At 64.9% G+C, this 54,113-nt stretch carries 56 protein-coding genes and 2 tRNA genes (1 of these 58 running past the window's edge); 26 read left to right on the top strand and 32 right to left on the bottom strand.

Annotated features, from left to right (window positions below; translation table 11 throughout):
- Window positions 1–506, bottom strand: the 5' portion of a protein-coding gene (locus EBS11_RS04775) for a symmetrical bis(5'-nucleosyl)-tetraphosphatase (RefSeq protein ID WP_290600939.1). The gene continues 334 nt to the left of window position 1, outside the view; only the first 506 of its 840 coding nucleotides appear in the window; it begins with the start codon at window positions 504–506; the stop codon falls past the left edge of the window.
- A gap of 115 nt (window positions 507–621) precedes the next feature.
- Here EBS11_RS04775 and EBS11_RS04770 point away from each other — a divergent pair, with 115 nt between their 5' ends.
- The 5 genes from EBS11_RS04770 (at window position 622) to waaA (ending at window position 5,081) form a co-directional block, all read left to right on the top strand.
- On the top strand, window positions 622–843 hold the full coding sequence (locus EBS11_RS04770; RefSeq protein WP_290600938.1) for a hypothetical protein: 222 nt from the start codon (window positions 622–624) through the stop codon (window positions 841–843).
- 132 nt (window positions 844–975) lie between these two features.
- Window positions 976–1,284 (top strand): H-NS histone family protein, encoded by a 309-nt coding sequence (locus EBS11_RS04765; RefSeq protein ID WP_290600937.1) that lies wholly within the window; start codon window positions 976–978, stop codon window positions 1,282–1,284.
- 79 nt (window positions 1,285–1,363) lie between these two features.
- On the top strand, window positions 1,364–2,758 hold the full coding sequence (locus EBS11_RS04760; RefSeq protein ID WP_290600935.1) for a phosphomannomutase/phosphoglucomutase: 1,395 nt from the start codon (window positions 1,364–1,366) through the stop codon (window positions 2,756–2,758).
- A gap of 4 nt (window positions 2,759–2,762) precedes the next feature.
- Window positions 2,763–3,785, top strand: coding sequence for a lipopolysaccharide heptosyltransferase I (gene waaC / locus EBS11_RS04755; RefSeq protein WP_290600934.1), 1,023 nt, complete (start codon window positions 2,763–2,765; stop codon window positions 3,783–3,785).
- Between the two features lie 18 nt (window positions 3,786–3,803).
- Entirely contained in the window at window positions 3,804–5,081 is a 1,278-nt protein-coding gene (waaA, locus tag EBS11_RS04750; protein WP_290600933.1) for a lipid IV(A) 3-deoxy-D-manno-octulosonic acid transferase, read from the top strand.
- On the opposite strand, the gene EBS11_RS04745 is transcribed toward waaA, so the two are convergent.
- The 11 genes from EBS11_RS04745 to miaB form a co-directional block, all read right to left on the bottom strand.
- Entirely contained in the window at window positions 5,078–6,010 is a 933-nt protein-coding gene (locus EBS11_RS04745; protein ID WP_290601050.1) for a SprT family zinc-dependent metalloprotease, read from the bottom strand. The two genes, waaA and EBS11_RS04745, sit on opposite strands and share 4 nt — an antisense overlap.
- A gap of 44 nt (window positions 6,011–6,054) precedes the next feature.
- Window positions 6,055–6,795, bottom strand: a complete 741-nt coding sequence (locus EBS11_RS04740; protein WP_131373658.1) for a lysophospholipid acyltransferase family protein — start codon at window positions 6,793–6,795, stop codon at window positions 6,055–6,057.
- A gap of 16 nt (window positions 6,796–6,811) precedes the next feature.
- Window positions 6,812–7,399 carry a D-glycero-beta-D-manno-heptose 1,7-bisphosphate 7-phosphatase gene (gmhB, locus tag EBS11_RS04735; RefSeq protein WP_290600931.1) on the bottom strand — a complete coding sequence of 196 codons (588 nt, stop codon included), beginning with the start codon at window positions 7,397–7,399 and terminating at the stop codon, window positions 6,812–6,814.
- Window positions 7,399–9,501, bottom strand: coding sequence for a glycine--tRNA ligase subunit beta (gene glyS / locus EBS11_RS04730; RefSeq protein ID WP_290600930.1), 2,103 nt, complete (start codon window positions 9,499–9,501; stop codon window positions 7,399–7,401). Before glyS ends, gmhB begins: the two co-directional genes overlap by 1 nt.
- A 37-nt stretch (window positions 9,502–9,538) precedes the next feature.
- A complete protein-coding gene (gene glyQ / locus EBS11_RS04725; protein WP_151096984.1) occupies window positions 9,539–10,456 on the bottom strand; it encodes a glycine--tRNA ligase subunit alpha in 918 nt (305 codons plus the stop codon).
- A 147-nt stretch (window positions 10,457–10,603) separates the two neighbouring features.
- A complete protein-coding gene (gene lnt / locus EBS11_RS04720) occupies window positions 10,604–12,121 on the bottom strand; it encodes an apolipoprotein N-acyltransferase (RefSeq protein WP_290600929.1) in 1,518 nt (505 codons plus the stop codon).
- A 79-nt stretch (window positions 12,122–12,200) separates the two neighbouring features.
- Window positions 12,201–13,079: a transporter associated domain-containing protein gene (locus EBS11_RS04715; protein ID WP_290600928.1), complete on the bottom strand. Its 879-nt coding sequence runs from the start codon at window positions 13,077–13,079 to the stop codon at window positions 12,201–12,203.
- Window positions 13,080–13,196: 117 nt separating this feature from the next.
- On the bottom strand, window positions 13,197–13,616 hold the full coding sequence (locus tag EBS11_RS04710) for a DUF4259 domain-containing protein (protein WP_290600927.1): 420 nt from the start codon (window positions 13,614–13,616) through the stop codon (window positions 13,197–13,199).
- Between the two features lie 4 nt (window positions 13,617–13,620).
- Window positions 13,621–14,085 (bottom strand): rRNA maturation RNase YbeY, encoded by a 465-nt coding sequence (gene ybeY, locus EBS11_RS04705; protein WP_290600926.1) that lies wholly within the window; start codon window positions 14,083–14,085, stop codon window positions 13,621–13,623.
- The gene (locus EBS11_RS04700) at window positions 14,069–15,133 is read right to left on the bottom strand and encodes a PhoH family protein (protein ID WP_290600925.1); all 1,065 of its coding nucleotides are present in this window, start codon (window positions 15,131–15,133) and stop codon (window positions 14,069–14,071) included. The genes ybeY and EBS11_RS04700 overlap by 17 nt, the downstream gene beginning before the upstream one ends.
- Window positions 15,130–16,497, bottom strand: coding sequence for a tRNA (N6-isopentenyl adenosine(37)-C2)-methylthiotransferase MiaB (gene miaB / locus EBS11_RS04695; RefSeq protein ID WP_290600923.1), 1,368 nt, complete (start codon window positions 16,495–16,497; stop codon window positions 15,130–15,132). The genes EBS11_RS04700 and miaB overlap by 4 nt, the downstream gene beginning before the upstream one ends.
- A gap of 654 nt (window positions 16,498–17,151) precedes the next feature.
- Here miaB and EBS11_RS04690 point away from each other — a divergent pair.
- Window positions 17,152–17,478: a hypothetical protein gene (locus EBS11_RS04690; protein ID WP_034746769.1), complete on the top strand. Its 327-nt coding sequence runs from the start codon at window positions 17,152–17,154 to the stop codon at window positions 17,476–17,478.
- Window positions 17,479–17,627: 149 nt separating this feature from the next.
- On the opposite strand, the gene EBS11_RS04685 is transcribed toward EBS11_RS04690, so the two are convergent.
- Both EBS11_RS04685 and EBS11_RS04680 read right to left on the bottom strand, forming a co-directional pair.
- Window positions 17,628–18,473: an HDOD domain-containing protein gene (locus EBS11_RS04685; protein WP_290600916.1), complete on the bottom strand. Its 846-nt coding sequence runs from the start codon at window positions 18,471–18,473 to the stop codon at window positions 17,628–17,630.
- Window positions 18,470–18,808 carry a hypothetical protein gene (locus EBS11_RS04680; protein WP_290600915.1) on the bottom strand — a complete coding sequence of 113 codons (339 nt, stop codon included), beginning with the start codon at window positions 18,806–18,808 and terminating at the stop codon, window positions 18,470–18,472. Before EBS11_RS04680 ends, EBS11_RS04685 begins: the two co-directional genes overlap by 4 nt.
- A gap of 208 nt (window positions 18,809–19,016) precedes the next feature.
- Between EBS11_RS04680 and EBS11_RS04675 the strand changes: the two genes are divergently transcribed.
- From EBS11_RS04675 to EBS11_RS04660, 4 genes are read left to right on the top strand one after another with little or no spacing between them, the layout of a single operon-like run.
- Complete coding sequence (locus tag EBS11_RS04675) at window positions 19,017–20,594, top strand: HAMP domain-containing sensor histidine kinase (RefSeq protein ID WP_290600914.1); 1,578 nt, start codon at window positions 19,017–19,019, stop codon at window positions 20,592–20,594.
- Between the two features lie 14 nt (window positions 20,595–20,608).
- Window positions 20,609–21,193, top strand: coding sequence for a DUF1697 domain-containing protein (locus EBS11_RS04670; protein ID WP_290600912.1), 585 nt, complete (start codon window positions 20,609–20,611; stop codon window positions 21,191–21,193).
- Window positions 21,190–21,594: a DUF3224 domain-containing protein gene (locus tag EBS11_RS04665; protein ID WP_365954822.1), complete on the top strand. Its 405-nt coding sequence runs from the start codon at window positions 21,190–21,192 to the stop codon at window positions 21,592–21,594. The genes EBS11_RS04670 and EBS11_RS04665 overlap by 4 nt, the downstream gene beginning before the upstream one ends.
- Window positions 21,591–21,770 (top strand): hypothetical protein, encoded by a 180-nt coding sequence (locus EBS11_RS04660; protein WP_290600911.1) that lies wholly within the window; start codon window positions 21,591–21,593, stop codon window positions 21,768–21,770. The genes EBS11_RS04665 and EBS11_RS04660 overlap by 4 nt, the downstream gene beginning before the upstream one ends.
- A 77-nt stretch (window positions 21,771–21,847) precedes the next feature.
- Here the strand turns inward: EBS11_RS04660 and EBS11_RS04655 are convergent, their stop codons facing one another.
- The gene (locus EBS11_RS04655) at window positions 21,848–22,255 is read right to left on the bottom strand and encodes a hypothetical protein (protein ID WP_290600910.1); all 408 of its coding nucleotides are present in this window, start codon (window positions 22,253–22,255) and stop codon (window positions 21,848–21,850) included.
- 332 nt (window positions 22,256–22,587) lie between these two features.
- On the opposite strand from EBS11_RS04655, the gene EBS11_RS04650 reads away from it, so the two are divergent.
- The 4 genes from EBS11_RS04650 to EBS11_RS04635 are packed head-to-tail and all read left to right on the top strand — an operon-like array spanning window position 22,588 to window position 24,696.
- Complete coding sequence (locus EBS11_RS04650) at window positions 22,588–22,932, top strand: metalloregulator ArsR/SmtB family transcription factor (protein WP_290600909.1); 345 nt, start codon at window positions 22,588–22,590, stop codon at window positions 22,930–22,932.
- An 8-nt stretch (window positions 22,933–22,940) separates the two neighbouring features.
- Window positions 22,941–23,366 carry a YeeE/YedE family protein gene (locus EBS11_RS04645; protein WP_290600907.1) on the top strand — a complete coding sequence of 142 codons (426 nt, stop codon included), beginning with the start codon at window positions 22,941–22,943 and terminating at the stop codon, window positions 23,364–23,366.
- On the top strand, window positions 23,363–23,794 hold the full coding sequence (locus tag EBS11_RS04640) for a YeeE/YedE family protein (protein WP_290600905.1): 432 nt from the start codon (window positions 23,363–23,365) through the stop codon (window positions 23,792–23,794). The genes EBS11_RS04645 and EBS11_RS04640 overlap by 4 nt, the downstream gene beginning before the upstream one ends.
- A 56-nt stretch (window positions 23,795–23,850) precedes the next feature.
- A complete protein-coding gene (locus EBS11_RS04635) occupies window positions 23,851–24,696 on the top strand; it encodes a ChaN family lipoprotein (protein WP_290600903.1) in 846 nt (281 codons plus the stop codon).
- 3 nt (window positions 24,697–24,699) lie between these two features.
- On the opposite strand, the gene EBS11_RS04630 is transcribed toward EBS11_RS04635, so the two are convergent.
- On the bottom strand, window positions 24,700–25,527 hold the full coding sequence (locus EBS11_RS04630) for an IclR family transcriptional regulator C-terminal domain-containing protein (RefSeq protein ID WP_290600901.1): 828 nt from the start codon (window positions 25,525–25,527) through the stop codon (window positions 24,700–24,702).
- 164 nt (window positions 25,528–25,691) lie between these two features.
- On the opposite strand from EBS11_RS04630, the gene EBS11_RS04625 reads away from it, so the two are divergent.
- The 7 genes from EBS11_RS04625 (at window position 25,692) to EBS11_RS04595 (ending at window position 32,890) form a co-directional block, all read left to right on the top strand.
- A complete protein-coding gene (locus EBS11_RS04625) occupies window positions 25,692–26,390 on the top strand; it encodes a 3-oxoacid CoA-transferase subunit A (protein WP_290600899.1) in 699 nt (232 codons plus the stop codon).
- Between the two features lie 10 nt (window positions 26,391–26,400).
- Entirely contained in the window at window positions 26,401–27,042 is a 642-nt protein-coding gene (locus tag EBS11_RS04620) for a 3-oxoacid CoA-transferase subunit B (RefSeq protein ID WP_290600897.1), read from the top strand.
- Between the two features lie 55 nt (window positions 27,043–27,097).
- Window positions 27,098–28,300: a 3-oxoadipyl-CoA thiolase gene (pcaF, locus tag EBS11_RS04615; protein ID WP_290600895.1), complete on the top strand. Its 1,203-nt coding sequence runs from the start codon at window positions 27,098–27,100 to the stop codon at window positions 28,298–28,300.
- A 174-nt stretch (window positions 28,301–28,474) separates the two neighbouring features.
- Entirely contained in the window at window positions 28,475–29,770 is a 1,296-nt protein-coding gene (locus EBS11_RS04610) for an MFS family transporter (RefSeq protein ID WP_290600894.1), read from the top strand.
- 71 nt (window positions 29,771–29,841) lie between these two features.
- The gene (locus EBS11_RS04605; RefSeq protein ID WP_290600892.1) at window positions 29,842–30,537 is read left to right on the top strand and encodes a fumarylacetoacetate hydrolase family protein; all 696 of its coding nucleotides are present in this window, start codon (window positions 29,842–29,844) and stop codon (window positions 30,535–30,537) included.
- Between the two features lie 85 nt (window positions 30,538–30,622).
- The gene (locus tag EBS11_RS04600; protein WP_290600891.1) at window positions 30,623–30,955 is read left to right on the top strand and encodes a thioredoxin family protein; all 333 of its coding nucleotides are present in this window, start codon (window positions 30,623–30,625) and stop codon (window positions 30,953–30,955) included.
- A 648-nt stretch (window positions 30,956–31,603) separates the two neighbouring features.
- A complete protein-coding gene (locus EBS11_RS04595; RefSeq protein WP_290600890.1) occupies window positions 31,604–32,890 on the top strand; it encodes an MFS transporter in 1,287 nt (428 codons plus the stop codon).
- Window positions 32,891–32,949: 59 nt separating this feature from the next.
- Here the strand turns inward: EBS11_RS04595 and EBS11_RS04590 are convergent, their stop codons facing one another.
- The 9 genes from EBS11_RS04590 to EBS11_RS04550 all read right to left on the bottom strand — a co-directional run bounded on the left by EBS11_RS04590 (window position 32,950) and on the right by EBS11_RS04550 (window position 43,342).
- The gene (locus EBS11_RS04590; protein WP_290600889.1) at window positions 32,950–34,518 is read right to left on the bottom strand and encodes a histidine-type phosphatase; all 1,569 of its coding nucleotides are present in this window, start codon (window positions 34,516–34,518) and stop codon (window positions 32,950–32,952) included.
- Between the two features lie 109 nt (window positions 34,519–34,627).
- Entirely contained in the window at window positions 34,628–37,099 is a 2,472-nt protein-coding gene (locus tag EBS11_RS04585) for a TonB-dependent receptor (protein WP_290600888.1), read from the bottom strand.
- A 72-nt stretch (window positions 37,100–37,171) separates the two neighbouring features.
- The gene (locus tag EBS11_RS04580) at window positions 37,172–38,179 is read right to left on the bottom strand and encodes a FecR domain-containing protein (protein WP_290600887.1); all 1,008 of its coding nucleotides are present in this window, start codon (window positions 38,177–38,179) and stop codon (window positions 37,172–37,174) included.
- Window positions 38,176–38,703, bottom strand: a complete 528-nt coding sequence (locus EBS11_RS04575) for a sigma-70 family RNA polymerase sigma factor (RefSeq protein WP_290600886.1) — start codon at window positions 38,701–38,703, stop codon at window positions 38,176–38,178. The genes EBS11_RS04580 and EBS11_RS04575 overlap by 4 nt, the downstream gene beginning before the upstream one ends.
- 182 nt (window positions 38,704–38,885) lie before the next feature.
- A tRNA-Met gene (locus tag EBS11_RS04570) sits at window positions 38,886–38,962 on the bottom strand.
- Between the two features lie 60 nt (window positions 38,963–39,022).
- Window positions 39,023–39,099: transfer RNA gene (locus EBS11_RS04565), tRNA-Met, on the bottom strand.
- Window positions 39,100–39,339: 240 nt separating this feature from the next.
- Entirely contained in the window at window positions 39,340–40,287 is a 948-nt protein-coding gene (gene miaA / locus EBS11_RS04560; protein WP_290600884.1) for a tRNA (adenosine(37)-N6)-dimethylallyltransferase MiaA, read from the bottom strand.
- A gap of 78 nt (window positions 40,288–40,365) precedes the next feature.
- Window positions 40,366–42,273, bottom strand: coding sequence for a DNA mismatch repair endonuclease MutL (gene mutL, locus EBS11_RS04555; RefSeq protein WP_290600883.1), 1,908 nt, complete (start codon window positions 42,271–42,273; stop codon window positions 40,366–40,368).
- Window positions 42,274–42,400: 127 nt separating this feature from the next.
- A complete protein-coding gene (locus tag EBS11_RS04550) occupies window positions 42,401–43,342 on the bottom strand; it encodes a peptidylprolyl isomerase (RefSeq protein ID WP_290600881.1) in 942 nt (313 codons plus the stop codon).
- A gap of 247 nt (window positions 43,343–43,589) precedes the next feature.
- On the opposite strand from EBS11_RS04550, the gene EBS11_RS04545 reads away from it, so the two are divergent.
- Both EBS11_RS04545 and EBS11_RS04540 read left to right on the top strand, forming a co-directional pair.
- Entirely contained in the window at window positions 43,590–44,240 is a 651-nt protein-coding gene (locus EBS11_RS04545) for a VTT domain-containing protein (RefSeq protein WP_290600879.1), read from the top strand.
- 300 nt (window positions 44,241–44,540) lie between these two features.
- Complete coding sequence (locus tag EBS11_RS04540) at window positions 44,541–45,431, top strand: carbonic anhydrase family protein (protein WP_290600878.1); 891 nt, start codon at window positions 44,541–44,543, stop codon at window positions 45,429–45,431.
- On the opposite strand, the gene EBS11_RS04535 is transcribed toward EBS11_RS04540, so the two are convergent.
- The 3 genes from EBS11_RS04535 to tsaE are packed head-to-tail and all read right to left on the bottom strand — an operon-like array spanning window position 45,423 to window position 48,146.
- A complete protein-coding gene (locus tag EBS11_RS04535; RefSeq protein WP_290600876.1) occupies window positions 45,423–46,286 on the bottom strand; it encodes a D-hexose-6-phosphate mutarotase in 864 nt (287 codons plus the stop codon). The two genes, EBS11_RS04540 and EBS11_RS04535, sit on opposite strands and share 9 nt — an antisense overlap.
- Before the next feature lie 13 nt (window positions 46,287–46,299).
- On the bottom strand, window positions 46,300–47,694 hold the full coding sequence (locus EBS11_RS04530; protein ID WP_290600875.1) for an N-acetylmuramoyl-L-alanine amidase: 1,395 nt from the start codon (window positions 47,692–47,694) through the stop codon (window positions 46,300–46,302).
- Window positions 47,658–48,146, bottom strand: coding sequence for a tRNA (adenosine(37)-N6)-threonylcarbamoyltransferase complex ATPase subunit type 1 TsaE (gene tsaE / locus EBS11_RS04525; RefSeq protein ID WP_290600874.1), 489 nt, complete (start codon window positions 48,144–48,146; stop codon window positions 47,658–47,660). The genes EBS11_RS04530 and tsaE overlap by 37 nt, the downstream gene beginning before the upstream one ends.
- A gap of 78 nt (window positions 48,147–48,224) precedes the next feature.
- Between tsaE and queG the strand changes: the two genes are divergently transcribed.
- Window positions 48,225–49,316 (top strand): tRNA epoxyqueuosine(34) reductase QueG, encoded by a 1,092-nt coding sequence (queG, locus tag EBS11_RS04520; RefSeq protein ID WP_290600873.1) that lies wholly within the window; start codon window positions 48,225–48,227, stop codon window positions 49,314–49,316.
- 7 nt (window positions 49,317–49,323) lie between these two features.
- Here the strand turns inward: queG and EBS11_RS04515 are convergent, their stop codons facing one another.
- On the bottom strand, window positions 49,324–49,701 hold the full coding sequence (locus EBS11_RS04515) for a DUF3052 family protein (protein ID WP_290600871.1): 378 nt from the start codon (window positions 49,699–49,701) through the stop codon (window positions 49,324–49,326).
- A 121-nt stretch (window positions 49,702–49,822) separates the two neighbouring features.
- Window positions 49,823–50,002 carry a hypothetical protein gene (locus tag EBS11_RS04510; protein ID WP_290600869.1) on the bottom strand — a complete coding sequence of 60 codons (180 nt, stop codon included), beginning with the start codon at window positions 50,000–50,002 and terminating at the stop codon, window positions 49,823–49,825.
- On the opposite strand from EBS11_RS04510, the gene EBS11_RS04505 reads away from it, so the two are divergent.
- Together EBS11_RS04505 and EBS11_RS04500 are read left to right on the top strand one after the other, a co-directional pair.
- Window positions 49,994–50,500 (top strand): PadR family transcriptional regulator, encoded by a 507-nt coding sequence (locus tag EBS11_RS04505; protein ID WP_290600868.1) that lies wholly within the window; start codon window positions 49,994–49,996, stop codon window positions 50,498–50,500. The two genes, EBS11_RS04510 and EBS11_RS04505, sit on opposite strands and share 9 nt — an antisense overlap.
- Before the next feature lie 25 nt (window positions 50,501–50,525).
- Entirely contained in the window at window positions 50,526–51,356 is an 831-nt protein-coding gene (locus EBS11_RS04500; protein ID WP_290600866.1) for a siderophore-interacting protein, read from the top strand.
- An 82-nt stretch (window positions 51,357–51,438) separates the two neighbouring features.
- On the opposite strand, the gene EBS11_RS04495 is transcribed toward EBS11_RS04500, so the two are convergent.
- The gene (locus EBS11_RS04495) at window positions 51,439–52,023 is read right to left on the bottom strand and encodes a response regulator (RefSeq protein ID WP_290600865.1); all 585 of its coding nucleotides are present in this window, start codon (window positions 52,021–52,023) and stop codon (window positions 51,439–51,441) included.
- 25 nt (window positions 52,024–52,048) lie between these two features.
- Complete coding sequence (locus tag EBS11_RS04490) at window positions 52,049–54,061, bottom strand: PAS domain S-box protein (RefSeq protein WP_290600864.1); 2,013 nt, start codon at window positions 54,059–54,061, stop codon at window positions 52,049–52,051.
- Between the last annotated feature and the right edge of the window lie 52 nt (window positions 54,062–54,113).

The following is a 54,113-nucleotide window of genomic DNA, read 5'->3' as shown; positions in this document are numbered from 1 at the left end:
TGCAGGTCGTCGCGCCAGGCAGCCGGTTCATTGCCATACATCGTGCGCAGGAAGGCCACCCAGTCGTCGCTGCGCAGCATGGCCGCCACCTCGTCGCTCAAGGCCAGCGCCTGTTGCGCGCTCCACTGGGGCAGCAAGCCCGCATGCACGAGCACATGGCCCTGCTGCGCCATGGCGAGCGGACGGTGGCGCAGCCAGGCGATCAAGTCCTCGCGGTCGGGTGCATCGAGAATCTCGGCCAGGGTATCGGAGGCATGCTCGGGGCGGATGCCGTTGGCCACGGCCAGCAAGTGCAAGTCGTGGTTGCCCAGGACGCTGTCGGCCAAGCCTTGCCGCGCCAGCGCGTAGACGTGGCGCAAGGTGGCCAGCGAGGCCGGCCCGCGGTTGATCAGGTCGCCTGCGAACAGCAGCCGGTACGGCCCGTTTGCCGCCGCCTGGATTTGCTCGATCAATTCGACGGTTTGTGCATGGCAGCCTTGCAGATCGCCGATAAAGTAGGTTTTCATATTGGGTGAGGAGAAGGTGGAACGACGCGCATGCATTATAAGCATGCGAGGCGGCGGACGTATGGTGCACTGATGATACGCGACGTATTGCGTCGTCGGCAGTGCGGAATTGTCAATGCCGGCATGGATTACTCTCCTGTCATTTATAAGGATTGTTTCTCTGCGGGTTTTTCCTGCATCAGCTGTTTTATATTCATGTACATGCCGTTTGATTGAGGAACGCAATGATTTTCATGATTTTCCTCTAGGTGCAATGAAAAGCGCCGGCGTGATTGAAATGCCAGTGACCAGGGTTTATCCATTGTTTACGCTGCAATCTGCCATGTTATTTATTTAATCTCTTGGGATATGTAAATAATTCTTTGAATGCAGCAATGATCTTATTATGCGCGCAATGCACATATATTTTTACAATGTAGTATATTTGATGGAATTTTATTATTTGAATTTAATGTAAAGGATGTAAGTGATGGATTTGCCTACGATGACGATGCTGGAATTGCGCAAGTTGGAAGATAATGTAAAACAGGAATTGATTGGCCGTGAGCGGGAAGATCTGAGCAAGGCGCGCGAACAAATCATGGCCATTGCGCAGCAAGCCGGCATTCCCCTGAAGCAGCTGATACTCGATGGCTTGCATCCGCGCACGGGAAAAGTTGCCGTACGCTATCGTAATCCCGATAACGCCGCCGAGCAGTGGACGGGACGTGGCCGCCAGCCGCTGTGGGTCAAGAACTGGGTGGAATCGGGCAAGTCGATCGATCTGCTGCGCGTATAATTCGGTATACTTTTGGCGCAGTGACAAGCTTTTCGCCTGTAATGCTCCTGTTCTGTCCATATTTCATACCGCCCAAACCATGCTTCCATTGTCAAGAACGATCTTCAAGGCCTACGATATCCGCGGCATCGTCGCTACAACCCTTGATGCCAGCGTTGCCCGCAAGATCGGATGTGCATTTGGCCGGGCCGCCCTGGCCAAGGGGGAACAGAGGGTCGTGATCGGTCGCGACGGCCGCCTGTCAGGGCCTGAACTGGCGTCGGCGCTGGCGCAGGGCTTGCAGGCAGCAGGCGTTGACGTGATCGACCTGGGCGTCGTGGCGACGCCGATGGTCTACTTCGGCACCAACGTGCTCGATACGCGCTCCGGCATCATGGTCACGGGCAGCCACAATCCGCCCGACTACAATGGTTTCAAGATGGTGCTGGCCGGCGAGGCGATCCACGGCGAAGCGATCCAGGCCCTGTACCACAGCATCGTCGCGCACGACGGCAGCGACAGCGTCAAGGACGTTGCCAACCCGGGCAGCTACAGCACCCACGACATCCGCGCCGCCTACCTGGAGCGCATCCTGGGCGACGTCAAGCTGGCGCGCCCGATCAAGATCGCCGTCGACTGCGGCAATGGCGTCGCCGGCGCGTTCGCGGGCGACCTGTTCCGCGGCATGGGCTGCGAAGTGATTGAATTGTTCTGCGACGTCGATGGCAACTTCCCGAACCACCACCCCGATCCCGCGCATCCGGAAAACCTGCAGGACCTGATCCGCTGCCTGGCCGAGACGGATGCCGAAATCGGCATCGCCTTCGATGGCGACGGCGACCGCCTGGGCGTGGTCACCAAGGATGGCCAGATCATCTACCCTGACCGCCAGATGATGCTGTTCGCCGCCGATGTGCTGACCCGCCATCCTGGTGCGCAGATCCTGTATGACGTGAAATGCACGCGCCACCTGGCGCCGTGGATCAGCAAGCATGGCGGCGTGCCGCTGATGTACAAGACGGGCCACTCGCTGGTGAAAGCCAAGCTGCGCGAGACGGGGGCGCCGCTGGGGGGCGAAATGAGCGGCCATATCTTCTTCAAGGACCGCTGGTACGGTTTCGACGACGGCCTGTACTCGGCCGCGCGCCTGCTGGAAATCCTCACGCGTGCAGCCGATCCTTCAGCCCTGTTGAATTCCCTGCCGCAGTCCGACAGCACGCCGGAGCTGCACCTGGAGCTGAAGGAAGGCGAGAACGAGACCCTGATGGACATGCTGCGCCGCGATGCCGTCTTCCCAGGCAATGAACAGATCATCACTATCGACGGCCTGCGCGTGGAGTATGCGGACGGCTTTGGCCTGGCACGCTCGTCGAACACCACGCCGGTGATCGTCATGCGCTTCGAAGCGGAAACGCCGGAAGCCCTGGCGCGCATCCAGGGGCAGTTCAAGAGCGCGATCCTGGCTGCCAAGCCAGACGCTATTCTGCCGTTCTGACAGCATGGCCGCTCAACGAGGCGCACAGGCGCCCTTGAAAATCCTGCTGGTGCGGGTATCGTCGCTGGGCGACGTGCTGCATAACCTGCCCATGGTGGCCGACATCGCGCGCCATTACCCGGATGCGACCATCGACTGGGTGGTCGAGGAAGGCTATACCAGCCTGGTGCGCCTGAACCCGCGCGTGAATACCATTTTCCCGTTTGCGCTGCGGCGCTGGCGCAAGAGCCTGGGCAAGAAGGAGACGCGCGCGGAAATCGCCGCCTTCTTCCGCAGCCTGCGCCAGACGCGCTACGATTACGTGTTCGACACCCAGGGCCTGCTCAAGACGGGCATCATCATGGGCGCTGCGCGCCTGGCGCCGGGCGGGCAGAAGGTCGGCCTGGCCAATGGCAGCGAAGGCTCCGGCTACGAAGGCATTTCGCGCCTGTTCCACACCAAAAGCATTCCTCTCGACCCGCGTACGCATGCGGTAGCGCGCGGCCGCATGGTGGCCGCCGCGGCACTGGGCTATGCGGTCGACACGCCGGCCGATTTCGGCTTGCCGGAAGTGTCGCGCAGCGAGCCGCGTCCTGACTGGATGGGCGACGCGCCCTATTGCGTGTATTTCCACGGCACGGCGCGCGATGCCAAGAAATGGGCGCCGCAGCACTGGATCGCGCTGGGCCAGGCACTGGCCCCCATGCCCATCCTGCTGCCCTGGGGCTCACCCAAGGAAAAGGCGGAAGCCGAAGTGCTGGCGGCCGGCCTGCCAAATGCGCGCCTGCTGCCGAAGCTGTCGATGAGCGATGCTACCTTGCTGGCGCGCCATGCGGCACTGGTGGTCGGCGTCGATACGGGCCTGACGCATATCGCCGCCGCTTTCCTGCGGCCGACGGTGGAAATCTATGCCGATTCGCCGCTGTGGAAAACGGAAGGCAACTGGTCGCCGAAAATCATCAACCTGGGCGACAAAGGGGCGCCGCCGGGCGTGCCGGAAGTGCTGGCTGCGGCACGGCGCCTGCTGGCCGACTATCCTCCCGCCTGACCTCAACGTTCAATCATTATGCGACTTCTTTATACCCTCGCCTGGTGGCTGGCCTTGCCCCTGGTGCTGGCGCGCCTGTGGCTGCGCGGCCGCCAAGAACCCGGCTACCGCCAGCATTGGGGCGAGCGCCTGGGCTTTTATCCCCGTCAGGCGGCACCTGCGCCTGACACCATCTGGCTGCACGCCGTCTCCGTCGGCGAAACGCGCGCGGCCGAGCCGCTGGTCGATGCGCTGCTGGCGCAATGGCCCGATTGCCGCATCGTCCTCACGCACATGACGCCGACGGGACGCGCCACGGGCAAGGCGCTGTTCGCCAAGCACGGCGCGCGCCTGCTGCAAAGCTACCTGCCGTACGACACGGGCGCCATGCCGGCCCGTTTCATCCGCCATTTCGCACCCCGCATCTGCATCCTGATGGAGACGGAGGTGTGGCCAAACCTGATCCACCAGTGCAATCGCTACAAAGTGCCCGTGGTGCTAGCCAATGCGCGCCTGTCGCAGCGTTCGCTGGGCAAGGCGCAGCGCCTGGGCAAGCTCATTGCCGAGGCGGCGCGCGGCATCACCCTGGTGGCGGCGCAGACGCAGGACGACGCCGATCGGGTGCGCCAGCTGGGCGTGCGGGACGTGGTCGTCACGGGCAGCATCAAGTTCGACGTCGTCGTGCCCGAGGCGGCCCTGGCGACGGGGGCGGCGTTGCGCGCGGCCATCGGCCAGCGTCCCGTGCTGCTGTGCGCCAGCACGCGCGAAGGCGAAGAGCAGCTGATCCTCGAAGCCTATACCCGCGCCAGTTTGCCTGCTGATGCGCTGCTGCTGATCGTGCCGCGCCATCCGCAGCGCTTCGATGAGGTGGAAAAACTGATCTTGTCGCGCGGTCTGGCGGTGCAGCGCAGGTCCGGCCTGGCGCAGGACGATGCCGTGGCGGCGGGCACGCAGGTGCTGCTGGGCGACTCGATGGGCGAGATGTTTGCCTATTACGCGGCCTGCGATTGCGCTTTCGTGGGCGGCAGCCTGCTGCCGCTGGGCGGACAGAATCTGATCGAGCCGGCCGCACTGGGCAAGCCCGTGCTGATCGGCCCCCACACCTTCAACTTTGCGCTGGTGACCGAGCAGGCGATTGCCGCCGGCGGTGCCGCGCTGGTGGCGGACGCCGACGCGCTGATGGCGCAGGCGTCAGCCTTGCTGCAGGACCCGGCACGCTTGTCTTTCATGGGAGCGCAGGCGCTGGCGTTCGCCAACCAGCACCGGGGCGCGACGCCACGCACGATTAAGGCCATTCAACCTTTGCTGTCAGTTTAATTAAACAAGACAGGCAATTCCTGCGAGCGTTTTCGCAGCGCCTGTTTGGCGCCATCGTAATCGGGATAGATCGATTCCACGGTGGCCCAGAAGCGGGGGCTGTGGTTCATTTCCAGCAGGTGCGACAGTTCGTGCGCCACCACGTAGTCGATCAGCGGCAGCGAAAAGTGGATCAGGCGCCAGTTCAGGCGGATCTTGCGCTCGATGGTGCAGCTGCCCCAGCGCGTGCCGGCCGACGACAGCGACAGGGAGTCGTAGCGCACGCCCAGCCTGTCCGCGTACAGGTCCAGCCGCGCCTCGAACAGCTGGCGCGCCTCGTGCTGGAACCAGGCTTTCACTTTTTCCTTCAACTGCTGCTCCGTGCCCGCCGGCGTGACCCACACGTGCAATTCATTCGTCTCGCGCTGGAAGCTGGCGCGGTGGCGCGGCGCCTGGTGCAGCCGCAAGGTGATGTCGCCACCGAGATATGGCAGCACGGCACCGTCGACCCAGGCCACGGGGGGGCGCTGCTGGCGCTGCACCTTGCGCTCGCCCCGTTCCAGCAGCTTCGAGACGATCCAGCCTTGCTTGGCGCGGATGGCGTTGTCGATTTCGGCCAGGGTGACGCGCTTGGGCGCCGTGACGCGCAAGCCGTTGTCGTCGATCATGAAGCCGATGGAACGGCGCGTGGAGCGGCGCAGGGCGAATTCGACGAGGTGGCTGCCCAGCTGCAGCTGGCGCAGGGGCGGGCCATCGGCGGTGCGTGGCGGGGAGGGAAGAATGGGACGTGCGGGAGGAATGACAGGCGCCGGCGGCGCCAAAGGTATTACAGGCTTCGCCTCCACGGGCGGCGCTGGCGGTGCCGTGGGGCGCACCGCCGGGGGCGTGCTGGTCGAGACGTCATGCGCGAACAGATCCAGTTGCTGGTCGCCGACCTTGATGGTCTTCATCTGCTGGCGCAGGGTCGGCTCCTGGATGACCGCGCTGATGCCGTCTAGCCAGCGTTGTAGGCGTGAGGCGAAATGACGCGCATTTCTGATTCTATCCAATTTTCCACCTGTTGCATCATGCTGTCCGGGGTTTGCCCTTCCGGCGAAATCGGTTTGCCGATCGAGACGGTGATCAGTCCCGGGCGTTTGAGGAATGACTGCTTGGGCCAGCACTCGCCTGAATTATGCGCAATGGGTACCACTACGGCGCCCGTGGCAATGGCCAGGCGCGTGCCGCCGCTCTTGTACTTGCCCGTCTGGCCGACCGGAATGCGCGTGCCTTCAGGGAACATGATAATCCATTGGCCATCGGCCAGGCGGCGCTTGCCATGCGCCACCACGCTCTTGAACGCATGCTTGCCCTGCTTGCGGTCGATGGGGATCATGCGCAGCAGCGCCATGGCCCAGCCGAAGAATGGAATGTACAGGATCTCCTTCTTGAACACGTACACCAGCGGGCGGGGCAGGCTTGGCAGCAAGAAGATGGTTTCCCACGCCGACTGATGCTTCGACAGCACGATGGCCGGCGCATCGGGGAAGTTCTCGGCGCCCTTGACTTCATAGCGGATGCCGCAAATGACCTTGGCACACCACAGGATAAACACGTTCCAGCGCGAAGTGACCCAATAGCGCTTGTTGTAGCTCAATGGCGCGGCAAAAAAGCACACGCAGGCCCAGACGATGGTGGCCACGACCATGATGATCATGAACAGCAGGGATCGCAGGAACAGGGAAATATTACGCAATGCGGTTCTCCGGAGATTAAATACTGAATGCTACGGTGGGCGCCCCTGCCGCGGGTGCCTTGAGCAGGTGGCTGACCACGGCGGCCAGGTCGGGGAAGACCTGGGTGCCGGGCGGCAGGCCACCCGTCTCGTTGGTCTTTTCGCCCTTGCCCGTCAATACCAGATAGGGCACGCATCCGCTGATGAAGCCTGCCTGCAGGTCGCGCAGCGAGTCGCCAACCGTGGGCACGCCTTTCAGGCTGGTGTTGTAGCGCTGCGAAATCTCGTGGAACATGCCCGGCTTGGGCTTGCGGCAGTCGCAATTGTCCGCGCCCGCGTGCGGGCAAAAGAAAATGGCGTCGATGTCGGCGCCCACCTGCTGCGCCAGGGTGTGCATTTTCTGGTGGATCGCGTTCAAGACCGTCATGTCGAAATACTCGCGCGCGATGCCGGACTGGTTCGAGGCGATGACGACGCGATAGCCTGCCTGGTTCAGGCGGGCGATCGCTTCGAGCGAGCCGGGGATCGGCAGCCATTCGGCCGGCGACTTGATGAAGTCCGGCGAGTCATGGTTAATGACGCCGTCGCGGTCGAGAATAATCAGTTTCAGCGCTGGCGTACCCATTATGCCGCCAGCTTCGAAATGTCGGCCACGCGGTTCATCATGCCGTGCAGGGACGACAGCAGGGCCAGGCGGTTGTTGCGCAGGGCGACATCCTCGGCCATCACCATCACGTCGTTGAAGAAACCGTCGACATCGTCGCGCAGCTGCGCCAGGGTCTGCAGGGTATCCGTGAAGTCGCCCTTGGCGAAGGCCGCGTCGACTTCGGGCTGCACGCGCGAGACGGCGGCGGCGAGTTTTTTCTCCGCTTCGTCCTGCAGCAGCGCCACGTTCACGCCGCCGGCTGCCACCTGGCTCACGGCTTCCTCGTTCTTTTTCAGGATGTTCGTGATGCGCTTGTTGGCGGCGGCCAGCGAGGCGCTTTCCGGCAGGGCGGCAAAGGCCTGCACGGCTTCCAGGCGCTGCACGATGTCGTCCAGGCGGTCGGGATTCTGCGCCACGACGGCTTCGATTTCGTTCGGCGAGAAGCCGCGCTCGCGCAGGATGCCGCGCAGGCGGTCGAGCATGAAGGTGGTGACGTCGGCCACCGGGTCCTTGAAGCCGGGAATGGCTGCGAACTGCGCGGCGGCATCGGCCAGCAAGCCCTGGATCGACAGGGGCAGGCGTTTTTCCAGCAGCATGCGCAGTACGCCCAGGGCGTGGCGGCGCAGCGCGAACGGGTCCTTGTCGCCCGTCGGCGCCAGGCCGATGGACCAGATGCCGACCAGGGTTTCGAGCTTGTCGGCGAGGGCCACGGCGGTGCCGGTGGCGGTAGACGGGAGGCTGTCGCCGGCAAAGCGCGGCTGGTAGTGCTCCGAGGCGGCCAGCGCCACTTCTTCCGGCTCGCCGTCATGGCGCGCGTAATACGTGCCCATGATGCCTTGCAGCTCGGGGAATTCGCCCACCATGTCGGTCAGCAGGTCGGCCTTGGCCAGCAGGGCGCCCCGTTCGGCCAGCGCGACGTCATATTGCAGCTTGGCGGCGATGGCGCCGGCCAGCGACTTGACGCGCTCCGTACGGGCAGCCTGCGTGCCCAGCTTGTTGTGGTAGACCACGTTGGCCAGCAGCGGCAGGCGCGATGCCAGTGTCTTCTTTTTGTCTTGCTCGAAGAAGAACTTGGCGTCGGACAGGCGCGGGCGCACGACGCGCTCGTTGCCGCCGATGATGTGTTCGGGCGTGTCCGTCTCGATGTTCGAGACGATCAGGAAGCGCGAGCGCAGCTTGCCTTCGCTGTCCGTCAGCGCGAAGTATTTCTGGTTCGTCTGCATGGTGAGGATCAGGCATTCCTGTGGCACGGCCAGGAATTCTTCCTCGAAGTGGCATTCATATACGACCGGCCACTCGACCAGGGCCGTGACTTCGTCGAGCAGCGCTTCGGGCATCAAGACCTGGTCGGCACCGGCCTTGTCCAGCAGCTGGGCGCGGATGCGCTCCTTGCGTTCTTCGTTGCTGGCGATGACGCTGGCGTTGAGGATCAGCGACGGCGCATAGTTTTCCGCGTGCGCGATGGTGATCGGCGTGCCGTCGGTGAGGAAGCGGTGGCCCAGCGTCGTGCGGCCGGCCGTCAGACCCAGCAGGGTCAGGGGCAGGATGTTGATGCCGTGCAGGGCGATCAGGCTGTGCGCCGGGCGCACGAATTGCACGGTGGTGCCGTCCGGGCGCTGATAGCTCATCAGCTTTGGAATCGGCAGCTTGGCGGCCGATTCGCTCAGGGCCGCTTGCGCGCCCGTGGCGAGCTGGCTGCCCGGCGCCGTGTAGGTGTAGAAGAAGCTGTCGGCCTTGCCGTCGGCGGCGCGTTCCAGGTCCGCCACCGTCAGGTCGGGGAAGCCCAGCGCGGCCAGTTTCTTGGCCAGCGGCGGCGTGCCGTTGCCGTTCGCGTCCAGCGCCACGGAGACGGGCAGGACTTTTTCGCGGATGGATTTGTCGGGCGAGACTTCGCGCACATTGGTGATGGAGACGGCCAGGCGGCGCGGCGAGGCGTAGCTGGTGGCGACGCTGTCGGCTTCCAGGAAGTCGCGCGATTTCAGGCCGTTGACGATGCCGGCAGTGAAGGCGGCCCCCAGTTTGGCCAGCGCTTTCGGCGGCAGTTCTTCGGTCAGCAGTTCGATGAGCAGTGTTTGGTTCATGGTGTTCTTGTCTGGTACGGCGGTATGGAGGCTCGAATTAGGCGGCGGCGGATTGGTCGGCGGCGGGCAGCATCGGGAAACCGAGGCGCTCGCGCGAGTCGTAATACGCTTGCGCCACCAGGCGCGACAGGGTGCGCACGCGGCCGATGTAGGCGGCGCGTTCCGTCACCGAGATGGCGCCGCGCGCGTCCAGCATGTTGAAGCTGTGCGAGGCCTTCATGATCTTCTCGTAGGCGGGCAAGGTCAGTTGCAGCTCGATCAGGCGCTTCGCTTCCGCTTCGTAATTGCCGAACTGTTCGAACAGCAGGTCCGTATTCGCGTGCTCGAAGTTGTAGGTCGATTGCTCCACCTCGTTCTGGTGGAAGACGTCGCCGTAGGTCAGCTTTTTCGTGACACCGTTCTCTTCCCACTCCGTCCACACCAGGTCATACACGTTTTCCACGCCTTGCAGGTACATGGCCAGGCGTTCGATGCCGTAGGTGATCTCGCCCAGCACGGGCTTGCAATCGAGGCCGCCCACTTGCTGGAAGTAGGTAAATTGCGTCACTTCCATGCCGTTCAGCCAGACTTCCCAGCCCAGGCCCCAGGCGCCCAGGGTCGGGCTTTCCCAGTCGTCTTCGACGAAGCGCACGTCATTCTGCTTCAAGTCCAGGCCCAGCGCGGCCAGCGAACCCAGATACAGGTCGAGGATGTTTTCCGGCGCGGGCTTGAGCACCACCTGGTACTGGTAGTAGTGCTGCATGCGGTTCGGGTTTTCGCCATAGCGGCCATCTTTCGGGCGGCGCGACGGCTGCACATACGCGGCGCGCCAAGGCTCCGGGCCGATCGCGCGCAGGAAGGTGCCGGTGTGGAAGGTGCCGGCGCCGACTTCCATGTCGTAAGGCTGGAGCAGGGCGCAACCTTGCTTGTCCCAATAGGTTTGCAAGGTCAGGATAATTTGTTGAAATGTGAGCATCGTATGAGTTCGCCGCGCGGACAGGCTGCGCTTTGTTAAGGTTTGCTTGAAGCCCGCACGCTGCCAACAAGCGCGTCCGGGCCGGGGTTTTGCTAATTTTAGCGGTTTTTACGGGCCCACTGTGACTCTTCGGGCAATATCGGCCGCTTATTGCTGTGCGGCGCCGCCACGGCGGGCGGCGCGCGACAGCAGGAAGGCGGTCAGCAGGGCCAGCGCGGCCAGGGCCAGCACCAGTTTGTTGCCGTAAAGAATGTATGGCGTCATGCCGCCCATACCTTGCACCTTGGCCGCCAGGGTGGCTTGCTGTTCCGGCGGCAGCAGGCTTTGCACCACGCCCTTGCCGTCGATGACGGCGGTGGCGCCCGTATTCGTCGAGCGCAGCATGGGGCGGCCTGTTTCCAGGCTGCGCATCTGCGAAATCTGCAGATGCTGCGGGATGGCGATCGAGTCGCCAAACCAGGCCAGGTTCGAGATATTCAGCAGCACCGAGGCCGACTGCTTGCCATTGCGGTGGGCGCTGGCCAGCTGGCTGGCGATTTCCTCGCCAAACAGGTCTTCGTAGCAGATATTCGGCAGCACCAGCTGGTCGCGCACCTGGAGCGGCGCCTGCACCTCGGCGCCGCGGCCCATGTCGCCCAGCGGAATGGCCATCATGGCGACGAACCAGTGCAGGCCGGGCGGCACGAATTCGCCGAACGGCACCAGGTGGTGCTTGCGGTACTGGTAGTAGGGGCCTGACGCGCCGTTGGGCGTGATGCCCAGCGCCGCATTGTAGAAGCGCTGCTGCTCGTCGAGCACGGGCATGCCGAGCAGAATCGTGCTGCCCGTCTGCTGCGAATACGTCGCCAGGCTATCCAGGTAGCCGGGCGGCAGCTGGTGCGGCAGCACGGTGACGGCCGTTTCCGGCGTGGCGATCAGGTCGGCCGGGGCGCTGGTGATGGCGCTTTGGTACATCTGCAGGGCGCCCAGCACGAAGCCGGGGTCGAATTTCTGCTGCTGCGGCACGTTCCCCTGCAGCAGGCGCACCGTGATCGGGCGCCCGACCGGATGCGTCCAGGCCACGTACTGCAAGCCGATGCCGGCCGCGTACAGTGCGATGACGCCGCCCAGCGCGGGCCAGCGCGTGCGGTGCGTGAGCAGCAGCAGGGCGCCTGCGGACAGCGCCGCCAGCCAGCCCAGGCCATACGATCCGACGATGGGGGCGAAGCCCCCCAGCGGGCTGGCATTGTGGGCGTAGCCCGTGGCCAGCCACGGGAAACCCGTAAACAGCCAGCCGCGCGTCCATTCGAACAGGGTCCACGTCGCAGGCAGCACCAGCAGGGTCATGGCGGGCAGGGACAGTACCCAGCGCTGGCGCAGCCAGGCGGCCGCGCCCATGGCCAGGGCCACGTAGATGGCCATCAGCAGGGCCAGCAGGGCCACGGCGATGGCGGCGATCGGTGCGGCCATGTCGCCGTAGCGGTGCATCGAGATGTACAGCCAGTGCGTGCCGGCCGCGCACCAGCCGAAGCCATAGGCCCAGCCGATCAGGGCGCCGCCCTTGATGCTGGAGGAACGCAGCACCTGGTAGAACAGCACGCCCAGGCTGAGGATTTGCAGGGGCCAGTAGCCGAAAGGGGCGAACGCCAGCACCGCGACGGCGCCGGCGATGGCGGCAGTCAGCATGCGCGCCCACGTGCTGCGGGGCGGTTTGGCGGGGGCGTTGGGGTCAGCGCGTCTAAAACGCATCTACAGCACGCGCATGTCAGAGTTCCAGTTCCGGCACGTTGGGCAGGCGCTCGACGAGCAGCACGTGCACCTGGCGCGCATCGGCGCGCAGCACCTCGAAGCGCAGGTTGCCCAGGTCGAAGATATCGCCCTTGTGCGCCATGCGGCCCAGGTACTTCGAAACGAGGCCGCCGATGGTATCGACGTCGTCGTCCACCAGGTGGCTGCCCACTTCCTCGTTGAACTGTTCGATCTCGGTCAGCGCCTTGACCCGCCAGCGGGGACCGTACTGGCCTTCCTTGAGCGAGAGGATATTGTCCTCGGCTTCGTCGAAGTCGTATTCGTCCTCGATATCGCCGACGATCTGTTCCAGCACGTCTTCGATGGTGATCAGGCCGGCGACGCCGCTGTATTCATCGACGACGATGGCCATGTGATTGTGGTTGGCGCGGAAATCGCGCAGCAGCACATTCAGGCGTTTCGATTCGGGGATGAAGATGGCGGGGCGCAGCATGTCGCGGACGTCGAAAGTTTCTTCAGCGTAATAACGCAGGAGATCTTTCGCCAGCAGGATGCCGATGACCTTGTCGCGCTCGCCTTCGATCGCGGGGAAGCGCGAGTGGGCGGTGGACAGGACTTCCGGCATCCATTCCTCGATCGGCTTGCTGATGTCGATGACATCCATCTGCGAACGGGGAATCATGATGTCGCGCGCACAGAGATCCGACACCTGGAACACGCCTTCGATCATCGACAGGGCGTCGGCGTCGATCAGCTTGCGTTCATGCGCATCGTGTAGAACTTCGAGCAATTCTGCTCGGTTCTCTGGCTCGGGGGAAATGAGTGCGGTCAGGCGTTCAAACAGTGACCGGTGGGGCTTGACGTCAGTTCTGACGCCACTAGGGTGCTCGGGCATAGGAGGCGTGAGCCGTTGTTGCGAAGGGATATAGGATACACCAAAAGCGGGGCGATACCGGATTTCCCCGCTTTTGATGCAAATTTAATACGCTGAAGTGCCCCGTTGCCCGACGTTTCAGGCTTCCGGACCCAGCACGCGGGCGCGCAGGTCCGCCACGTCCGCCTGCCAGTCGGCGTAATGCTCGCTGTCCTGCCACAGCTGGCGCAGTTCCGACGACTCCGCCGTGATGCGGTCGAAGGCCAGGCGCGCCTTTTCCAGCAGCGGCGGCGTGACCTTCTTCTTGCAGGCGGCCACCCACTCGTCCACGTCCGCCGTGGCCGGGTCGTCCTCGCCCGGCTTGCCCAGCAGGCGCGCGATCACCTCCAGCGCGGCCAGCGCCTCGGCGGCGAACGGCGCCTCCAGCTCCGCTTCCGTGCTGTCGATGACGTTGTCGAGCGTCGTCTCGACCAGTTCCAAAGTTTTATATTCGTGCAAGTCCTGCGCCCAGTCCATGGCGTAGTCGTTGCCGAAGGCATCCAGTGCCCAGGTTCCCATCCGCTTACTCCTTGTACGGGTCGGTAATGCCGAGCTTGGCCAGGATTTCCGTTTCCAGGCCTTCCATCTCGGCCGCTTCCTCGTCATCCATGTGGTCGTAGCCCTGCGCATGCAGCACGCCGTGGACGATCAGGTGGGCCGTATGCTCTTCCACGCTTTTCTTCTGTTCCGCCGCTTCCTTTTCCAGCACGTCCGTGCACAGGATGATGTCGGCGCGCGTCGGTTCGTCCTCACCGAGTTCTTCGCCTTCGTTGTAGGCGAAGGTCAGCACGTTGGTGGCATAGTCCTTTTCGCGGTAGTCGCGGTTCAGGCTGCGGCCTTCCTCGGCATCGACGAAGCGGATGGTGAATTCGGCGGGGGCGAACAGGGCCGCCTTGACCCAGCGGCGCACTTTCGGGCGCGTGATCAGGGTTGCCAGGCGGGCGTCCGGGTATTGCACGGACAGGGAGAGTTTATTTTTTTCGGACATTTTTGGCGGCTGCTGGTTTGATCAGGGGGAGTAGCTGGGCGGCGTCGGCATGGGCCGCCTGCGCCGTTTCATAGGCGTCGACGATGCGCGCGACAAGCGGATGGCGCACCACGTCGGTGCTGTTAAATTGCGTGAAGCCGATGCCGCGCACGTCTTTCAGGACTTGCACGGCGTCGATCAGGCCGCTTGTCTGGCTCTTGTGCAGGTCAACTTGCGTGACGTCGCCCGTCACCACGGCCTTGCTGCCGAAACCGATGCGCGTCAGGAACATCTTCATCTGTTCGACGGTGGTGTTCTGCGCCTCATCGAGGATGACGAAGGCGTGGTTCAGGGTGCGCCCGCGCATGTAGGCCAATGGGGCGATCTCGATCACCTGTTTTTCAAACAGTTTTTGCGTGCGGTCAAAGCCCAGCAAATCATACAGCGCATCGTAGAGGGGACGCAGGTAGGGATCGACCTTTTGCGCCAGGTCGCCCGGCAGGAAGCCCAGGCGTTCGCCCGCTTCGACGGCGGGGCGCGTCAGGATGATGCGCTTGACGGCGTCGCGCTCGAGCGCGTCGACGGCGCAGGCGACGGCGAGATACGTCTTGCCCGTGCCGGCCGGGCCCACGCCGAAGCTGATGTCGTGTTCGAGGATGTCGCGCAAATACGCGATCTGGTGCGGCGTGCGCCCGCGCAGGTCGCTGCGGCGGGTTTTCAGCACGGGGCTGGCGATGTCGGGCTCGACGAAGGTGCTGACGGGTGCGTTGGCATGGTGTTCCGACGCGGCGGACAGTCCTGCCCGCTGTTCCACCAGGGCCAGTTGCACTTCTTCCAGCGGCACGACCTTGTTGGCGATGGCGTAGAACTGCTCGAGGATTTCCACGGCGCGTGCGGCATTGCTGCCGCCGACGATGAATTTCTCGCCGCGGCGGAAGATCGTCACGTCGAGGGCGGCGGAAATCTGGCGCAGGTTTTCATCGAGCGGCCCGCACAGGTGCGCCAGGCGCGTGTTGTCGAGCGGTTCGGGGATGAAGTAATGCGGCTGTATCGGGGCTTTGGTTTTCAACTGGCTCTTTTCAATGCGGGTGCGCTGGCGACGAGTTCGCCGCGCAGGGTGTAGGAATGGCTTTCGGTGATGCGCACGTCGACCAGCTGGCCGATCAATTGCAAACCGTCGGGACCGGCGTCGAAATTGACCACGCGGTTGTTTTCCGTGCGGCCTTGCAGTTCGCTATCGTCCGTGTCCTTCTTCGAGCGGCCTTCGACGAGGATGGTTTGCACCGTGCCCACCATGGCCAGGCTGTATTTGCGCGTGTTGGCATCGATGGCCGCCTGCAGCTGCTGCAGCCGGGCCAGCTTGACTTCATGCGGCGTATCGTCTTCCAGGCTGGCCGCCGGCGTGCCGGGGCGCTTGCTGAAGATGAAGCTGTAGCTGTTGTCGAAACCCACGTCGGCGATCAGCTTCATCATGGCGTCGAAATCGGCCTGCGTCTCGCCGGGGAAGCCGACGATGAAGTCGGACGAAATGGCCATGTTCGGGCGCACGGCGCGGATGCGGCGGATGATGGACTTGTATTCCAGGCCCGTGTAGCCGCGCTTCATGGCGCCCAGCACCCTGTCGGAACCGTGCTGCGCCGGCAGGTACAGATGGTCAACCAGCTGCGGGATCTTCGCGTAGGCGTCGATCAGGCGCTGCGTGAATTCCTTCGGGTGGCTGGTGACGAAGCGCATGCGCGCGATGCCGGGAATGTCGGCCACGTATTCGAGCAGCAGGGCGAAGTCGGCGATCTCGCCGCCTTCCATCGCGCCACGGTAGGCGTTCACGTTCTGGCCCAGCAGGGTGATTTCCTTGACGCCCTGGGCGGCCAGGCCCGCCACTTCCGTCAGCACGTCCTCGAAGCGGCGCGACACTTCCTCGCCGCGCGTGTACGGTACGACGCAGTAGCTGCAATATTTGCTGCAGCCTTCCATGATGGAGACGAAGGCCGAGGCGCCGTCCACCTTGGCCGGCGGCAGGTGGTCGAATTTCTCGATTTCCGGGAAGCTGATGTCCACCTGCGAATCGCCGCTGGCGCGGCGCAGCTCGATCATCTGCGGCAGGCGGTGCAGGGTCTGCGGGCCGAAGACCATGTCGACATACGGCGCGCGCTTGACGATGGCGTCGCCTTCCTGCGAGGCCACGCAGCCGCCCACGCCGATCAGGAGGTGCGGCTTGGCCAGCTTCAGCTCGCGCAGGCGGCCCAGGTCGGAAAACACTTTTTCCTGCGCTTTTTCGCGCACGGAACAGGTATTGAGCAGGATTACGTCGGCGTCTTCCGGCGTGTCGGTGCGCACCAGGCCGTCGGACGCGCCCAGCACGTCGGCCATCTTGTCCGAGTCGTACTCGTTCATCTGGCAGCCGAAGGTTTTAATGAATACTTTTTTCTGCATGGAGTCGGGCGCTTTATTGGTAGTGAGCGGTAAATCGGGCCGTGAATCGGGCGGCCGGCCAGGCCGCAGGGCAGGGGCCAACGGCGCAGGCATCGCCCGGGCGGACCCATGCCGCCGAAACGCCCCGATGGCCGGTGCGCGCATCCGCTTGCCCGGTGGCCGGCGCGCTGCAAGTTCAGGCCATAGTTTAGCGTAAATCGCCTGGGCGGGCCATGTTGCGGCAGCCCTTGCCCCGTCCCGCCGGCGGCGATGTTTCCTAAAGGTATTTATTGCCGTGCAACACCATTGATTTGTAACAAGTTGCTGCAAAGCCTTGTGTGCGGCCCCAGGCATCCTAATGTGTTGAAAAGGCATCGTTGTTAAGCCAACCAGCACCTTGATTGATATTTAACAATCAGGAAGGTTGCGCGAGGCGCGGATGCCGCCTGTTTGGACTAGTATATTGCCTTATATGCAATTCAATTCAGCGGATTGCAGTGCTGTTGATCCGAGCGGCAAGCTGGGCGCATTGCTTCAACGTGGCTGTACGGGTCCTGTGCGGGCGGCGCGATAGGAGGGAAGGGGGCTGACGGTTTTTGAAATACTTTAAACACTCTAAGCCAGCCTTAAGTTCGTATCGGCATTCTTTCAACATTCACTAGACGAGGAAAAATCATGGCACATCATGCATTAGCATCGCAAGAGAGTTACAACCCTAACCACCTGCTGGATATTCTGCTGAGCAAGATGCAGCTGAAGAACGATGCAGCCCTGTCGCGCCTGCTCGAAGTGGCGCCGCCCGTCATCAGCAAGATCCGCCACCACCGCTTGCCGGTCGGCGCTTCCCTGCTGATCCGCATGCACGAAGTGACGGGCATGAGCATCCGCGACCTGCGCGACTTGATGGGCGACCGCCGCACCAAGTATCGTTTGTCCGACGCCCAGGGCCGTCCAAAAGCGGAAGACCGCGGCGATGCGCAAGAATCGAATTACGCGCACTGATGTGGTGGTCCCGCGCTGACTGTGCCGCTTGCGTAGCTGCTGGCGGCAACAGGCTGGCGTCGATCGGGCAGGAAGGAAATATGGCAGTACCCATAACGGCTTTCGCTACACAGCGAGAGCCGTTTGCGTTGGTGGCCCCGGCTGCCGGGTCAGCTTAACAGGGCCGTGGTGATTTCCTCGTAGCGCAATTCCGTTTCCCGGAACAGCTGCAGATAGGTTTCCTCGCCCAGGCCCATCGCGTCCCACGCCACGGGCGAGACGCGCGGCACCATGTCGTCGCCCGCCTGCGCCAGGTCGAGCGCGCAGACGATGGCATTGGCCACATGGATCAATGAAGCGAGGAAACCGGCGCCCGGCGCTTCCGGCTGCAAATAGTTGCCCAGCGCCAAGCGCATGGTGTCGGAAAAATTCCAGTGCTCGGCCAGCGCCACGCCCGCCTGCACGTGGTCCACGCCCAGCACGGCCTGCTCGGCTTCGAGCAGGGTGCAATCCTGCGCCGCCTGGTGCGCGATGACTTGCGCATAGTGAGCGGGGAAACTGCTGACCAGCACCAGGCGGCCGATGTTGTGCAGCAAGCCGGCCGTGAAGGCGTAATCCTGGTTGAAACGGATCTGCCGCGCCAGCACCTTGGCGCAGCCCGCCGTCGCTACGGAGTGGCGCCAGAAGGCCTTGTCGTCGAAGCCGGGGCAGCGTCCTTCCGGAAAGGCGCCCGTGATGGCGGCCGACGTGATCAGGCTGCGCGTGGTCTGGAAGCCCAGGTAGGTGATCGCCTGCTGGATGGTGGTGGCCTTCACTTGCAGGCCATATTGCGAGGAATTGGCCAGGCGCAAGGTTTTCGCCGTCAGGGCCTGGTCATAGGAAACCTTTTTCGCCAGCACGGAAATATCCACATCTTCCTGGTCGATACTGTCGAGCAGTTCCATCACGACGGCGGGCAGCGACGGCAAGTCGTCGAGGTGGGCGACGATGTCGTCGAGGGTCAGCAGGGCGCTCATGCCGCCTCTCCCGTGCCCAGGCGGTAAGCCGTGACATAGCTGCGCAGCAAGGTTGTGGCCGCCTCTTCGGGGTCCTCCGGATCATGCTTGCGGAACAGGTAGGCGAGCCGTTCGCGGTAGGCGGCTTGTTGCGCGGCCACTTCTTCCGGCGACGGCGGCGGCGCCTGGATCGGCAGCATGTCGATGCCGTGACGGGGCATCAGGGCCAGCATGTTTTCCGTCAGCACCGCGCCTTGCGGCAGCAGCACTTGACCATGCGCATCGAGCAGGACATCCGACAAGACCATGCCGGGACGAACCTGTTCCAGGGGGAGATGTTGATGCCTGACCGCCATGACGACTCCTTTGATGATTGCGGGATATTACCATTGCCATGACGCAATGTCTCAACCTGTATCAATGTCCCTGCCGGCAGCAGGGCTGCTGTAAATCTTGCCAATAAGCATGTCATACCGTACATTTGATTCCGGCGGTGGTCTTGCTGACGTCTCTGCGCCCGCGCCGCGGGCCGGCGGCAGGCCTGGCATGGGGGAGCGTTGATTGATGGTGAGTATCCAAGTCCGGCTGACCTTGCTTTTTGTCGTCATCGTCACCCTGGTGCTGGGCATTTCCGGCAGCTACACCCAATATACCCTGAGCAAGGAACTGGAGTCGGGCAGCGCGCGCCTGCGCAGCGGCGTACTGACGCGCTTGCAGACCAGCTTGCCTTCGGCCCTGTGGGACCTGGACAAATCCAAGGTCGACAGCATCGTCGCGGCGGAAATGCTGCCGCCGGAGTTGGTCGGCATCCGCGTCTACGACGCGTCCGTGGGCCTGTTCGCGGGCGAGGTGCGCGACGCGTCCGGCACCCTGGTGCCCTTGACGTCGGACGTGGCCATCGGCGGCACGCCCGTCGAGGCGCCGCTCGTGTTCCGCGACGCCGTGGCGGCCGCGACCGGCGGCAAGCCCGTGATCGTGGGCAAGGTCATCGTCAATTTCAGCCGCGAGCAGATCGATGCAGCCCTGCGCAGCGAAGTGCGGCGCAAGGTGGTGGAAGTGTTGCTTTTGGATATCATTCTCGTGGGCGCGCTGGCGCTGAGCCTGCGCATCGTGTTTGATCCCCTGAAACAGTTGCGCGACGGCTTGTTCGACCTGGCCACGCGCGGCAGCGATCAGGTCGAGGAATTGCCGGAAAACCGGCGCGACGAACTGGGCGACGTGATCCGCGGCTTCAACGCCGTGCAGCGCAAGCTCAAGTCCATCATCGAGGGCATCCGCGAGGCGGAAGACGTGGCGCGCCGCTCGCAGCAGGAAACGGCGCAGGCCATGGATGACTTGCGCCGCGCGCAAGAGTCCCTGCTGCAGTCGGAACGGCTCGCCTCGCTGGGCAGCCTGGTGGCGGGCGTGGCGCATGAAATCAACACCCCAGTCGGCATCGCGCTGACTAGCGCCTCCGTGCTGAAGGAAGCCACGGACAGCATCAGCGCCGCGGTGGTGGGCGGCGGCGTGAAGAAGACCGATATCGTGCGCTACCTGGAAACGGCCGGCGAGAGCGCGCGCCTGATCATGAACAATGCCTACCGCGCCGCGCACCTGATCCACAGCTTCAAGCAGATCGCCGTCGACCAGGTCAGCGAGGCGCGCCGGCTGTTCGAATTGCGTGACTATATCGGCGAAGTGATCTCGAGCCTGCAGCCGACCTTGAAGAAGACGCGCATCGCCATCGACATCGATTGTCCGCCCGACATCATGCTCGACAGCTATCCCGGCGCGCTGGCCCAGGTGCTGACCAACCTGGTGCTCAATTGCGTCGAGCACGCCTTCGATGCGGACACGGCCGGCAACATCCATATCGGCGTGCGCCGCGAAGGCGACTGGATCGCCATGCAGGTGCGCGACAATGGCCGCGGCATCGCGCCGGACATGCTCGACCGCGTCTTCGACCCCTTCGTCACCACGCGCCGGGGCCAGGGCGGCACGGGACTGGGCCTCAATATCGTGTTCAACTTGATTGCCAAGCAGTTTGGCGGCACCATCACGGTCAGCAGCACGCTGGGGGAGGGCGCCGTGTTCCTGCTGCGCCTGCCCAAGGTGACGCCGTTGCCGGAGGGCGCCGCCAGCGTGCCGGCCGGCCAGGCATAGGCAAGGAGGAAAACATGACAACCTTACAAAACAGCCAGCAAGTGGCATTCTTGCGCGGCATCAATGTGGGCCGCGCCAAGCGGGTGGCCATGGCCGACCTGCGCAAGCTGCTGGGCGACCTGGGCTTTGCGAATGTCCGCACCGTACTCAACAGTGGCAACGTGGTGTATGACGCGGACAGGGTGGCCCCGGCCGAGGCGGCCGCCCGCATCGAGGAAGCGCTGGTGCTCAAGCTGGGCGTGGCGGCCAGGGTGACGGTGCTGTCGGCCAGGCAGTTTTCCGAACTGATCGCGCAAAATACCCTCGCCCCCGTGGCCGACGCGGCCCGCCTGCTGGCGCTGGTGCTGAACAACCCTGCCGACGTCCAGCGCCTGGCGCCCTTGCTGCAGCAGCCGTGGCAGCCGGAAGCGCTGGCCCTGGGCCAGTGGGCCGCGTATGCCTGGTGTCCCGATGGGGTGCTGGCGAGCAAGGTGCTGGCGGCGCTGGGCGCCATGCTGGGCGATGGCGTGACGTCGCGCAACTGGGCCACCATGCATAAATTAAAACTGTTGCTCGATGGGGCGGACGTTGCCGCCCCCGCATCCATCCAGGAGACATGATGCCGCACATTACGGGAGAATTCGACGTCACGCTGGCCACGGAAGCCTTGTCGGCCACGGCGGCGCAGTCGGGACTGGGGCGCTTGTCGCTCGACAAGCGCTATCACGGCCCGCTTGAGGCCAGCGGGCAGGGCGAGATGCTCAGCGTGCGCGCCGGCGTGGCCGGCTCGGCCGGCTACGTGGCGCTGGAACGGGTAGAAGGCAGCCTGGACGGCCTGCAGGGCAGCTTTTACCTGCAGCACAGCGGCAGCATGGCGCGCGGCACGCCCACGCTGTCGGTCACAGTGGTGCCCGACACGGGCACGGGCCAGTTGCAGGGGCTGTCTGGCAGCCTGGCCATCCGCATCGATGCGGGCAAGCATTACTATGATTTCACGTACGAAATTGTAGCGACGCAATGAACTGGGATATCGTCAAAGGCGTCCTGATCGTGCTCGTCGCCATCAGCGCGGTACTGACCGCGTTCTTCCTCATCTCGGCCTCCGGGCCCGACAAGGCGGGCTGCATCGCGCGGGCGCTGAAATCGGGTATGCCAGTGGGCAATATTGAACGGGTCTGCCGCCTGCTGGACAAGTAGGCGCGGGGCCTGAAAAAGAACATTCCGCGCGAGGCGGAATGTTCTTTCAGCGGCGGCGTGGCGACGCTGGAATCGGTTCAGTTATCGAATTTTTCCTGTTTTTCACCATGGACGCTCAAGGCCAGCAAACCCATGCCCACCAGGAGCATCGACACCATGCTCGCTTCGGGCACGGGCGCCGGTGCGCTGGCTTGTTGGGCGGGCGCTGCCGCGAGAGGCTTGGCCGGAGCCAGCGCGCCATGGCGCGGGCCGCTGCTCCAGTGCGGCGCCGCGGATGTGCTGGTGCTGCTGGCCAGCAGGCGCGCATACGGCAAGTCCGGCGTTTCCCAGCCGGGATTATTATTCAAGCTGATGCTTTCATCGATTGTGATGCGTTCGCCGGCGTCTTGCAGCTTGCCGGCCGTGGCGTCGCTGACTGCCGCTGCGCTCCATGCACTGGCCGACAGCGCCAGTACGGCGACGCAGAGCGGCTGCAGTATTCCCATCTTGATCTCCCTGTGTTCACCGTGCAGCGCAGCCGAAACCGGCTTGCGCGTGGACGGACAATGCGCCTGTACGGGGGCGTATCACGATTTTTCGGACGACTTCTTATTACAGCACAGTTCGTGACAATTTTGATACGTATATTTTCACTTTATTACGAATATTTGTCATTTTGATAGTGTGAACATAATCGCTGCCGCGCACTTTGCATGAGCACGCTATCGGACAAAAAACACTGTTGTTTTTTTGTTCGAATCGCCAGCAGGAAAACAATATATTGATTAGTATATTGTTTATCGCCGATGTTTAACGCTACCGCCTGTGGGAGGGCACGATGGAAACGCAACAGACCGATTACAACCTCGACGCTATGCGCGGCGCGGCCTATAAAGCCAGTTCGCTGCTCAAGGCCATGGGCAATGCCGACCGTTTGATGCTGCTGTGCCAGCTGTCGCAGGGCGAACATTGTGTCAGCGACCTGGAGCAAAAAGTGGGCATCGGCCAGCCGACCCTGTCGCAACAGCTGGGCGTGCTGCGTGAAGAAATGCTGGTGGCCACGCGCCGCGACGGCAAGCAGATTTATTACCGTGTCGCCAGCCCGCCCGTGCTGGCCGTGCTGCAAGTGCTGTACGCGCAATTCTGCGCGCCGCGCGCCCCGTTCAACGACGAAGCGGACTGAACACTGCCATGAGCATAGACTGGCAGCACTTTACGCCGTGGACGGCGCTGGCGGGCGGCATGCTGATCGGCCTGGCCGCTGCGCTGTTGATCCTGTTCAATGGCCGCATCGCCGGCATCAGCGGCATTCTCGGCGGCCTGCTGCGTCCGCGCCGTGGCGACGTGGGCTGGCGCATCGCCTTTCTTGCCGGTCTCGTCGCCACGCCCCTGCTGTACCGGCTGTGGCAAGCCCTGCCGGCGGTGCAGATCGACGCGGGCACGCCGGCCCTGATCGTGGCGGGCCTGCTGGTCGGCGTGGGCGTGCGCTATGGCGCCGGCTGCACGAGCGGCCACGGCGTATGCGGCCTGTCGCGCCTGTCTCCCCGTTCGCTGGCGGCCACGTGCGCCTTCATGGCGGCCGGCTTCCTTACCGTCTACCTGCTGCGCCACGTATGAGCAAACTGATCCTTTCCCTGTTGAGCGGCTTCGTCTTTGGACTGGGCCTGCTCGTTTCCGGCATGGGCAACCCGGCCAAGGTGCTCGGTTTCCTCGACCTGGCCGGCGCCTGGGACCCGTCGCTGGCGCTGGTGATGGGCAGTGCCATCGGCGTGGCCATGCCCGCCTTCTGGCTGGCGCGCCGGCGCGCGACCGCGCTGCTGGGCGAACCCATGCAGTTGCCGGCGGCACGGCGCATCGACCGGCGCTTGCTGCTGGGCAGTCTGGCTTTTGGCGCGGGCTGGGGCATCGCCGGCTTCTGTCCCGGCCCCGCCCTCGTGTCCCTGCTGGCGGGCCAGCCGAAGGCGTGGCTATTCGTCGGCGCCATGCTGGCCGGCATGGCCGTCTTTGAAGTGCTGGAGCGCCGCAGGGCGCCGGCGCCGGCCTGAAACGGTACAATCTGGCGCATTGCCATTCAGGATGCCCGAATACCATGAAGACCGTAATGCAACGAACGAGTGCCTGCGCGGCCCTGCTGTGCAGCGCCCTGCTGCTGGCCGCCTGCGGCAGCTTGCTGAAGAAGGACGCGCCGCCGGCGCCCGTGCCCGTGGCCGACACCTTGCCCAATCCGCAAGTGCTGCTGCTGGGCGAAGTGCATGACAATGCGCAAGGCCACCGCCTGCGCGTGGCGGAGCTGCAGCGCCGCCTGGCCGCCGGCTGGCGTCCCGTGATCGTCATGGAGCAGTTCGACCGCGAGAACCAGGCCCTGCTGACGCGCGCCGCGCGCGACTGCGCCGACCCCGACTGCATCATCCGCGTGATGGAGCAGCCACGCTGGGACTGGAGCTTGTACCGCCCCGTGCTGGACCTGGCCATCAGCTACCAGCTGCCCCTGGTGGCCGCCGGCCTGTCGCCGGCCGACGCGTCGCGCATCGTGCGCGACGGCATCCGGTGGTCCATGCCGCCCGCCATGGTGAGCACCTACCTGGCCGCGCCCGTGCCGGCCGACATCGTGGAAGGGCAACAGAAGGAAGTCCAGGCGGCCCGCTGCAACATGCTGCCCGACATGATGGTTGGCGGTGTCGTCAACGCCCAGGTGGCGCGCGATATCTGGATGGCCAAGCTGATCCGCGACCAGGCGCCGCGCGACGTCGTGCTGATCGCCGGCAATGAGCACGTGCGCAAGGATCTCGGCGTGCCCCGCTGGCTGAAGCTGGCCGATCCGCAACTGACGGTGCGCAGCATCGGCTACCTGGAGCAGGGCGCTGCCGCCTATCCGGGCGAGTTTGACCTGACGCAAACCATGCCGGCCCAGGCCCGTCCGGACCCGTGCGCGAAGTTCAAAAAATAACTATTACTGCTGCACCCGCACGAGGGCGCTGACCCGGCTGGCCGTATCGAGCAGTTTCGGCAGGCTGTGTTCCAGCAGGTGGGCCACGGACGGCCCCGCCGTCTGGCCACTGACATTGATCGCCGCCACCACCTTGCCGGCCCGGTCGAACACGGGCGCGGCCAGGGCGATCAGGCCCTGTTCCAGTTCTTCCTGCACCAGGCACCAGCCCTGGCGCCGCACTTGGGCAATCTCTTCCATCAGGACGTCGATATCGACCTTGGTCGCCGGCGTGATCTTCAGCAGTGCCATCTTCGACAGCCGTTCGCGCAGCACGTCGGGCGCCAGGCCCGACAGCAATACCCGTCCCATCGACGTGCAGTAGGCGGGCAGGCGGCTGCCGATGCCCAGGTTGATCGACATGGTGCGGTGCGCGGACAGGCGCACGACGTAGACGATGTCGTCGCCGTCGAGCACCGTGGCCGAGCACGACTGGCGCAAGGCCTGCATCAATTCTTCCAGCAGCGGCTGCGCCTGCGTCCACACGGGCAAGGACGACAAATAGGCGTAGCCGAGGTCGAGCACCTTGGGCGTCAGGCGGAAAAGCCGTCCATCCGCTTCCACGTAACCCAGATGCAGCAAGGTGTGCAGGATGCGCCGCGCCCCCGCGCGCGTCAACTGCGCCCGCTCCGCCACTTCGCTCAGGGTCTGCTGCGGCGCGTCGGCGCCAAAGCTGCGCAAGACGGCCAGGCCCCGCGCGAACGATTGCACATAGCTGTCGCCGGGACGGGGCGCGGCATCGGCATCGAGGGGGTCTTCGGCGGAAAGGTCGGTGCTGCGGCGTGCGCTCATGGGAATTCCAATTGATCAAGGTGGCAATTATAGCCATGGCGCTGGCAAAAACGGCAAATTGACAAGCGCCTCGAACAGGCATATTCTCACGAATAAGTTCTAAATACGAATATTTGTTCGTTATGCGAACAAATAACCGATGGTGTGATTGGGAGGAGATGGCAATGATCGACAAACTGCGTACCAGCGTCCTAGAGGCGCTGGCCGATATCCACGATGGCGCCACCGTCATGATTGGCGGCTTCGGCGGCGCGGGCCAGCCGGCCGAGCTGATCGACGGCCTGATCGCCCAGGGCGCGCGCGACCTCGTCATCGTCAACAATAATGCGGGCAATGGCGACACGGGCCTGGCCGCCCTGCTGAAAAACGGGCAGGTGCGCAAGATCATCTGTTCCTTCCCCCGCCAGGCCGATTCCCACGTCTTCGACGCCCTGTACCGCGCGGGCAAGCTGGAGCTTGAACTGGTGCCGCAGGGGAACCTGGCCGAGCGCATCCGCGCCGCCGGCGCCGGCATCGGCGGCTTTTTCACGCCCACGGGCTATGGCACGGACCTGGCCAAGGGCAAGGAAACGCGCGAGATCGACGGCCGCATGTATGTGTTCGAGTCGCCCATCCACGCCGATTTCGCCCTGATCAAGGCGGAGCAGGGCGACCGCTGGGGCAACCTGACCTACCGCAAGACGGCGCGCAACTTCGGCCCCATCATGGCCATGGCCGCCAAAGTCAGCATTGCTTCCGTGCATGAAGTTGCCGAGCTGGGCAGCATCGATCCGGAACACGTCATCACGCCGGGCCTGTTCGTGCAGCGCATCGTGCAAGTGCCACGCACGGCCACCGGCCCCGCCGGCTTCAAAGCCGCTTGAGGAGTATCAAATGAATAAATGGAATCGAGACCAGATGGCGGCCCGCGTGGCGGCCGATATCCACGAAGGCAGTGTCGTCAACCTGGGCATCGGCTTGCCGACCCTGGTGGCGAACCACTTGCCGGCCGGCGCGGACATCATCCTGCACAGCGAAAACGGCGTGATCGGCATGGGCCCCGCGCCCGCGCCGGGCGAGGAAGACTACGATCTGATCAATGCGGGCAAGCAGCCCGTCACCCTGCTGCCGGGCGGCAGCTATTTCCACCATGCGGACAGCTTCGCCATGATGCGCGGCGGCCACCTGGACATCTGCGTGCTGGGCGCCTTCCAGGTGTCCGCCACGGGTGACCTGGCCAACTGGCACACGGGCGCGCCGGACGCCATCCCCGCCGTGGGCGGCGCCATGGACCTGGCCATCGGCGCGAAGAAAACCTGGGTCATGATGGAATTGCTGACCAAGACGGGTGAAAGCAAGCTGGTACAGGCCTGCACGTATCCGCTCACGGGCATAGCCTGCGTCAGCCGCATCTACAGCGACCTGGCCGTCATCGACCTGTCGCCCGCCGGCGCCGCCGTTGTCGAACTGGTCGATGGCCTGAGTTTCGAGCAGCTGCAGGCCTTGACGGCCGTGCCGCTGACGGATGGACGGTAGTTCAGCATCAATACGTCACCATCAATACGCAATACACTTTCTTGGAGGAAAGAACATGACCCACGCTTACATTTGCGACGCGCAGCGCACCCCGTTTGGCCGCTACGGCGGCAGCCTGTCCGGCGTGCGCGCCGATGACCTGGGCGCCGTGCCCATCCGCGCCTTGATGGCGCGCAACCCGAACGTGGACTGGGCCGCCGTCACGGACGTGCTGTACGGCTGCGCCAACCAGGCGGGCGAGGACAACCGCAACGTGGCGCGCATGGCCGCCCTGCTGGCCGGCTTGCCCGACAGCGTGCCGGGCGCCACCCTGAACCGCCTGTGCGGCTCGGGCCTGGATGCCGTCGGCAGCGCCGCGCGCTTCATTCGCAGCGGCGAAGCGGGCCTGATGATCGCCGGCGGCGTGGAAAGCATGAGCCGCGCCCCGTTCGTCATGGGCAAGGCGGACAGCGCCTTTTCGCGCGGCATGAAAATGGAAGACACGACCATCGGCTGGCGCTTCATCAATCCGCTGATGAAGGCGCAGTATGGCGTCGATTCGATGCCGGAAACGGCGGAAAACGTGGCGTCCGACTTCGGCATCAGCCGTCTTGACCAGGATGCGTTCGCCCTGGCCAGCCAGGTCAAGGCCCTGGCGGCGCAGCAGGCGGGCGTGTTCGACAGCGAAATCTGTCCCGTCACCATCGCGCAAAAGAAGGGCGAGCCCCTCGTCGTCGTCCGTGACGAGCACCCGCGCGCCACCACCCTGGAAACATTGTCGAAACTCAAGCCCGTCGTGCGCGCGGATGGCACGATCACGGCCGGCAACGCATCCGGCGTCAACGATGGCGCGGCCGCCCTGCTGCTGGCCGACGAGGCCAATGCGGCCCGCTTTGGCCTGACGCCCCGCGCCCGCGTCGTCGCCATGGCGACGGCCGGCGTGGCGCCCCGCATCATGGGCATCGGCCCCGCGCCCGCCACCCTGAAAGTGCTGGCCATGACGGGCTTGACGATGGCCGACTTTGACGTCATCGAGCTGAACGAAGCATTTGCCGCGCAGGGACTGGCCGTGCTGCGCCAGTTGGGCCTGCGCGACGACGATGCGCGCGTCAACCCGAACGGCGGCGCCATCGCCCTGGGCCATCCGCTGGGCGCGTCCGGCGCGCGCCTGGCCATGACGGCCGTGAATCAATTGCACCGCACGGGCGGGCGCTATGCCTTGTGTACCATGTGCATCGGCGTGGGACAGGGCATCGCGCTGGTGCTCGAGCGCGTCTGAGGCCAGCTGCCTGCAGGTGAAAAAAGTTGCCGGCAGTACGTATTAACCCGTATGCCGGGCCGCTTTTTGATCCCGGTCAAGGGCGTATGATGCAAAACCAGGCTGGCCAGTGTTGTGTATCGGGCCGCCTGGCACTGGCTCACGAGCCGTTTTTTTGAAGACAAGAAGACTGATATGACATCCCACGATACTCCGCATGACGTTGCGCAGCTGACTTCCCAGCAGCGCATCAAGGCCATCATTGGCGCTTCCTCCGGTAACCTGGTCGAATGGTTTGACTTCTACATTTACTCCTTCTGCGCGCTGTATTTCTCGCACGCTTTCTTTCCTTCCGGCAACCCGACTACCCAGCTGCTGCAGACCGCCGGCATCTTTGCCGCCGGCTTCCTCATGCGTCCCGTGGGCGGCTGGCTGTTTGGCCGCATCGCCGACAAATACGGCCGCCGCCAGTCGATGATGATTTCCGTGCTGATGATGTGCGGCGGCTCGCTGATGATCGCCGTCATGCCGACGTATGACACCATCGGCGCCTTCGCCCCGTTCCTGCTGCTGGTGGCGCGCCTGTTCCAGGGCCTGTCCGTGGGCGGCGAATACGGCACCAGCGCCACCTACATGAGCGAAGTGTCGGAATCGGGCAAGCGCGGCTTCTTTGCCTCCTTCCAGTACGTGACCCTGATCGGCGGCCAGCTGCTGGCGCTGCTGGTGCTGGTGGTCCTGCAGCAGCTGCTGACGGTGGAAGAATTGCGCGCCTGGGGCTGGCGCATTCCCTTCGTCTGCGGCGCGCTGGCGGCCCTGGTGTCGCTGAACCTGCGTAAATCGCTGACGGAAACGACCACGGCCAGCGAGCGCAAGGACAAGGATGCGGGCAGCCTGCGCGGCTTGCTCAAGCACAAGCGCGCCTTCATCACCGTGCTGGGCTTTACGGCCGGCGGCTCGCTCGTGTTCTACACCTTCACAACCTACATGCAGAAATACCTGGTCAACACGGCCGGCATGGATACCAAGACGGCCAGTGCCGTCATGACCTGCGCTCTGCTGGTCTACATGGTGCTGCAGCCTGTCTTCGGCGCCCTGTCCGACCGCATCGGCCGCCGCACTTCGATGCTGTTCTTCGGCGGCCTGGCCACCCTGTGCGTCTTGCCCATCATGCATGCGCTGAAAGACGTGAGCAGCCCGTACGCGGCGTTTGGCCTGATCATCATCGCCCTGGCCGTGATCAGCTTCTATACCTCGATCAGCGGCTTGATCAAGGCGGAAATGTTCCCCGTCGAAGTGCGCGCGCTGGGCGTGGGCCTGTCGTACGCGGTGGCCAACGCCGTCTTCGGCGGTTCGGCCGAATACGTGGCGCTGCAGTTCAAGGCCTGGCACGTGGAAGACTATTTCTACTGGTATGTCACCATCATGTGCCTGATTTCCTTCATCGTGGCCATCCGCATGCCGGACCCGGGCCGCTCCGGCCTGCTGAAATAAAATTGCCGTAGAATTGGGCGGCACCGCGGTGCCGCCTATTTTCGCTGTTTCCCTGCCGATCAGGAGTTTCCATGCCGTATGTCATTCCCGCACCGATTCCAGCCAGCGTACCCGTCGCCGGCAGCGCCGATGCCTTTCCCGTCCACCGCATCTATTGCGTCGGCCGCAACTATGTCGACCACGCCAAGGAAATGGGCCACACGGGCCGCGAGGCGCCGTTCTTCTTCATGAAACCAAGCGATGCCATCCTGCCCGTGCCAGCCGGCACGACGGGCGCATTGCCATATCCGCCGCAAACCCGCGACTTCCAGCACGAAATGGAACTGGTGGTGGCCATCGGCAAGGGCGGCAGCGACATCGGCGTCGATGACGCGCTGAGCCACGTGTGGGGCTACGCCGTGGGCCTGGACATGACGCGCCGCGACCTGCAGGGCGAAGCGAAAAAGCTGGGCCGTCCCTGGGATACGGGCAAGGCATTCGAGCATTCGGCGCCGATCGGCCCCATCACCCCGGCCGCGCAGGCGGGCGACATCGGCCATGCCGCCATCACCCTGCACGTCAACGGTGATCTGCGTCAAGGCAGCACCATCGACATGCTGATCTGGAACGTGGCCGAAACCATCGCCGACCTGTCGAAATATTTCACCTTGCAGCCTGGCGACCTGATCTACACGGGCACGCCGGCGGGCGTGGCGCCCGTGCAGCGCGGCGACGAACTGGTGGGGGCCATCGATGGCCTGGAGACGGTGCGCGTGAAAGTCGTATAAAAGCGCTCTGGCGCACGGCACGTCCAGCCCGCATGGCGCAGAATCGCCTTGCGGGCTTTTTTAATGTTGAATCAAGGAGATGCTCATGATGAACGACACGTATGCCGTGGCGCAAGCCACGCGCGCCGAGATCGATGCCTTGACGGGCCCGGCCTTGCTGGAATTCGGCACGGGCTGGTGCGGGCATTGCCGCGCCACCCAGGCGCCGCTGGCCGCCGCTTTCGCGCAGCACCCCGGGGTACCGCATATCCGCGTGGAAGACGGCCCCGGCCGCGCGCTGGGACGCTCGTTCCGGGTGAAACTGTGGCCAACCTTGATTTTCCTCAAGGACGGCCAGGAAGTGGCGCGCCTCGTGCGCCCGCTCGACAGCGCGGAGATCGCGCAGGCGTTCAAGATGATTAACCCAAGGGCAAATTAACCCAACGTCAAATACTGGGGTCGGACCCTGAGGGTCCGACCCCGGCCCTTGCGGTTGGGGTTTGCACTTCAAAGACATTTGCGCTGATTGCCGCATCACCTGGGGGCAGACCCGCCGGGTCAGACCCCGGCAGTTGTCCACAACTTCTTGCCGCACCGCAGCACTGCGCGTATCATGGGCCGCTTACAGCAAGATCAACCGCATCCTTCGTGATGCAGGCGCGATCATCGCCGGCCCGCTCCACCCGGAGGGGCCGCAGGCAAGGATTCACCACAAATGACCGATGCCGCGATGCCGACGCGCGGGTCTGGTACGGAATGCCTGGCGATACGCCGGGCCTGATACACGTCGCCCATCCCCTGACGCCTTTCCTGCCGTGCCCCGGGTAACCGGATGGCGCACGACCGTTGTTTCTCTGATCAGCACTGATCACGGCGCGATAGCGCGCGTTTGTTCACCGTTGCCTGCCGTTAACAACGGCGTGTTGCTGCGTGGAATTTGTTTGCGAATTTAATAGCAAATTCGCCGCAAATCCCGCTGCGCACGGATATGATAGGTGAACCGCGCGCCTAGACAACGTGCTGTGCTGCTGCCTGAAAAAACATCCAGAGAATGGCCTTTAGACACCCTCCCCAAGGAGCGCAGTAAATGAGCACCCCCCCCAAGAAAAATTCCCCCGGCACGGTGCTGTTCGCCAGCCTGATCGGCACCACCATCGAGTTCTTTGACTTTTATATCTACGCCACCGCCGCCGTGCTGGTGTTCCCGAAACTGTTCTTCCCCGCCGGCGACCCGTCGGCCGCCGTGCTGCAGTCGCTGGCCACGTTCGCCATCGCCTTCTTCGCCCGCCCCATCGGCTCGGCCGTGTTCGGCCACTTCGGCGACCGCATCGGCCGCAAGGCGACCCTGGTGGCGGCCCTGCTGACCATGGGCATTTCCACCGTCATCATCGGCTTGCTGCCGACCTATGCCGCCATTGGCACGCTGGCGCCGCTGCTGCTGGCGCTGTGCCGTTTCGGCCAGGGCCTGGGCCTGGGCGGCGAGTGGGGCGGCGCGGTGCTGCTGGCGACGGAAAACGCGCCACCGGGCAAGCGCGCCTGGTACGGCATGTTCCCGCAGCTGGGCGCGCCGATCGGCTTCTTCCTGTCGGGCGGCATCTTCCTGCTGCTTAGCGAAACCCTGACCGATGCGCAATTCTTCAGCTATGGCTGGCGCATCCCCTTCCTCGCCAGCGCGCTGCTGGTCATCGTCGGCCTGTACGTGCGCCTGAAGATCACGGAAACGCCGGACTTCCAGAAAGTCATCGACAAGAACGAAGTCGTGAAACTGCCGGTGGCCACCGTGTTCCGCCAGCATGGCCGCATGCTGTTCCTCGGCACCATCATCGCCCTGGCCACCTTCGTGCTGTTCTACCTGATGACGGTGTTCGCGCTGAGCTGGGGCACGACCAAGCTGGGCTTCACGCGCAAGGAATTCCTCATCGTCCAGCTGTTCGCCGTGCTGTTCTTTGCCTTGACGATCCCGTTTTCGGCCGTGCTGGCCGACCGCCGCGGCCGCCGTTCGACCATGATCTGGGTGTCCGTCGCCATCGCCATCTTCGGCCTCGTGCTGGCGCCCATGTTCGGCTCCGGCGTGACGTGGGAAGTGACGATCTTCATGGCCGTGGGCCTGGGCCTGATGGGCATGACCTACGGACCGCTGGGCACCCTGCTGTCCGAGCTGTTCCCGCCCGAGGTGCGCTACACGGGCGCGTCGCTGACGTTCAATCTGGCAGGTATTTTGGGCGCCTCGCTGGCGCCGTACATCGCCACCTGGCTGGCGACGAATTACGGCTTGCAGTACGTGGGCTATTACCTGTCGCTGGCCGCCGTGCTGACCTTGGCCGCCCTGCTGATGGTGGGCAAGCCGCGCACGGGCAAGGAAGCCTGGCAGTAATACCGCTGCGAGCCTGTGGCTCCCGAAAGCCGCCAGCCCCGCTGGCGGTTTTTTTTTGACTACGGTAGCGCCACGTGGCCGTAGCAGGCTTTCAGTCCCGCGTAGTCGTAGAACACGCTGCCGGGCGCGGTGCGGGCGCCATCGCAGGCCGCCTGGAACGGCGTTTCCTTTTCGTTGTACAGCAGGCGCACGATGAGCCGGCCTTCGCCGTTGCGGTAGACATCCCACTGCATGTTGGCCGCCAGCGGCGACACTTGCGCACCGCGCCAGGGATTGTCGGCGTAGCTGTAGGGCGTCGCCGCGGGCAAGGGGGCCAGCGCCTGCGGCAAGCCCATGGCCGAGGCGAGGGGGATGATCATTTCGGCGTGCGTGAAGCGCAGCTTGGCCGCGTGGCGCAGGTCGCCCCTGGCCAGCGCGTCGACCTCATTGAAAAAATCCTCGCGCAAGGCCAGTGCAAAGCGCCAGGTGACGCCCTTGCTGTCCGTGGTGGCCGGACCCTTCTGGTAGAAATCCTCGTGGTCGGCGACGGACGCGTAATAGCGTGCATCCTCGGCCGGCATGTAGCGGCCGAAATCGGCCGGCACTTCATGGCGCAGGCCGGCGGCGATGGCATATAGCTCATACAGTTTGGTGGCCGCCGCATTCAGGCTGCGGATAGCGGTCTTGCCGCTGCCCGTCATGGTGCGTGTCAGCTTGCCGTCCTCGCTGGTGAAGGTGTAGCTGCCCGTGTCCGCATAGCTGCTGGTGCCGCGCGCGAGCTGGTCGAGGAAGGCGGGCGCAAACAGCCGTTCGAGCACGTGGCGCGCATGCGCGGCCGCTTCCGGCAGCCGGGCCGGGGCATCCATCAGGGCGTGCAGCTGCTTGGTCTTTTCATAGCGCTGGTAAGCCTGGCTGGCGCCGTAGGTGGCGTAGTACGGGTTGGCCGGATCGCTGACCAGGTCCGTTTGCGGCGCCAGCTTGTGCGCGTACAGCAGGAAGCGGTTGACGCCATCGGGCTGCGCCACGGCCTTGCGTCCTTGCGGGTAAGGCGCCGGCGCCGGCGGCAGATAGAGCAAGGGCGCCAGCGCGGGCGCGTGCTCCAGCAGCGATTGCGTGAAGAAGCGCGCGCTGTCCCGCGCGCGGTCCACGCCCGAGTTGATGGTGACGAGCTGGCGCGGCGCCGTCGCCGCCGCCTGTCCCACCTGCGCGAACAGGGCGGGCAGGCGCGCCAGCATGCGCACGGCCAGCTGCCGGTGTTCCTCGATACCCGTCTGCGACAGATTGCCGTAGCCGGGTGTTTCGATGCCCGCCACGCCATAGCCAAGCAGGGCATTCGCCTTCATCAGCGCCAGGATGTCGGGCCCCAGTTCGCGCCCCAGGGGCGTGAGCGCCTCCTGCGCGGCGGCCTGCTGCCACATCGCATACAGGGCCGCGTCGTTCTTCATGCCGGTGAGTCCGCGCGAGCCGTGGCGCGCCACCAGCTGGGTGTAGATGGGCTGGAAACCGTCCGGCGGCGCGGCATACGTGGCCGGGTCCTGCTGCGGCGCATATGGCGTCTTGGTCTGGTAATAGCCGTCGGCGGCCAGGGCGGGGCCGGTGCAGCAGGCCAGGGCCAGCAGCAAGGCGGGCAGGGGGAGCGATGGGGGCATGGTTTTTCTCGGTGGATAATTTCTTGGATGCAAGCCTAGCACCGAATACAAAAAAGGCGGGCGCGGCTGGATGCCGTGCCCGCCCATGCCGGCAGCGCGGCGCGTCAGCCTACCACTTCGGCGTGTACTTCACGGTGAACTGCACGTTGCGCGGGTCGCCATAGTAGTTGTTCGACCCGGTGGTGTTGTAGGACGGGATGATGTAGCGCTTGTCGAACACATTGTTGACGTTGACCGACACGGCCACCTGCGGCGTGGCCTGCCAGCCCAGGCGCGCATTCCAGATCGAGAAACCGGCCACCTTGAAGGTGCGCTCCGTGTCGAGCGTATGGCTTTGCAGGCTGGCGCCGGCGCCCACGCTGAACTTGTCCCACGCGCCGGGCAGGGTATAGCTGGACCAAAGGCGCAGCATGTGCTTCGGCGTCCACGTGGAGAAGACCTCGCCCTTGTTGTCCGGGTCGTCGAGGTAGGTCGTCGTCGTGTAGGCATAGCCGGCCGACAGCTGCAGGCCGCGCGCCACTTCGCCCGACACTTCCGCTTCCAGGCCCTGGCTGCGCACCTTGCCCGAAGCGCGCGAGCAGTACCAGCCGTCGCAGGCGAAACCGGCAGCGTAATCGGTGACGGCGCGGTCCTTGTGGTCATAGCGGAACACGGCCAGCGAGGTGTTGACCGTGCCATCCAGCAGTTCGCCCTTGATGCCGCCCTCGTAGCTGCTGCCCGTGATCGGCTTGAGGGTCTTGCCTGCCACATCGTGGTTCGTCTGCGGCTGGAACACGTCCGCATAGCTGGCGTAGGCCGACCATTGCGGCGTCAATGCATAAATCAGGCCCACCGATGGCGTGAACTTGGCCGTGGTGCGGGTGGCGTCGCGGTAGCCGTCCGGCGTGGCATACAGGAAGTCGTACCAGCTGAAGCGCCCGCCCAGCAGGGCTTTCAGATTGCTCGTCAGCTGGCCGTTCCAGGTGGCGTACAGGCCTTTCTGGCGCATGTCGTAGGTGCTGTAGCTGGTCACGCCCGCCGGGCGCGCGGCGATGGTGTCGAAGTCCTGCCACGGACGATCGTGCTTGATATGGAAGATATCGGCACCCGTTTCCCATGCGCGGGCATAGCGGTCGTTGGAGGTGAAGCTGACATAGCTGGCGCCGACGACGACTTCCTGCGCGATGCCCAGGGCGTTGAATTTGCCGCGCACGAAGGCGTCGATGCCGCGCTTGCGGTTATCGAAATCGGTGGAAAAGTCGCCATAGCGCGCGCCTTTGCCATCGGGATTGATGGCAAAGGCCGTGCGCTGGTGCGTGGAACTGGTGCTTTCATTCGTGCCCAGGGCCGAGGCCTTCAGGCTCCATTGCGTATTGAAGTGGTGTTCCAGGTCCAGGTAGACGGTGCTCTGTTCCACCTGGCTGCGGTTCCAGTCGGCGCCCGTGAAGGTGGAGCGCGGCAGCGGCAGTTCGCTGCCGTCCGCGTAGCGGGGCAGGCCGATGAAGGTGGGGCGGCCATGGGCCTTGACATGGCTGGCCGCCAGACCGATGGTGGTGGCGGGCGCCAGGTCATAGTCGAGCGCCGCGTACAGGGTGCGGTTCTTGCTCCACACCTGGTCGATGAAGGAATGGCTGTCGTCTTCATCGACGATGGCGCGCCCGCGCAGGGTGCCTTCCGCGTTCAGGGGGCTGCTGATGTCGACCTGGGCGCCGTAGTGGTCCCAGGAGCCGGCGCGGCCCGTCAGCGTGATGGCGCGCGTGGCCAGCGGGCGCTTGCGCACCAGGTTGACGGAGCCGCCGGGGCTGCCCGTGCCGACCAGCATGCCGGAGGCGCCCCGCAGCACTTCCAGGCGGTCGTAGATGACCATGTTTTCCTGGCCCCAGTTACCCAGCGCGTAGGTGTTGCGGTCGATGGGCACGCCATCGTACTGCCACTGGTCGATCTGGAAGCCGCGCGCCGTGATGACCACGCCCGGCCCCACGCCATGCACGCCGACCACGCCGGTGACGTTATTGACGGCTTCGCGCAAGTCCGTGATGCCCTGGTCGTCCAGGCGCTGGCGCGTCAGCACGCTCACCGACTGCGGGATGTCCTTCATCGCCTGCTCGCCCTTGCCGATGGTGATGCTACGCGCCGTGTAGGAGCCGCTGCCTTCCGTGGTGGCGCCTTGCTCGGCCTGGCCGATGACGGTAATCGAGGGCATGGTGCGCTCGGCCGCCGATGCCGATGTGGCGGCGGCCGTGGGCGCGGCTGCCGGCGCGGCCACCAGCACATAGCCGGTGGGCGTCTTGCCGATGGCGTAGCCGCTGCCGCGCAGCAGCGCGGCGAAGCCGTCGTCGATGGCGTAGCTGCCTTGCAGGCCGGCGGTGCTCAGGCCCTGCACCTTGGCGGCGTCGATGACGATGGACACGCCGGCCTGCTGCGCATAGCGGTTCAGGGCGCCGGCCAGCGGGCCGGCGGGAATGCTGTAGCTGGCGTCGGCGGGTGCCGTCTGGGCGAACGCCTGGGCGTGCATGCCGGCACTTGCCAGCAGCAGGGCGGCCAGGGCCAGCGGGCGCAAACGCGTGCGCAGGGGAGTCGGGGACGAAGCGGGAACGTACATGTGACAGCCTTTTTTGAATGATCTCAGCTGCCTTGACGCACGAGATGCGCAAAGTGGAACCGCGCATGCCGATTATTTCTGTTTATTTTTTGCGAGGGCGCTGGCGGGCGCGTCGACCATCACCAGGTAGCGCGTCAGCATGCGGATGCGCAGCTGGGGGAAATTGTCGATCAGCAGCTGCAGAGCCTTGTCCGTGTCGTCCAGCGGCAGCACGGCGGCCACGCGGATGCCGGCGATCTGCGCCCGGTCGTAATGCAGCTGGCCGGGGCGGTGGCGCGCCAGTTCGTCGAGCACCTCGGCCAGCGGCTGGTCATCGACCACCAGCTGGTGCGCGCGCCACGCTTCCTGCACGCTGGCCGCATCGATGGCCGTCAGCGGCCCCACGCCATCGCGCGTGATGCGCGCGCGCTGGCCCGCCTGCACGATGCTGGCCGGATGCTGCGGCACCTGCGCCGATACTTTTGACTCCAGCATGCTCAATATCGTGGCGTCGTCGTCCCTGCGCACCGTGAAGCGCGTGCCCAGCGCGCGGATCGCCGCCTGGCCGCTGTCGACGAAGAAGGGGCGCTGCGCATCCTTGGCCACGTCGACGAGGATATCGCCACGCACCAGTTCCACATGCCGCTCGCCCGCGCTGAAATGCACATTGACGGCGCTGTCGCTGCCCAGGGTCAGGCGGCTGCCGTCGGCCAGCGTATGCGTGCGCCATTGCCCCGTGGGGCTGCGCAGGTCGGCCAGCAGGTAGGCGGGGCGTTCGCTGGCCAGCATGGCGCTGCCGATGACCAGCACGGCCACGGCGCTGGCGGCGGCCAGCTGGCGCAGGCGCTGGCGTCTGGGTGCGATGGCGGCCAGCGCGGCGCGCGCGGGACGGTGGTCGCCGCCGGCCGGCGCGCGCACGGCGCTCAACTGCGCCAGCAGGATTTCCATGTCGGCCGCCGTCGTCGCATGCAGCGGGTCGGCCGCCTTCCACGCGGCGTAGCCGGCCCGCGCCCGCTCGCGCTCGGCCGGATCGTCCGCGCTCAGCTGCACGACCCAGTGCGCGGCCTGTTCGGCGGCGATCTCCGTGCGCGCGCGCATCATGCCGCCATGCCGGGACAGGCGTGGCGGCACGCCAGCAAGGCTTGCACCAGGTATTTCTGCACCATGCGCGTGGAGACGTTCAGTTGCGCGGCAACGGCGGCCTGCGGCAGCTCTTCCAGGTAATGCAGCAAAAAGGCGTCGCGCGCCCTGGCCGACAGGCTGGCCAGCGCGCCGGCAATCTGTTCGAGCGCCTGCACGGCCATCAGGACTTCATCCGGCGAGGGCGCGCCGGGCAGGCTGTCGGCCAGCAGGGCCAGTTCTGCCAGGTAGGCGCGTTCCAGCATTTGCCGGCGTGCGCGGTCGAGCAGCAGGCGCTTGGCCGTCGTCGACAGGTAGGCGCGCGGTTCGCGCATGCCGAACAGGGCGTCGCGCGAGGCGATGATGCGCACAAACGTGTCTTGCGCCACGTCGGCCGCGCCATGCGGGCAGCTGAGTTTTTTACGCAGCCAGCCCACCAGCCAGCCGTGATGATCGCTGTAGAGCGACTGCACTTGCTGCTGCAGGCTGGGCTGGATGGTGGACATGGGCGATGAATAATATAAATGAGAATTATTCTCATTGTAAGCGCCAGCCGCCATTTGCCACAATCCCCGCATGCAGGGGGCGCGTGCAGGTGTTGCATCCAGGCCGCAACATGGCGCGACCGGAAATGAAAAAACCCGCCGCTGCGCGAGGCAGGGGCGGGTTCATCAATACTGCAGATTCTTGGTGGTGATAGGTGGACTTGAACCACCGACCCCAGCATTATGAATGCTGTGCTCTAACCAACTGAGCTATATCACCAGACAGACCGGTCAGACCGGATGCTCGTTTTGACCAGGGAAAAACCTGATCGATGTTCTTTGGTGGTGATAGGTGGACTTGAACCACCGACCCCAGCATTATGAATGCTGTGCTCTAACCAACTGAGCTATATCACCCAACAGCCGAGCATTATCCAGTCTTCCCATTTCCTTGTCAATGCCGGCGCAAAAAAATGTGCGGATTTTTTGCGTGCCAGCGCAGGCATGATTATTTTTGTAACGGTGTCAGCAGGGGCTGGATTTGCGCCAGCATGGTGCTGGCCGGATCGGGTCCCAGGCAATCGATGACGATGCGTTCCGGCATGGAGCGTAGCCTAAGTCGCGCCTAGCGCCTGGCCGGCTGTTGCGTGGCGACGCTTATGTCAGCAAAGGGACGATTTGCGCCAGCATGGCCGCGGCCGGATCGGGTCCCAGGCAATCGATGACGATGCGCTCCGGCATGGAGCGTAACCAGGTCAGCTGGCGCTTGGCCAGCTGGCGCGTGGCGATGATGCCCGTCTCGCGCAAGGTGGCGCGGTCGATGCGCCCATCGAGATATTCCCAGGCCTGGCGGTAGCCCACGCAGCGCATCGAGGGCAAGCCCGGATGCAGGTCGCCGCGGCGGCGCAGCTGCTCCACTTCGTCGAGCAGGGCGTCGTCCTTCAGCATGAGGTCGAAGCGCGTGGCGATGCGCGCGTGCAGCACGGCGCGGTCCGATGGCTCCAGCGCGAACGATTGCAGCTGGAACGGCAGCACGGTCTTTTCACGCCGCTCCAGCAGGGCCGACATGGGCTGGCCGGACAGGGCGATGATTTCCAGCGCGCGGCCGATGCGCTGCGCATCGGCGGGCGCCAGGCGCGCCGCCGTGACGGGGTCCTGCTCGGCCAGGCGCGCATGCATGGCGGGCCAGCCGATGGCAGCCGCGTCTTCTTCCAGCCGGGCGCGCAGCACGGGATCGGCGCCGGGCAAGTCGTCGAGGCCATCGGCCAGCCCCTTGAAGTACAGCATGGTGCCGCCGACGAGCAGCGGCAGCTTGCCGCGCGCGGCAATCTCCGCCACCAGGCGCAGGGTATCGTTGCGGAACTGCGCCACCGAATACGCGTCCAGCGGATCGATGATGTCGATCAGGTGATGCGGCACGGCTGCCAGTTCTTCCTTCGACGGCTTGGCCGTGCCGATATCCATGCCGCGGTAGACGAGGGCGGAATCGACGGAGATGATCTCGGACGGAATGGCTTGCGCGATGGCCAGCGCGCTGGCCGTCTTGCCGCTGGCCGTGGGGCCCATGATGGCGACGGCCAGGGGGAGGTGTGGGCTGTTTTTCATGATACTTTTTGATGTACTTGCGATGGGGGTCCCAAGGCAAAGGCCGGGGTCAGACCCGTCGGGTCTGACCCCGGAATTTTATTGGCCGCGCAGGAACAGCTTGTCCAGCGCGTTGATTTCCACCTGCACCCAGGTCGGCCGGCCATGGTTGCACTGGTCGGCGCGCTCCGTGCTTTCCATCTGGCGCAGCAGGGCGTTCATTTCCTGCACCGACAGGATGCGGTTGGCGCGCACGGCCGTGTGGCAGGCCAGGGTGCCCAGCAATTCGTTCTGGCGCTCGATGAGCACGCGCGAGCCGCCGTATTCGCGCACGTCGCGCAGCACGTCGCGCGCCAGGGTCTGCGCATCCGCGTTCTTCAGCAGGGTCGGTACGCTGCGCACGGCCAGGGTGGTGGGCGACAGGGCGGCGATGTCGAAGCCCAGCGCCTTTAATGTGTCCTGGTTTTCATTCGCCGTCGACACTTCGATGGCGTCCGCGTAGAAGGTCACGGGGATCAGCAGCGACTGCACCTGCATGTCCTGGCCCGAGACCTGTGCCTGCAGCGCGTTCTTCAGCTGTTCGTACAGGATGCGCTCGTGCGCGGCGTGCATGTCGACCAGCACCAGGCCCTTGGTGTTCTGCGCCAGGATGTAGATGCCATGCAGCTGGGCCAGGGCAAAGCCCAGCGGGTATTCTTCGCGCGCCATGGCTTCGGGCGAGGCGATGTAGGGCTCGACCTGCGTGATCGGCGAGGATGCGCCGCTGCCGCCGAACAGGGCGCCATACGCGGCCGTGTCCTGCGCTACACCCGGCACGTCGGCAAAGAAGGGGCGCTGCGCACCGGGCGTGGCCGGGGCGAAGGTATTTGTAAACTGCGCGCCGAACGAGGTCTGCGTCTGTTCCCGGCGCCAGATGCCGGGGCCGCCGCTCGCCGCGCCGGTATCGCCGCCGCCCAGGGTGGAAGCGGCCGGCAACGGTGCCGGCACGCTGCCGAATGCCGTGGCCGACGTCTGCGCCAGCGCGCGCTGCACGGCGTGGAAGACGAACTGGTGCACGGAGCGGCTGTCGCGGAAGCGCACTTCGATCTTCGACGGGTGCACGTTGACGTCCACCAGCGCCGGGTCGAGGTCGAGCGCCAGCACGTAGGAGGGAAAACGGTCGCCGTGCAGCACGTCCTGGTAGGCCATGCGCACGGCGTGCACCAGCAATTTATCGCGCACGAAGCGCCCGTTGACATAAAAGAACTGGCCGTCCGCGCGCGCCTTGGAGGCCGTCGGCAGGCCGGCGAAGCCGTGCAGGCGCAGGGTGCCGGCCGATTCGTCCAGCGCCAGGCGCGCTTCGGCGAAGTCGTTGCCGAGGATGTGCGCGCTGCGCCGGGCCAGTTCGCTGATATTCCACTGGTCGATGGTGCGGCCGTTGTGCGACAGCGAGAACGATACGTCCGGCCGCGCCAGCGCGATGCGGCGCACGACTTCGGCGCAGTGGCCGTATTCCGTCTGCTCGGATTTTAAGAACTTGCGCCGCGCGGGCGTATTGAAATACAGGTCTTGCACGTCCACCGTGGTGCCGTGCGCGCCCGACGAGGGCGAGACGCTGCCGTTGTGCGAGCCGACGATTTCCCATGCATGGGCCGCGTCGGCCGTGCGCGAGGTCAGCGTGACGGCGGCCACGGAAGCGATGGACGCCAGCGCTTCGCCGCGAAAGCCCAGGGTGCCCACGTTTTCCAGGTCGCTCAAGGAGGCGATCTTCGACGTGGCGTGGCGCGCCAGGGCCAGCGGCAGCTGATCTTTATCAATGCCGCGTCCGTTGTCGGTGATGGCGATGCGTTTCACGCCCCCTTCTTCCAGCCGCACGGTGATCTGCGTGGCGCCCGAGTCGAGCGCGTTTTCCAGCAATTCCTTGACGACGGCCGATGGCCGCTCGACCACCTCGCCGGCGGCGATTTGCGAAATCAACTGGTCAGGCAGGGCCTGGATCGGGCGGTGGGGCGTGATGGGAGCGTTCATCCCCCAATTATACCGGGGTCAGACCCGCAACGCCGTCAACGCCAGCGCACTTGGGGCCAGCCCCGCAACACCGCTAACGCAAAATTTAGCGCCAACGTATCCGGGGGGCTGACCCCAGCCTTCGTCTTTATTTACTCCCCACTTCCCGCACCGGGATCGGCGCATTGCACACGTCGATGTGGCCGGCCGTGACCTTGCTCCACGGGCCGCCCCGGTGGCGCTGGGCTTCCAGCACGGCCTGGTAGGCGGCGCTGTCGGTGCGCATCACTTCCAGGTTGGCGCGCTGTGCCAGAGGCACGCTGGCGGCCAGGCGGATGGCCTTGATCGGCACGTTCTTGTCCGGGCTGTCATAGAAGCCCATGGGCGCCGTGCCGCGCGGCAGGGTCGACAGCAGGGGCATGCCGGCAACGACCCTGCCGACGACGGTGATGTCGCGGTCCAGGTGGCGCGGCGACTGGCCGATGACGACATACAGTTCCGTGCCGCCGCCGCTGTCGCTGGCATTGTCGCGCCCCACGCCCAGCGTGGCGTAGCAATGCGTCAGCCAGGCCGTGCCGCTTTTCGGGTCGCGTGCGGATGGAAAACCGTTCGAATGACCCACTTGCGGCGCATAGCCATCGCCGTCCGGCAGGCGGGTGAAGTTCTTGATGCCTTTCAACGGTACGGTGAATTCGCCGGGCAGGGTGCGCTGCGCATGCTGGATGGATTTTGGATTTTTCTCGTCCGGATCGCCCCACTGCACCACCCAGTTGTCCTGCGCGCGCGTGATGGCCAGGCCATCGTAATACTGTTCCGCCACCAGGGCCTTGATGTTGGCCACATGTTTTGGCGCGAAGTCGGGCGCCAGTTCCAGCACCACCCGGCCGGCGGGAATCTCCAGGTACAGGGTATTTTCCGGGTCCAACGGGCGCCAGTCCGACGGCTTCGATGCCTTCACCGCGTCGGCGATGGTGGCCCGGGCGGGCAGTTCGGCGGGCGCCTTGATCTGGACGGGCGCCGCGAGGGCAGGCAGCTGGGCAAGGCCCAGGGCGGTGGCCAGGGTCAGGCCGCTCAGTGGGTGCAGATACATGGTTTCTCCAGGGCGGCGCGGGTTGCGCCGGTCAGAAAGTGTATACCGGAAAGGCAATGTTTCGCTGGAAAAACATTGCCTATATTAATTTTGCTCAAGGGACGGGGCGCGGCTTTTCCTTAACCTTTCCTTAAAATGCCACCCCGCCAAGGGCGCTGCCGAATTAATCACGAAATATCGCGCCGGGGACTGCCGTTGCGCTGGTCCGGTGGTGTATGATTCCGCCGCTACCTTTAGGGAAAAATATATGGATTTTGTGCAATTCCTCGACATGATCGTGCATGTCGACAAGACGCTGGGTCTCTTGATCGAACAGTACGGCACCCTCGTGTATGCGGTGCTGTTTGCCATTATTTTTTGCGAAACAGGCCTCGTGGTCCTGTTTTTCTTTCCTGGAGATACCTTATTGTTTATCGCCGGCGCGTTTTGCGCGACGGGACAAATGCACCTGGGCTTGCTGATTGCCCTGCTGGTGACGGCTGCCGTCACGGGCAATACGCTCAATTACTGGATAGGCGAGGCCATCGGGCAGCGGGTGTTTACCCACGATTACCGCTGGATCAACAAGGATGCCATGCGCCGCACGCACGAATTCTTTGAAAAGCACGGCGGCAAGACCATCATCCTGGCCCGTTTCGTGCCGGTGGTGCGCACCTTTGCTCCCTTCGTTGCCGGCATTTCCGACATGACGCATACGCGCTTCCAGATGTACAACGTGACGGGCGCCCTGTTGTGGGTGGTGGGCCTGGTGACGGCGGGCTACTTCTTCGGCAATATTCCGTGGATCCGCGACCACCTGACCTTGATCGTGCTGATCGGTGTCGGCGCCGCCGTCGTGCCAGTGGTGCTGGGCGGCGTGTGGAAACTCTACAAGCGCATGGCCGGCAAATCGGCTTGAGGCCGCATTGATCCCGGGCTGACACGCTGCGGCACTGCCCGCAGCGGGTCCGGGATGCCGTTTTCCCCTTCCCTGTTGCTGTTTTCCTCCCGTACTGATTCAAGTTTTATTGCTTTCCAGCCGTAAACCAGAGGGTATTCTTACTTTCTGGATTTCCATGCGACATTTGAGCGCCCTGTTAGCTTGCAGCCTTGCCGCCATGACGGCCCTGGCCAGCGCCAAAGATGCCCCGGCGTCGGCCGCCGCAGCCGCCTCCGTACCGGCGGCGCGCCCATGTCGGCGTCGGCGCGCGCGGCCGCCATGAAAACCCTGACCGAGTCCGTCAAGGGCAAGGCGCCCGTGACCGTCGCGCCCACGGCGCGCGAGAAGGAAGACGCGGCCGAAGTCGACCTGTCCGAACGCATCGCGGCGCGCCTGGCGGAGATGCGCGCCACCCAGGCGGCCCGCGCCGCCGCCCGCGCCAAGCGCGCCGCCGTGGTGAAGGCGGCGCCTCCGCCGCCACCGCCCGTGCCGCGCGGCACGCACTGGTCGTACGAGGGCGACAGCGGCCCGGCCAACTGGAGCAAGATCAACGTCGATTGGGCCAAGTGCGGCAATGGCAGCCGCCAGTCGCCGATCGACATCCGCGACGGCATGAAGGTGGAGCTCGAGCAGATCAGTTTTGACTACCATCCCTCGTCGTTCAACGTGGTCGACAATGGCCACACGGTGCAGGTGGGCGTCAGTGGCGGCAACTACATCACGGTACAGAACCGCATGTTCGAGCTGCAGCAGTTCCATTTCCACCGCCCGTCGGAAGAGCGCATCAACGGCAAGGCGTTCGAGATGGTGGTGCACCTGGTGCACCGCGACGCGGAAGGCCGGTTAGCCGTGCTGGCCCTGCTGCTGGAGCGGGGCGCGCCGCAAGCGACCATCCAGACCGTGTGGAACAACCTGCCGCTGGAAAAATTCGAGACCATGCAGCCATCGATCCTGCTCGACCCGGCCGAGATGCTGCCGGCGCGGCGCGACTACTACACCTACATGGGATCGATGACGGAGCCGCCCTGCAGCGAAGGCGTGCTGTGGATGGTGATGAAGCAGCCGGTGCAGGCGTCGCCGGCGCAGATGGCGCTGTTCAGCCGTCTGTACCCGTTGAATGCGCGGCCGGTTCAGCCGGCGAATGGCCGCATCATCAAGGAATCAAATTGAGGTGGGGGCAGACCCGGCGGGTCTGACCTCAATGTGCTGGTGCCCGTTCCACGCGGCGCCGGCAGCCAGCAGGTCGGGCTGGATCAGCGCCGGCTCGATGCAGATGAAGCGCGGCTGCTCGTCGCCGGCCAGGTCGGGCAGGGCGGCCGCGTCCTGCGCGCCGGGGTTCCACACGACGGCGTCCGTGAAGCCCTGCTGCTCCAGGCGCAGGGTGGCGGGGCCAGCGTGCAAGGTCAGGGCGCCCGGCAGCTGGTAGTAAATGCGGTCGAGCTTGTCGTCAAATTGCAGGAATTCTTCCGCCTGCAGGGCATCCTGCGGCGTCTCGTCCGAATAGCGCACGCGCTGCAGGCCGGCGATGCGCGCTTCGCGCAATTGATCAATCGCAAAGTAGCTGTGCAGGGCCGCCGAGAACGGGAAGGCCTGCTCGCCCGTGTTGTGCACGGACAGGCTCAGGTCCAGCGCGGCGCCCTTGACGGCCACGCGCAGGCGCAGGGAAAAGGCGTACGGCCAGGCGGCGGCGATCGCCTCGGGCAGGTCGGCCTGCGTCAGGGTGAATTGGGCATAGGCGGCGCCATCTTCGTGCCCGCTGTCGGACAGCTGCCACGCCGCCACGCGGGCAAAGCCGTGGCGCATGCCGGTGCCGCGCGCGCCGAACTGGGGGAAGATCACGGGCACGCCGCCGCGGATGGCGCGGCTGCCGTCGAGGCTTGATTCGCGGCTGCAGAACAGGCGTTCCTGGCCGTCGCTGGTCTGCCACGACACCAGGTGGCCGCCGTACAGGGTGACGGTGGCCTGCGCGCCGTCGGCGGCACGGATGGTCACGGCCGGCAGCTGGCCAAAGGTGGTGTTGCTCATGCAGGTGTCCATGTCAGGTCAAACGGCTTTTCGCCAGCGGCGGATTCTTCGCAAAATAATTCTTGATGCCCGTGACGATGGCGTCGGCCATCTGGTCCTGGTAGCCGTTGTCGGTCAGCTTGGCCTCTTCTTCCGGGTTCGAGATGAAGGCCGTCTCGATCAGGATGGAGGGAATGTCGGGCGCCTTGAGCACGGCGAAGCCGGCCTGCTCGACGGAGCCCTTGTGCAGGCGGTTGATGCCGCCGATTTCGCGCAGCACGGCCTTGCCCAGCTTCATGCTGTCATTGATCTGCGCCGTCGTCGACAGGTCGAGCAGCACGCTGGCCAGCTGCTTGTCGTGGTTCTTCACGTTCACGCCGCCGATCAGGTCAGCCTGGTTTTCCTTGTTGGCCAGCCAGCGCGCGGCCGTCGAGGTGGCGCCTTTTTCCGACAGCACGAAGACGGACGAGCCGCGCGCCGTCGGCTGGATGAAGGCGTCGGCGTGGATGGAGACGAACAGGTCGGCCTGCACCTTGCGCGCCTTTTCCACGCGCATGCCCAGCGGGACGAAGAAGTCGGCGTCGCGCGTGAGCATGACGCGCATGTTCGGCTGCAGTTCCAGCTTGGTTTTCAGGCGCTTGGCGATGGCCAGCACCACGTCTTTTTCGCGGCTGCCCCGGCTGCCCATGGCGCCCGGGTCTTCGCCGCCGTGGCCGGGATCGAGCGCGATGGTAATCATGCGCACCACCTTCTGGCCCGGCAGCGGACGCGCTTCGGGGCGCTGCTCCGGTCGGAGTTCGGGCACGGGCGGCACGATGGGCGCCACCGGCGGCGCCACGGCGGCCACGGGCGGCTTGCCGCTCTCGGGCAGGGCGGGCGGCGGCGTATGCGTGCCGGCCATGGGCGGCTTGGCCGGATCGCTCGACCAGTCGCCCTTTTCGATCATCTGCGCGATCAGGTCCGGCTCGTGCACGGGATACAGGTCGAAGATCAGGCGGTGGTTGTAGGAGCCGGCCGGCGGCAGGGTAAACAGCTGCGGCGTGACTTCCTCTTTCAGGTCGAACACCAGGCGCACCACGTTGGGCCGGTTCTGGCCCACGCGCACCTGCTTGATGTACGGGTCGTTCGACTGGATCTTTGCCACCAGGCCCTTCAGGGTGGGATTGAGTTCCAGGCCTTCGATATCGACCACCAGGCGTTCCGGGTCCTTGACGATGAAGTGGGTGGCCTTCAGGATGCTGTCGTTTTCCAGCGTGACGCGCGTGTAGTCTTCGGCCGGCCAGACGCGCACGGCGAGGATTTGCGCCGCCATCGCCGACATCGGCGCGAACACGGACAACAGCAGGGTGCCGCCGGCCTTGAGCACCGTGCGCCGGGTGATGGGCGAGGAGATCAAAGGTTCGGGGCGAATTTGAGACGGTGAAGGCATGACAGACCCAATTCAGAAGACGCTTGCAATTCTACATCACGTCCTGACCCCGCAACGCTCAAATAAACATTCAGGTCCGCCGGCGGCAGCACCGGCTCGGCTTTCTCGGGCCATTCGACGATGCAGATGTTGCGGCCATCGAAGTCTTCGCGAAAACCCGCGTCGAGAAATTCCTCGGCGCTGCCCATGCGGTACAGGTCGAAGTGGATGACGTTGACGCTCTGGCCATCGAGCTGCACCGTGTACGGTTCGGACAGGGTATACGTGGGACTCTTGACGTGGCCCGCATGGCCGGCCGCATGCAGCAGGGCGCGCGTGAGGGCCGTCTTGCCGGCACCGAGGTCGCCGTGCAGGTAGATCGCCAGGCCTGGCGCCAGCGCGCGCGCCAGCGCGGCGCCCAGCGCGGCGGTGCCGGCTTCGTCGTGGAGATGGGCTGTGAAGTGTTCGGTCATTATCTTCGGTATCGCATAAAATGGAGGCTGCTGTCATTGTAACCGCCCGCGCGCCTGCCGTTCTCCGTAAAGTCCCCTATGTCCGCCACCGTCACCGATCTTGATCTTCTTGCGCGCTCCATCAAGGAATGGGGACGCGAGCTGGGTTTTGCCGAGGTGCGCATCGCCGACGTCGACCTGTCGCACATGGAAGCACCCCTGCAAGCCTGGCTCGACGCAGGGTACCACGGCGAAATGGATTACATGGCCAGCCACGGCATGAAACGTGCGCGCCCGGCCGAACTGGTGCCGGGCACGGTGCGCGCCATCAGCGCGCGCATGAACTACCTGCCGCCGGCGCTGGGGCCAGACTGGCGCACGCACGAGGCGGCGCGCGACGCCGACCCTGCGGCGGCCGTGATCTCCGTGTATGCGCGGGGCCGCGACTACCACAAGGTGATGCGCTCGCGCCTGCAGCAGCTGGCCGAACGCATCAAGGGCGAGATCGGCGACTTTGGCTACCGCGTCTTCAGCGATTCGGCGCCCGTGATGGAAGTGGAACTGGCGCAAAAGGGCGGATTGGGCTGGCGCGGCAAGCACACCTTGCTGATCAACCGCCAGGGCGGCTCCTTCTTCTTCCTCGGCGAGATCCTCGTCGACGTGCCGCTGCCCGTGGACCCGCCGGAGACGCCCCGCTGCGGCCAGTGCTCGGCGTGCATCACGGTGTGCCCCACGCAAGCCATCCTGGGGCCGTATCAGCTCGACGCGCGCCGCTGCATCTCGTATCTGACCATCGAATTGAAGGGCGCCATCCCCGTCGAGATGCGCCCCCTGATCGGCAACAAGGTGTATGGCTGCGACGATTGCCAGACTGTCTGCCCGTGGAACAAGTTCGCCCAGCGCGCCGTCGTGCCCGACTTCGACGAGCGCCACAGCCTGGGCAGCGCCGGCATGGTGGAACTGTTCGCCTGGACGGAAGAGGAGTTCAACCGCCGCATGGAAGGCAGCGCCATCCGCCGCATCGGCCACGAACGCTGGCTGCGCAACCTGGCCGTCGGCATGGGCAACGCAGCCGCCAAGGCCAGGGGACAGGCCGACATCGTCGCGGCCCTGCTGTCGCGCCGCGAGCATCCGTCGGCCATCGTGCGCGAGCACGTCGAATGGGCGCTGGCGCTGCACGGCATCGCTTAGCCTCGCCTTACGCCTGCTTCAGGCGCAGCGCCGACCAGTTCGCGTCGATGGCGATCATGGCCACGCTGTCGAGTCCCACGCTTTGCGCATGGCCGCGGATATCGTCGCGGTGGATGTCGCTGCCCGCCTTCACGCCGCCCTTGCGGTACGCCACCCAGATTGCGCCGCCGGGCGCCAGGCGCGCCTGCGCCGCGGGCAGGTAGCGCTCCAGTTCCGCGCGGCTGCGCGCAAATACCAGGACCCAGTCGGCGTTCTCTCCTTCATTCACCCGCCGCTCGGCCGGCAGCTGCGCCAGCAGGGCGGCGTGCTCGCCGCCGTCATTGAGCACGGCCAGGGCCGTGGCGTTCTTCACATACATTTTTTCAGCAACGGTTTTGTCAGGCATGGCATTTACAGGGGAAGATGAAAAGACGAGCATAGCAAATTTCTCCTTGACTTATCGATATATCGTTATAAAATGGCGATACCTACTAACGATATATCTTTAAAGAGAAAACATGAGAAACTCACACCACGCAGAACACGGCCACGGCGCCCATCAGCATCAGCACCATCATGGCCATTGCGGCCAGCACCATCATCACGGCGAGCATCGCCACGGACACCGTCATGAGCACCGCAGTGACTATTCCCTGCATGGCCGCGGCCCGCGCGGTTTCGACGAACGCGGCGACGGCATGGGCCATGGCGGCCCAGGTGGCAGGGGCGGGCGCGGCGAACGGGCCGAGCGCGTCTTCGGCCGGGGCGACCTGCCCCTGATCGTGCTGGCGCTGATCGAGATCAGCCCCCGCCACGGTTATGAAATCATCAAGGCCATCGAAGAGCGTTGCGGCGGCGCCTATGCCCCCAGCCCGGGCGCCATCTACCCGACATTGACCCTGCTGGAAGAGCAGGACCACGTCACCTCGTCCGAAAGCGCCAGCGGCAAGAAGCTGTACACGATCACGGACCAGGGCCGTGCGTACATCGAGGAGAACCGCGCGCAGGTCGACGGCATCCTGGCCCGCCTCGACATGTTTGCCCGCATCCAGGCGAAACATGCCTTGCCCGAGCGCGTGCGCCAGGGCATGCATACCCTGAAACATGCCCTTCTGCTGAACAAGACCAACTGGAGCGAGGCGGAAGCCGAGCGCGTGGCGGCCGTGCTGGAGCAGGCGGCCAATGCCATCATCGACGGCCAATGAGCCCACTTTGACAAGGAACCAGACCATGACGAATGCACCACTGGCAGCACCCCAACGGCTGCGTAGCGCCGAACGCGTGCGGCACGACCTGAAATTGCGCGTCCTGACCGTCGTGCGCACGGAGCAGCTGACACCGCACATGCGCCGCATCACCCTGGCCGGCGATGATCTCGACGGCTTCGTCTCGCCCGCGCACGACGATCACGTGAAGCTGTTCTTCCCCGCCCCGGGCGAGACTACGCCCGTGTTTCCCGTGCTGGGCAACGGCGCCAACCCGATCCAGTACGCCGAAGGGGCGCGTCCCATCGCCCGCAACTACACGCCGCGCCGCTATGACGCCGAGCGGCGCGAGCTGGAAATCGACTTCGTGCTGCATGGCGACGGCCCTGCCGCCAGCTGGGCGGCACAGGCGACTCCCGGCCAGACCCTGGGCGTGGGCGGGCCGCGCGGCTCCATGCTGGTGCCGCTCGATTTTGACTGGTACGTGCTGGTGGGCGACCAGACGGCCTTGCCGGCCATCGCCCGCCGCCTGGAACAGCTGCCGGCCACGGCGCGCGCCATCGCCGTGATCGAGATCGTCGAGGACGGGGAACAGATCGCGCTCGAGTGCGCGGCGCAGCTGGAGCTGCGCTGGGTACCCCGCAATGGCAGCAGCGGCGCCCTGCTGCTGGAGGAATTGGCGAAGGTGGCCTTGCCGCAGGATGGCGACGGCTACGTGTGGGTGGCCTGCGAGCATGCGCAGGTACAGGGCTTGCGTGCGCACTTCCTCGACGCCGGCGTGCCGAAGCAGCACCTGCACGTGGCCAGCTACTGGAAGCATGGGGCGGCCGAACACCACGAGCACCATGACGACTGATTGAGGCCGGGGGCAGACCCCCGGATGCGCTGGCACCGAGCTTGACGCCAGCGGCATTGGGGGGCTGACCCCACATTTCAGCCTACTTCAACAACCCCGCCAGCTCCACCGCCGTCTTGACCTGCATCTTGTCGAAGATATGCGCGCGGTGGACTTCCACGGTGCGCATGCTGATGCCCAGCTTGTCGGCCACCACCTTGTTCATTTTCCCCGCCAGAATCAGGTCCAGCACTTCGCGTTCGCGCGTCGACAGGGTGGCCAGGCGCGCGTGCACGGCGGCCAGTTCGCCCGCCTGGCGCGAGTTGGCCAGGCCCTGCTGCACGCGGTCCATCAGGTCGTTGTCGTTGAACGGCTTTTCAAAAAAATCGAAGGCGCCCCGTTTCAGGCTGTCGACGGCCATCGGCACGTCGCCGTGGCCGGTGAGGAAAATCACGGGCAGGCGCGCCGTCAGGTCGCGCTTGACCAGCTGGTCGAACAGGGCGATGCCGTTCATGTCGGGCATGCGCACGTCGAGCAGCACGCAGTCCCCGGCCGCGTCGAAGGTGCCGTCCAGGCTGTCGAGGAACTGCTGGGCGCTGGCATAGCTGCGCGCCTCGATGCTGCGCGAGGCGGCCAGCCAGGACAGGGAGTCGCGTACGACTTCTTCGTCGTCGATGATATGCAGCATGGTGTCTCCGGATTGTCGTTGTTTGTCAGTGCGGCGCGCGCGGCGCGGCCGGCACGCTGAAAGTAAAAATGGTGCCACCGGCGGGGTTGGCGCTGAAGGTCAGCGCGCCGCCGTGAAATTCGATGGCGGTGCGGCAGATGTTCAGCCCCATGCCCATGCCTTCGGACTTGGTCGAGAAAAACGGCGAAAACAGCCGCTCGGCCACGTCCTGCGCAATGCCGTGGCCATGGTCGATCACGTCGACCGTCACCATGTCCTGCTGCGCGTCGTGGCTGGCCCGCAGGCGCATGATACGCCGTCCCGGCGCCGCCTCCTGCATCGCCTCGATGGCGTTGCGCGTCAGGTTCAGCAGCACCTGCTCGATCATCACGGGATCGGCGCGCAGCAGCGGCAGGTCGGCCGGGATTTCTTCCTGGATGGTGACATAGTATTTGCGCGCCTGCAGGTCGATCAGCGCGCGGATGCCGTCGATGAGCGTGCGGATGGCGATATCCTGGCGCTGCGGCTCGCTCTTGCGCACGAAATCGTGCACGCTGCGGATGATCTGGCCGGCCCGCTGCGCCTGCGCACCCGCATGTTCAAGCGCCGGTTTCAGGGTGGCCGGGTCGACGGGGGCACCGCTGTCGATGGCGCGGCGGATCAGGTTCAGCGCGCCCGTCGTGTAGCTGGAAATGGCCGCCAGCGGCTGATTCAGTTCATGCGCCAGCATCGACGCCAGTTCGCCCATGGTGGCCAGGCGCGAACTGGTCTGCAGCTTTTCCTGCTGCTGGCGGTTCAGTTCCTCGACGCGCTTGCGGTCCGAGATGTCGAGCACGGAGCCCATCCAGCCCGTCTGCTGGCCATTCTTGTCCACCAGCGGCGCCTCGAAGATCAGCACGGGCACGCGCGTGCCGTCCGGGCGCTGGAAATAGGTCTCGAACTGCGGCGTGGGGTTGCCTGCCAGGGCCTTGACGAAGCGTTGCTGGTATTCCTCCAGCGCCTCGGGCACCCAGTAGGGCATGGGCGGCAAACGCCCGAGGATTTCCTCGGGTGGATAGCCGACGATCTGGCAGAACGCGGGATTGACGTACGTCACGCGCCCCTCCAGGTCGCGCGCGCGCATGCCCGTCACCAGCGAGTTTTCCATCGCCGTGCGGAACAGCATCTGCTGGCGCAGCGCGCTTTCGGCCGTCAGGCGGCGCGAGATGTGGCGCCACAGGGCCAGCAGGCTCCATAATAGACCCAGCGACAGGGCGATGACGGAGCCGACGAGCAGATTGGGTAGCAGCTTGGGCTGGCTTTTCACGCTGTCGGTAAACAGCGTGATGGTGGCGCCGGGCACGTCGAGCGCGCGCTTGTGCGTGTACACGCCGTGCCCGGGGCCGGCGGCGGCGCGGCGCGCCAGCACCTTGTCGTCGCGGTCGATCAGCGAAATCTGGTTATCCTGGGCGAACCACCACGGCACCATTTCATCGAGCAGGCTGCTGATCTGGTAAGTGGCCACCAGGCTGCCCACGTAGCGCTGGCCCTCGAACACGGGCTGGTGGTAATCCATCAGCATGGCGCCGGGCGGTGCATCGGGAAAGCCGCTCTGCTGCGAAGGCTGGGCATACTGGCCCCGGTGCAGGCGGCGCGCATTATCGGCGGCCGTCAGCGAGGCGGGCGAAAAAGACAGTTCGTGCGGCAGGCTGTTGTCGCTGGTGGCCAGTACCTTGCCGGCCGTGTCCAGCCACAGCACGCGCTGCAGCTCGCGGCCGTTGCGCAGCATCTGCTGCAGCCGTTCGTGCACTTTTTCCGCCGACAGGGAGCCGCTGGCGATGTCCACACCCAGGTTGAACAGGCTTTCCTCGTTGCGCGCCAGCTGGAAGCGGATCGTCTGCTCCACCCACAGGGTATCGGCGATCAATTGTTCCTGGCGCTCGTTGCTCTCCATCTGGCGCGCCTGCCAGGGCAGCCAGAACAGGATGGAGAGGAACAGCAGCAGCAGGATGACGGGCAGCAGCCAGCGCATCGGGCTGGAAAGCTTGAAGCTGCGCGCAAGAGTGGGGGAAGTCGGCATGGCTGGCAGGGTAGCGGCTTATCGGGAGCGGGCTATTGTGGTTAACCACAAT

Origin of the sequence: Janthinobacterium sp. (assembly GCF_009923995.1) — a bacterium.
Classification (GTDB): Bacteria; Pseudomonadota; Gammaproteobacteria; order Burkholderiales; family Burkholderiaceae_D; genus Janthinobacterium.
Note: the sequence above shows the minus strand (reverse complement) of the source record. Positions and strands in the feature narration are given on the sequence as shown.

What these genes read in the sequence shown, in the direction of transcription:
- EBS11_RS04770 (WP_290600938.1), top strand. Translation starts at nt 622, where the DNA reads ATGCCGGCATGGATTACTCTCCTGTCATTTATAAGGATTGTTTCTCTG.
- EBS11_RS04765 (WP_290600937.1), top strand. Translation starts at nt 976, where the DNA reads ATGGATTTGCCTACGATGACGATGCTGGAATTGCGCAAGTTGGAAGAT.
- EBS11_RS04760 (WP_290600935.1), top strand. Translation starts at nt 1,364, where the DNA reads ATGCTTCCATTGTCAAGAACGATCTTCAAGGCCTACGATATCCGCGGC.
- waaC (WP_290600934.1), top strand. Translation starts at nt 2,763, where the DNA reads ATGGCCGCTCAACGAGGCGCACAGGCGCCCTTGAAAATCCTGCTGGTG.
- waaA (WP_290600933.1), top strand. Translation starts at nt 3,804, where the DNA reads ATGCGACTTCTTTATACCCTCGCCTGGTGGCTGGCCTTGCCCCTGGTG.
- EBS11_RS04745 (WP_290601050.1), bottom strand. Translation starts at nt 6,010, where the DNA reads ATGAAGACCATCAAGGTCGGCGACCAGCAACTGGATCTGTTCGCGCAT.
- gmhB (WP_290600931.1), bottom strand. Translation starts at nt 7,399, where the DNA reads ATGGGTACGCCAGCGCTGAAACTGATTATTCTCGACCGCGACGGCGTC.
- glyS (WP_290600930.1), bottom strand. Translation starts at nt 9,501, where the DNA reads ATGAACCAAACACTGCTCATCGAACTGCTGACCGAAGAACTGCCGCCG.
- glyQ (WP_151096984.1), bottom strand. Translation starts at nt 10,456, where the DNA reads ATGCTCACATTTCAACAAATTATCCTGACCTTGCAAACCTATTGGGAC.
- lnt (WP_290600929.1), bottom strand. Translation starts at nt 12,121, where the DNA reads ATGCTGACTGCCGCCATCGCCGGCGCCGTCGCGGTGCTGGCGTTCGCC.
- EBS11_RS04715 (WP_290600928.1), bottom strand. Translation starts at nt 13,079, where the DNA reads ATGCCCGAGCACCCTAGTGGCGTCAGAACTGACGTCAAGCCCCACCGG.
- EBS11_RS04710 (WP_290600927.1), bottom strand. Translation starts at nt 13,616, where the DNA reads ATGGGAACCTGGGCACTGGATGCCTTCGGCAACGACTACGCCATGGAC.
- ybeY (WP_290600926.1), bottom strand. Translation starts at nt 14,085, where the DNA reads ATGTCCGAAAAAAATAAACTCTCCCTGTCCGTGCAATACCCGGACGCC.
- miaB (WP_290600923.1), bottom strand. Translation starts at nt 16,497, where the DNA reads ATGCAGAAAAAAGTATTCATTAAAACCTTCGGCTGCCAGATGAACGAG.
- EBS11_RS04690 (WP_034746769.1), top strand. Translation starts at nt 17,152, where the DNA reads ATGGCACATCATGCATTAGCATCGCAAGAGAGTTACAACCCTAACCAC.
- EBS11_RS04685 (WP_290600916.1), bottom strand. Translation starts at nt 18,473, where the DNA reads ATGAGCGCCCTGCTGACCCTCGACGACATCGTCGCCCACCTCGACGAC.
- EBS11_RS04680 (WP_290600915.1), bottom strand. Translation starts at nt 18,808, where the DNA reads ATGGCGGTCAGGCATCAACATCTCCCCCTGGAACAGGTTCGTCCCGGC.
- EBS11_RS04675 (WP_290600914.1), top strand. Translation starts at nt 19,017, where the DNA reads ATGGTGAGTATCCAAGTCCGGCTGACCTTGCTTTTTGTCGTCATCGTC.
- EBS11_RS04670 (WP_290600912.1), top strand. Translation starts at nt 20,609, where the DNA reads ATGACAACCTTACAAAACAGCCAGCAAGTGGCATTCTTGCGCGGCATC.
- EBS11_RS04665 (WP_365954822.1), top strand. Translation starts at nt 21,190, where the DNA reads ATGATGCCGCACATTACGGGAGAATTCGACGTCACGCTGGCCACGGAA.
- EBS11_RS04660 (WP_290600911.1), top strand. Translation starts at nt 21,591, where the DNA reads ATGAACTGGGATATCGTCAAAGGCGTCCTGATCGTGCTCGTCGCCATC.
- EBS11_RS04655 (WP_290600910.1), bottom strand. Translation starts at nt 22,255, where the DNA reads ATGGGAATACTGCAGCCGCTCTGCGTCGCCGTACTGGCGCTGTCGGCC.
- EBS11_RS04650 (WP_290600909.1), top strand. Translation starts at nt 22,588, where the DNA reads ATGGAAACGCAACAGACCGATTACAACCTCGACGCTATGCGCGGCGCG.
- EBS11_RS04645 (WP_290600907.1), top strand. Translation starts at nt 22,941, where the DNA reads ATGAGCATAGACTGGCAGCACTTTACGCCGTGGACGGCGCTGGCGGGC.
- EBS11_RS04640 (WP_290600905.1), top strand. Translation starts at nt 23,363, where the DNA reads ATGAGCAAACTGATCCTTTCCCTGTTGAGCGGCTTCGTCTTTGGACTG.
- EBS11_RS04635 (WP_290600903.1), top strand. Translation starts at nt 23,851, where the DNA reads ATGCAACGAACGAGTGCCTGCGCGGCCCTGCTGTGCAGCGCCCTGCTG.
- EBS11_RS04630 (WP_290600901.1), bottom strand. Translation starts at nt 25,527, where the DNA reads ATGAGCGCACGCCGCAGCACCGACCTTTCCGCCGAAGACCCCCTCGAT.
- EBS11_RS04625 (WP_290600899.1), top strand. Translation starts at nt 25,692, where the DNA reads ATGATCGACAAACTGCGTACCAGCGTCCTAGAGGCGCTGGCCGATATC.
- EBS11_RS04620 (WP_290600897.1), top strand. Translation starts at nt 26,401, where the DNA reads ATGAATAAATGGAATCGAGACCAGATGGCGGCCCGCGTGGCGGCCGAT.
- pcaF (WP_290600895.1), top strand. Translation starts at nt 27,098, where the DNA reads ATGACCCACGCTTACATTTGCGACGCGCAGCGCACCCCGTTTGGCCGC.
- EBS11_RS04610 (WP_290600894.1), top strand. Translation starts at nt 28,475, where the DNA reads ATGACATCCCACGATACTCCGCATGACGTTGCGCAGCTGACTTCCCAG.
- EBS11_RS04605 (WP_290600892.1), top strand. Translation starts at nt 29,842, where the DNA reads ATGCCGTATGTCATTCCCGCACCGATTCCAGCCAGCGTACCCGTCGCC.
- EBS11_RS04600 (WP_290600891.1), top strand. Translation starts at nt 30,623, where the DNA reads ATGATGAACGACACGTATGCCGTGGCGCAAGCCACGCGCGCCGAGATC.
- EBS11_RS04595 (WP_290600890.1), top strand. Translation starts at nt 31,604, where the DNA reads ATGAGCACCCCCCCCAAGAAAAATTCCCCCGGCACGGTGCTGTTCGCC.
- EBS11_RS04590 (WP_290600889.1), bottom strand. Translation starts at nt 34,518, where the DNA reads ATGCCCCCATCGCTCCCCCTGCCCGCCTTGCTGCTGGCCCTGGCCTGC.
- EBS11_RS04585 (WP_290600888.1), bottom strand. Translation starts at nt 37,099, where the DNA reads ATGTACGTTCCCGCTTCGTCCCCGACTCCCCTGCGCACGCGTTTGCGC.
- EBS11_RS04580 (WP_290600887.1), bottom strand. Translation starts at nt 38,179, where the DNA reads ATGATGCGCGCGCGCACGGAGATCGCCGCCGAACAGGCCGCGCACTGG.
- EBS11_RS04575 (WP_290600886.1), bottom strand. Translation starts at nt 38,703, where the DNA reads ATGTCCACCATCCAGCCCAGCCTGCAGCAGCAAGTGCAGTCGCTCTAC.
- miaA (WP_290600884.1), bottom strand. Translation starts at nt 40,287, where the DNA reads ATGAAAAACAGCCCACACCTCCCCCTGGCCGTCGCCATCATGGGCCCC.
- mutL (WP_290600883.1), bottom strand. Translation starts at nt 42,273, where the DNA reads ATGAACGCTCCCATCACGCCCCACCGCCCGATCCAGGCCCTGCCTGAC.
- EBS11_RS04550 (WP_290600881.1), bottom strand. Translation starts at nt 43,342, where the DNA reads ATGTATCTGCACCCACTGAGCGGCCTGACCCTGGCCACCGCCCTGGGC.
- EBS11_RS04545 (WP_290600879.1), top strand. Translation starts at nt 43,590, where the DNA reads ATGGATTTTGTGCAATTCCTCGACATGATCGTGCATGTCGACAAGACG.
- EBS11_RS04540 (WP_290600878.1), top strand. Translation starts at nt 44,541, where the DNA reads ATGAAAACCCTGACCGAGTCCGTCAAGGGCAAGGCGCCCGTGACCGTC.
- EBS11_RS04535 (WP_290600876.1), bottom strand. Translation starts at nt 46,286, where the DNA reads ATGAGCAACACCACCTTTGGCCAGCTGCCGGCCGTGACCATCCGTGCC.
- EBS11_RS04530 (WP_290600875.1), bottom strand. Translation starts at nt 47,694, where the DNA reads ATGCCTTCACCGTCTCAAATTCGCCCCGAACCTTTGATCTCCTCGCCC.
- tsaE (WP_290600874.1), bottom strand. Translation starts at nt 48,146, where the DNA reads ATGACCGAACACTTCACAGCCCATCTCCACGACGAAGCCGGCACCGCC.
- queG (WP_290600873.1), top strand. Translation starts at nt 48,225, where the DNA reads ATGTCCGCCACCGTCACCGATCTTGATCTTCTTGCGCGCTCCATCAAG.
- EBS11_RS04515 (WP_290600871.1), bottom strand. Translation starts at nt 49,701, where the DNA reads ATGCCTGACAAAACCGTTGCTGAAAAAATGTATGTGAAGAACGCCACG.
- EBS11_RS04505 (WP_290600868.1), top strand. Translation starts at nt 49,994, where the DNA reads ATGGGCCATGGCGGCCCAGGTGGCAGGGGCGGGCGCGGCGAACGGGCC.
- EBS11_RS04510 (WP_290600869.1), bottom strand. Translation starts at nt 50,002, where the DNA reads ATGGCCCATGCCGTCGCCGCGTTCGTCGAAACCGCGCGGGCCGCGGCC.
- EBS11_RS04500 (WP_290600866.1), top strand. Translation starts at nt 50,526, where the DNA reads ATGACGAATGCACCACTGGCAGCACCCCAACGGCTGCGTAGCGCCGAA.
- EBS11_RS04495 (WP_290600865.1), bottom strand. Translation starts at nt 52,023, where the DNA reads ATGCTGCATATCATCGACGACGAAGAAGTCGTACGCGACTCCCTGTCC.
- EBS11_RS04490 (WP_290600864.1), bottom strand. Translation starts at nt 54,061, where the DNA reads ATGCCGACTTCCCCCACTCTTGCGCGCAGCTTCAAGCTTTCCAGCCCG.